General features: G+C 61.3%; 54 protein-coding genes, 3 tRNA genes and 2 rRNA genes (2 of these 59 running past the window's edge). 19 read left to right on the top strand and 40 right to left on the bottom strand.

Going from position 1 to position 56,531, the window contains the following annotated elements:
• The 8 genes from G6N83_RS09400 to G6N83_RS09365 form a co-directional block, all read right to left on the bottom strand.
• A 23S ribosomal RNA gene (locus tag G6N83_RS09400) occupies positions 1–2,412 on the bottom strand; it reaches 691 nt to the left of the window's first position.
• Positions 2,413–2,816: 404 nt separating this feature from the next.
• Positions 2,817–4,340: ribosomal RNA gene (locus G6N83_RS09395) — 16S ribosomal RNA — on the bottom strand.
• Together the 16S and 23S rRNA genes form the textbook arrangement of a ribosomal RNA operon.
• A 477-nt stretch (positions 4,341–4,817) precedes the next feature.
• Positions 4,818–5,447 carry a hypothetical protein gene (locus G6N83_RS09390; RefSeq protein ID WP_165141468.1) on the bottom strand — a complete coding sequence of 210 codons (630 nt, stop codon included), beginning with the start codon at positions 5,445–5,447 and terminating at the stop codon, positions 4,818–4,820.
• 250 nt (positions 5,448–5,697) lie between these two features.
• Positions 5,698–5,771: transfer RNA gene (locus G6N83_RS09385), tRNA-Met, on the bottom strand.
• Between the two features lie 32 nt (positions 5,772–5,803).
• Positions 5,804–5,875: transfer RNA gene (locus G6N83_RS09380), tRNA-Thr, on the bottom strand.
• Between the two features lie 72 nt (positions 5,876–5,947).
• Complete coding sequence (locus G6N83_RS09375; protein ID WP_165141466.1) at positions 5,948–6,997, bottom strand: M23 family metallopeptidase; 1,050 nt, start codon at positions 6,995–6,997, stop codon at positions 5,948–5,950.
• A 340-nt stretch (positions 6,998–7,337) separates the two neighbouring features.
• Positions 7,338–8,129: an inositol monophosphatase family protein gene (locus tag G6N83_RS09370; protein ID WP_165141464.1), complete on the bottom strand. Its 792-nt coding sequence runs from the start codon at positions 8,127–8,129 to the stop codon at positions 7,338–7,340.
• 48 nt (positions 8,130–8,177) lie between these two features.
• The gene (locus G6N83_RS09365) at positions 8,178–9,128 is read right to left on the bottom strand and encodes a hypothetical protein (protein ID WP_165141462.1); all 951 of its coding nucleotides are present in this window, start codon (positions 9,126–9,128) and stop codon (positions 8,178–8,180) included.
• Between the two features lie 259 nt (positions 9,129–9,387).
• On the opposite strand from G6N83_RS09365, the gene G6N83_RS09360 reads away from it, so the two are divergent.
• Positions 9,388–10,563, top strand: a complete 1,176-nt coding sequence (locus G6N83_RS09360; RefSeq protein WP_165141304.1) for an IS481 family transposase — start codon at positions 9,388–9,390, stop codon at positions 10,561–10,563.
• Positions 10,564–10,610: 47 nt separating this feature from the next.
• Here G6N83_RS09360 and G6N83_RS09355 read toward each other — a convergent pair.
• The 3 genes from G6N83_RS09355 to G6N83_RS09345 form a co-directional block, all read right to left on the bottom strand.
• Positions 10,611–10,692: transfer RNA gene (locus G6N83_RS09355), tRNA-Tyr, on the bottom strand.
• A gap of 131 nt (positions 10,693–10,823) precedes the next feature.
• A complete protein-coding gene (locus G6N83_RS09350; protein ID WP_165141460.1) occupies positions 10,824–11,747 on the bottom strand; it encodes a carbohydrate kinase family protein in 924 nt (307 codons plus the stop codon).
• On the bottom strand, positions 11,744–12,244 hold the full coding sequence (locus G6N83_RS09345) for an FBP domain-containing protein (protein ID WP_165143356.1): 501 nt from the start codon (positions 12,242–12,244) through the stop codon (positions 11,744–11,746). Before G6N83_RS09345 ends, G6N83_RS09350 begins: the two co-directional genes overlap by 4 nt.
• 71 nt (positions 12,245–12,315) lie before the next feature.
• Here G6N83_RS09345 and G6N83_RS09340 point away from each other — a divergent pair, with 71 nt between their 5' ends.
• The gene (locus G6N83_RS09340) at positions 12,316–12,804 is read left to right on the top strand and encodes a YajQ family cyclic di-GMP-binding protein (RefSeq protein WP_165141458.1); all 489 of its coding nucleotides are present in this window, start codon (positions 12,316–12,318) and stop codon (positions 12,802–12,804) included.
• Positions 12,805–12,822: 18 nt separating this feature from the next.
• Here G6N83_RS09340 and G6N83_RS09335 read toward each other — a convergent pair whose 3' ends face one another.
• Positions 12,823–13,623, bottom strand: a complete 801-nt coding sequence (locus G6N83_RS09335; protein ID WP_208380031.1) for a siderophore-interacting protein — start codon at positions 13,621–13,623, stop codon at positions 12,823–12,825.
• Between the two features lie 57 nt (positions 13,624–13,680).
• On the opposite strand from G6N83_RS09335, the gene G6N83_RS09330 reads away from it, so the two are divergent.
• The 4 genes from G6N83_RS09330 to G6N83_RS09315 are packed head-to-tail and all read left to right on the top strand — an operon-like array spanning position 13,681 to position 17,622.
• On the top strand, positions 13,681–14,691 hold the full coding sequence (locus G6N83_RS09330) for a FecCD family ABC transporter permease (RefSeq protein ID WP_165141454.1): 1,011 nt from the start codon (positions 13,681–13,683) through the stop codon (positions 14,689–14,691).
• A complete protein-coding gene (locus G6N83_RS09325) occupies positions 14,688–15,743 on the top strand; it encodes a FecCD family ABC transporter permease (protein ID WP_206535801.1) in 1,056 nt (351 codons plus the stop codon). Before G6N83_RS09330 ends, G6N83_RS09325 begins: the two co-directional genes overlap by 4 nt.
• Positions 15,740–16,582: an ABC transporter ATP-binding protein gene (locus G6N83_RS09320; RefSeq protein ID WP_165141452.1), complete on the top strand. Its 843-nt coding sequence runs from the start codon at positions 15,740–15,742 to the stop codon at positions 16,580–16,582. The genes G6N83_RS09325 and G6N83_RS09320 overlap by 4 nt, the downstream gene beginning before the upstream one ends.
• Positions 16,583–16,605: 23 nt before the next feature.
• The gene (locus G6N83_RS09315) at positions 16,606–17,622 is read left to right on the top strand and encodes an ABC transporter substrate-binding protein (RefSeq protein ID WP_165141450.1); all 1,017 of its coding nucleotides are present in this window, start codon (positions 16,606–16,608) and stop codon (positions 17,620–17,622) included.
• A gap of 55 nt (positions 17,623–17,677) precedes the next feature.
• Here G6N83_RS09315 and G6N83_RS09310 read toward each other — a convergent pair whose 3' ends face one another.
• From G6N83_RS09310 to G6N83_RS09295, 4 genes are all read right to left on the bottom strand, one after another.
• A complete protein-coding gene (locus G6N83_RS09310) occupies positions 17,678–18,667 on the bottom strand; it encodes an alpha/beta hydrolase (RefSeq protein ID WP_165141448.1) in 990 nt (329 codons plus the stop codon).
• A gap of 43 nt (positions 18,668–18,710) precedes the next feature.
• Positions 18,711–20,084 carry an FAD-dependent oxidoreductase gene (locus G6N83_RS09305; RefSeq protein WP_165141446.1) on the bottom strand — a complete coding sequence of 458 codons (1,374 nt, stop codon included), beginning with the start codon at positions 20,082–20,084 and terminating at the stop codon, positions 18,711–18,713.
• Positions 20,085–20,159: 75 nt separating this feature from the next.
• Positions 20,160–21,221, bottom strand: coding sequence for a polyprenyl synthetase family protein (locus tag G6N83_RS09300; protein WP_165141444.1), 1,062 nt, complete (start codon positions 21,219–21,221; stop codon positions 20,160–20,162).
• 40 nt (positions 21,222–21,261) lie between these two features.
• Positions 21,262–21,984, bottom strand: coding sequence for a demethylmenaquinone methyltransferase (locus G6N83_RS09295; RefSeq protein ID WP_165143352.1), 723 nt, complete (start codon positions 21,982–21,984; stop codon positions 21,262–21,264).
• An 83-nt stretch (positions 21,985–22,067) separates the two neighbouring features.
• Here G6N83_RS09295 and G6N83_RS09290 point away from each other — a divergent pair, with 83 nt between their 5' ends.
• Complete coding sequence (locus G6N83_RS09290; RefSeq protein WP_165141442.1) at positions 22,068–23,327, top strand: isochorismate synthase; 1,260 nt, start codon at positions 22,068–22,070, stop codon at positions 23,325–23,327.
• A 7-nt stretch (positions 23,328–23,334) separates the two neighbouring features.
• Here G6N83_RS09290 and menD read toward each other — a convergent pair whose 3' ends face one another.
• Positions 23,335–25,107 carry a 2-succinyl-5-enolpyruvyl-6-hydroxy-3-cyclohexene-1-carboxylic-acid synthase gene (menD, locus tag G6N83_RS09285; protein ID WP_165141440.1) on the bottom strand — a complete coding sequence of 591 codons (1,773 nt, stop codon included), beginning with the start codon at positions 25,105–25,107 and terminating at the stop codon, positions 23,335–23,337.
• 1 nt (position 25,108) lies between these two features.
• Complete coding sequence (locus tag G6N83_RS09280; RefSeq protein WP_165141438.1) at positions 25,109–25,570, bottom strand: PLD nuclease N-terminal domain-containing protein; 462 nt, start codon at positions 25,568–25,570, stop codon at positions 25,109–25,111.
• A gap of 71 nt (positions 25,571–25,641) precedes the next feature.
• Here G6N83_RS09280 and G6N83_RS09275 point away from each other — a divergent pair, with 71 nt between their 5' ends.
• Positions 25,642–25,968: a DUF4229 domain-containing protein gene (locus G6N83_RS09275; RefSeq protein ID WP_165141436.1), complete on the top strand. Its 327-nt coding sequence runs from the start codon at positions 25,642–25,644 to the stop codon at positions 25,966–25,968.
• On the opposite strand, the gene G6N83_RS09270 is transcribed toward G6N83_RS09275, so the two are convergent.
• The 5 genes from G6N83_RS09270 to G6N83_RS09250 are packed head-to-tail and all read right to left on the bottom strand — an operon-like array spanning position 25,924 to position 31,006.
• The gene (locus G6N83_RS09270) at positions 25,924–26,892 is read right to left on the bottom strand and encodes a 1,4-dihydroxy-2-naphthoate polyprenyltransferase (RefSeq protein ID WP_375782621.1); all 969 of its coding nucleotides are present in this window, start codon (positions 26,890–26,892) and stop codon (positions 25,924–25,926) included. The two genes, G6N83_RS09275 and G6N83_RS09270, sit on opposite strands and share 45 nt — an antisense overlap.
• A 59-nt stretch (positions 26,893–26,951) precedes the next feature.
• The gene (gene chrA / locus G6N83_RS09265; protein WP_165141432.1) at positions 26,952–28,175 is read right to left on the bottom strand and encodes a chromate efflux transporter; all 1,224 of its coding nucleotides are present in this window, start codon (positions 28,173–28,175) and stop codon (positions 26,952–26,954) included.
• Complete coding sequence (locus tag G6N83_RS09260) at positions 28,156–29,277, bottom strand: AMP-binding protein (protein ID WP_241246162.1); 1,122 nt, start codon at positions 29,275–29,277, stop codon at positions 28,156–28,158. Before G6N83_RS09260 ends, chrA begins: the two co-directional genes overlap by 20 nt.
• Before the next feature lie 29 nt (positions 29,278–29,306).
• Positions 29,307–30,215: a 1,4-dihydroxy-2-naphthoyl-CoA synthase gene (locus G6N83_RS09255; RefSeq protein WP_165141428.1), complete on the bottom strand. Its 909-nt coding sequence runs from the start codon at positions 30,213–30,215 to the stop codon at positions 29,307–29,309.
• Entirely contained in the window at positions 30,212–31,006 is a 795-nt protein-coding gene (locus G6N83_RS09250) for an LLM class F420-dependent oxidoreductase (RefSeq protein WP_165141426.1), read from the bottom strand. The genes G6N83_RS09255 and G6N83_RS09250 overlap by 4 nt, the downstream gene beginning before the upstream one ends.
• Between G6N83_RS09250 and G6N83_RS09245 the strand changes: the two genes are divergently transcribed.
• Positions 31,005–32,042, top strand: a complete 1,038-nt coding sequence (locus G6N83_RS09245; protein ID WP_165143350.1) for an o-succinylbenzoate synthase — start codon at positions 31,005–31,007, stop codon at positions 32,040–32,042. The two genes, G6N83_RS09250 and G6N83_RS09245, sit on opposite strands and share 2 nt — an antisense overlap.
• On the opposite strand, the gene G6N83_RS09240 is transcribed toward G6N83_RS09245, so the two are convergent.
• On the bottom strand, positions 32,020–32,667 hold the full coding sequence (locus G6N83_RS09240; protein ID WP_165141424.1) for a TetR/AcrR family transcriptional regulator: 648 nt from the start codon (positions 32,665–32,667) through the stop codon (positions 32,020–32,022). The genes G6N83_RS09245 and G6N83_RS09240 overlap by 23 nt on opposite strands.
• A gap of 137 nt (positions 32,668–32,804) precedes the next feature.
• Between G6N83_RS09240 and G6N83_RS09235 the strand changes: the two genes are divergently transcribed.
• Together G6N83_RS09235 and G6N83_RS09230 are read left to right on the top strand one after the other, a co-directional pair.
• Complete coding sequence (locus G6N83_RS09235) at positions 32,805–35,588, top strand: MMPL family transporter (protein ID WP_165141422.1); 2,784 nt, start codon at positions 32,805–32,807, stop codon at positions 35,586–35,588.
• The gene (locus tag G6N83_RS09230; protein ID WP_165141420.1) at positions 35,585–37,612 is read left to right on the top strand and encodes a YhgE/Pip domain-containing protein; all 2,028 of its coding nucleotides are present in this window, start codon (positions 35,585–35,587) and stop codon (positions 37,610–37,612) included. Before G6N83_RS09235 ends, G6N83_RS09230 begins: the two co-directional genes overlap by 4 nt.
• A 97-nt stretch (positions 37,613–37,709) precedes the next feature.
• Here the strand turns inward: G6N83_RS09230 and ccsB are convergent, their stop codons facing one another.
• From ccsB to G6N83_RS09195, 7 genes are all read right to left on the bottom strand, one after another.
• A complete protein-coding gene (ccsB, locus tag G6N83_RS09225) occupies positions 37,710–38,753 on the bottom strand; it encodes a c-type cytochrome biogenesis protein CcsB (protein ID WP_165141418.1) in 1,044 nt (347 codons plus the stop codon).
• Between the two features lie 9 nt (positions 38,754–38,762).
• Positions 38,763–40,463 carry a cytochrome c biogenesis protein ResB gene (resB, locus tag G6N83_RS09220; protein WP_165141416.1) on the bottom strand — a complete coding sequence of 567 codons (1,701 nt, stop codon included), beginning with the start codon at positions 40,461–40,463 and terminating at the stop codon, positions 38,763–38,765.
• Complete coding sequence (locus tag G6N83_RS09215) at positions 40,444–41,205, bottom strand: cytochrome c biogenesis CcdA family protein (RefSeq protein WP_165141414.1); 762 nt, start codon at positions 41,203–41,205, stop codon at positions 40,444–40,446. Before G6N83_RS09215 ends, resB begins: the two co-directional genes overlap by 20 nt.
• Positions 41,202–41,795, bottom strand: a complete 594-nt coding sequence (locus G6N83_RS09210) for a TlpA family protein disulfide reductase (protein WP_165141412.1) — start codon at positions 41,793–41,795, stop codon at positions 41,202–41,204. Before G6N83_RS09210 ends, G6N83_RS09215 begins: the two co-directional genes overlap by 4 nt.
• Entirely contained in the window at positions 41,795–42,424 is a 630-nt protein-coding gene (locus G6N83_RS09205; protein WP_165141410.1) for a histidine phosphatase family protein, read from the bottom strand. The genes G6N83_RS09210 and G6N83_RS09205 overlap by 1 nt, the downstream gene beginning before the upstream one ends.
• Before the next feature lie 67 nt (positions 42,425–42,491).
• Positions 42,492–43,160, bottom strand: coding sequence for a DedA family protein (locus G6N83_RS09200; RefSeq protein WP_165141408.1), 669 nt, complete (start codon positions 43,158–43,160; stop codon positions 42,492–42,494).
• Between the two features lie 99 nt (positions 43,161–43,259).
• Positions 43,260–43,715, bottom strand: coding sequence for a DUF6264 family protein (locus G6N83_RS09195; RefSeq protein ID WP_165141406.1), 456 nt, complete (start codon positions 43,713–43,715; stop codon positions 43,260–43,262).
• Positions 43,716–43,762: 47 nt separating this feature from the next.
• Between G6N83_RS09195 and aspS the strand changes: the two genes are divergently transcribed.
• Positions 43,763–45,106: an aspartate--tRNA(Asn) ligase gene (gene aspS / locus G6N83_RS09190; RefSeq protein ID WP_165141404.1), complete on the top strand. Its 1,344-nt coding sequence runs from the start codon at positions 43,763–43,765 to the stop codon at positions 45,104–45,106.
• Positions 45,107–45,218: 112 nt separating this feature from the next.
• A complete protein-coding gene (locus G6N83_RS09185; protein ID WP_165141402.1) occupies positions 45,219–46,427 on the top strand; it encodes a mechanosensitive ion channel family protein in 1,209 nt (402 codons plus the stop codon).
• Here the strand turns inward: G6N83_RS09185 and G6N83_RS09180 are convergent.
• The 6 genes from G6N83_RS09180 to G6N83_RS09155 all read right to left on the bottom strand — a co-directional run bounded on the left by G6N83_RS09180 (position 46,424) and on the right by G6N83_RS09155 (position 48,297).
• Positions 46,424–46,735 carry a Dabb family protein gene (locus tag G6N83_RS09180; protein WP_165141400.1) on the bottom strand — a complete coding sequence of 104 codons (312 nt, stop codon included), beginning with the start codon at positions 46,733–46,735 and terminating at the stop codon, positions 46,424–46,426. The two genes, G6N83_RS09185 and G6N83_RS09180, sit on opposite strands and share 4 nt — an antisense overlap.
• A gap of 2 nt (positions 46,736–46,737) precedes the next feature.
• Positions 46,738–47,013 carry a glutaredoxin family protein gene (locus G6N83_RS09175; RefSeq protein ID WP_165141398.1) on the bottom strand — a complete coding sequence of 92 codons (276 nt, stop codon included), beginning with the start codon at positions 47,011–47,013 and terminating at the stop codon, positions 46,738–46,740.
• A 42-nt stretch (positions 47,014–47,055) separates the two neighbouring features.
• A complete protein-coding gene (locus G6N83_RS09170) occupies positions 47,056–47,349 on the bottom strand; it encodes a rhodanese-like domain-containing protein (RefSeq protein ID WP_165141396.1) in 294 nt (97 codons plus the stop codon).
• Between the two features lie 75 nt (positions 47,350–47,424).
• On the bottom strand, positions 47,425–47,523 hold the full coding sequence (locus G6N83_RS09165) for a 30S ribosomal protein bS22 (RefSeq protein WP_003792170.1): 99 nt from the start codon (positions 47,521–47,523) through the stop codon (positions 47,425–47,427).
• Positions 47,524–47,606: 83 nt separating this feature from the next.
• The gene (locus tag G6N83_RS09160; protein WP_165141394.1) at positions 47,607–47,798 is read right to left on the bottom strand and encodes a helix-turn-helix domain-containing protein; all 192 of its coding nucleotides are present in this window, start codon (positions 47,796–47,798) and stop codon (positions 47,607–47,609) included.
• 94 nt (positions 47,799–47,892) lie between these two features.
• Positions 47,893–48,297 carry an ArsR/SmtB family transcription factor gene (locus G6N83_RS09155; protein WP_165141392.1) on the bottom strand — a complete coding sequence of 135 codons (405 nt, stop codon included), beginning with the start codon at positions 48,295–48,297 and terminating at the stop codon, positions 47,893–47,895.
• A gap of 70 nt (positions 48,298–48,367) precedes the next feature.
• Here G6N83_RS09155 and G6N83_RS09150 point away from each other — a divergent pair, with 70 nt between their 5' ends.
• Together G6N83_RS09150 and G6N83_RS09145 are read left to right on the top strand one after the other, a co-directional pair.
• A complete protein-coding gene (locus G6N83_RS09150) occupies positions 48,368–49,807 on the top strand; it encodes a TrkH family potassium uptake protein (protein ID WP_165141390.1) in 1,440 nt (479 codons plus the stop codon).
• Entirely contained in the window at positions 49,800–50,471 is a 672-nt protein-coding gene (locus G6N83_RS09145; protein WP_165141388.1) for a potassium channel family protein, read from the top strand. The genes G6N83_RS09150 and G6N83_RS09145 overlap by 8 nt, the downstream gene beginning before the upstream one ends.
• Before the next feature lie 10 nt (positions 50,472–50,481).
• Here the strand turns inward: G6N83_RS09145 and proC are convergent, their stop codons facing one another.
• On the bottom strand, positions 50,482–51,327 hold the full coding sequence (gene proC / locus G6N83_RS09140) for a pyrroline-5-carboxylate reductase (RefSeq protein WP_165141386.1): 846 nt from the start codon (positions 51,325–51,327) through the stop codon (positions 50,482–50,484).
• A gap of 88 nt (positions 51,328–51,415) precedes the next feature.
• Here proC and G6N83_RS09135 point away from each other — a divergent pair, with 88 nt between their 5' ends.
• The 3 genes from G6N83_RS09135 (at position 51,416) to G6N83_RS09125 (ending at position 54,970) form a co-directional block, all read left to right on the top strand.
• Positions 51,416–52,378 (top strand): cation diffusion facilitator family transporter, encoded by a 963-nt coding sequence (locus G6N83_RS09135; protein WP_165141384.1) that lies wholly within the window; start codon positions 51,416–51,418, stop codon positions 52,376–52,378.
• Between the two features lie 11 nt (positions 52,379–52,389).
• Positions 52,390–53,319: an LLM class F420-dependent oxidoreductase gene (locus G6N83_RS09130; protein ID WP_165141382.1), complete on the top strand. Its 930-nt coding sequence runs from the start codon at positions 52,390–52,392 to the stop codon at positions 53,317–53,319.
• 127 nt (positions 53,320–53,446) lie between these two features.
• The gene (locus G6N83_RS09125) at positions 53,447–54,970 is read left to right on the top strand and encodes a SulP family inorganic anion transporter (protein ID WP_165141380.1); all 1,524 of its coding nucleotides are present in this window, start codon (positions 53,447–53,449) and stop codon (positions 54,968–54,970) included.
• Between the two features lie 8 nt (positions 54,971–54,978).
• On the opposite strand, the gene G6N83_RS09120 is transcribed toward G6N83_RS09125, so the two are convergent.
• Entirely contained in the window at positions 54,979–55,410 is a 432-nt protein-coding gene (locus G6N83_RS09120) for a nucleoside deaminase (RefSeq protein WP_165143348.1), read from the bottom strand.
• 70 nt (positions 55,411–55,480) lie between these two features.
• Here G6N83_RS09120 and upp point away from each other — a divergent pair, with 70 nt between their 5' ends.
• Positions 55,481–56,113, top strand: coding sequence for a uracil phosphoribosyltransferase (gene upp / locus G6N83_RS09115; protein ID WP_165141378.1), 633 nt, complete (start codon positions 55,481–55,483; stop codon positions 56,111–56,113).
• Positions 56,114–56,125: 12 nt separating this feature from the next.
• On the opposite strand, the gene G6N83_RS09110 is transcribed toward upp, so the two are convergent.
• Positions 56,126–56,531, bottom strand: the 3' portion of a protein-coding gene (locus tag G6N83_RS09110; protein ID WP_165141376.1) for a TM0106 family RecB-like putative nuclease. 3,143 nt of this gene lie beyond the right edge of the window; only the last 406 of its 3,549 coding nucleotides appear in the window; the start codon falls outside the window, past its right edge; the stop codon is at positions 56,126–56,128.

The raw sequence follows: 56,531 nt of genomic DNA, 5'->3' as shown, positions 1-56,531 counted from the left end.
GTTCGAAGTTAGATATCCAGAGTGACCAGAGTGGTATTTCAACAATGACTCCACATGAACTAGCGTCCCTGCTTCAAAGTCTCCCACCTATCCTACACAAGCCACACCGAACACCAATACCAAGCTGTAGTAAAGGTCACGGGGTCTTTCCGTCCTGCTGCGCGTAACGAGCATCTTTACTCGTAATGCAATTTCGCCGAGTTCGCGGTTGAGACAGTTGGGAAGTCGTTACGCCATTCGTGCAGGTCGGAACTTACCCGACAAGGAATTTCGCTACCTTAGGATGGTTATAGTTACCACCGCCGTTTACTGGGGCTTAAATTCTGAGCTTCGCTTACGCTGACCCTTCCTCTTAACCTTCCAGCACCGGGCAGGCGTCAGTCCGTATACATCGTCTTGCGACTTAGCACGGACCTGTGTTTTTAGTAAACAGTCGCTACCCACTAGTCTCTGCGGCCTCCAAACGCTTTCGGAGCAAGTCCTAATACGTCGAAGGCCCCCCTTCTCCCGAAGTTACGGGGGCATTTTGCCGAGTTCCTTAACCACGATTCTCTCGATCTCCTTGGTATTCTCTACCTGACCACCTGAGTCGGTTTAGGGTACGGGCGGCTTGAACCTCGCGTCGATGCTTTTCTTGGCAGCATAGGATCACCCACTTTTTATCCGCATCGTGTCTCAGCCTTCATGAGTGACGGATTTGCCTATCACTCGGCCTACGCACTTGCACCAGGACTACCATCGCCTGGCTTGGGCTACCTTCCTGCGTCACACCTGTTAATACGCTAACCGCACCAGCATGGGGTCATGCGCTAGCTCCAACGTCTCACCCCGAAGGGATCAATCAAAGGAATTCGGGCATTTAGCACCACTGGATTAGCTTGGGCGGTTCTTCGCCGGTACGGGAATATCAACCCGTTGTCCATCGACTACGCCTGTCGGCCTCGCCTTAGGTCCCGACTTACCCAGGGCAGATTAGCTTGACCCTGGAACCCTTGGTCTTTCGGAGGACGTGTTTCTCACACGTCTTTCGCTACTCATGCCTGCATTCTCACTCGTGTAGCCTCCACGGCTGGTTCACACCGCCGCTTCGCTGGCCACACGACGCTCTCCTACCCATCAATACGGCTGGACCACGAAGGCCTACCAAAAATATCAATGCCACAACTTCGGTGGCGTGCTTGAGCCCCGTTACATTGTCGGCGCGGAATCACTTGACCAGTGAGCTATTACGCACTCTTTCAAGGGTGGCTGCTTCTAAGCCAACCTCCTGGTTGTCAAAGCAACTCCACATCCTTTCCCACTTAGCACGCGCTTAGGGACCTTAGTTGGTGGTCTGGGTTGTTTCCCTCTCGACTATGAAGCTTATCCCCCACAGTCTCACTGCTGCGCTCTCACTTACCGGCATTCGGAGTTTGGCTGACGTCAGTAACCTTGTAGGGCCCATCGGCCATCCAGTAGCTCTACCTCCGGCAAGAAACACGCAACGCTGCACCTAAATGCATTTCGGAGAGAACCAGCTATCACGAAGTTTGATTGGCCTTTCACCCCTATCCACAGCTCATCCCCTCAGTTTTCAACCTAAGTGGGTTCGGTCCTCCACGACGTCTTACCGTCGCTTCAACCTGGCCATGGATAGATCACTTCGCTTCGGGTCTAGGACACGCGACTGAATCGCCCTATTCAGACTCGCTTTCGCTACGGCTACCCCACTCGGGTTAACCTCGCCACGTATCGCTAACTCGCAGGCTCATTCTTCAAAAGGCACGCTGTCACAGCTACTAAGGCTGCTCCAACGGTTTGTAAGCAAACGGTTTCAGGTACTATTTCACTCCCCTCCCGGGGTACTTTTCACCTTTCCCTCACGGTACTTGTCCGCTATCGGTCATCTGGGAGTATTTAGGCTTATCAGGTGGTCCTGACAGATTCACACGGGATTTCTCGGGCCCCGTGATACTTGGGATACTCTTCGCGCCAAGAATAAGCATTTCGACTACGGGATTTGCACCCTCTATGATTGGCCTTTCAATACCATTCGTCTATACTCACTTGTCACGCTCGCTGCTCGGCAGAGCAACATGAAAAGTCCCACAACCCCGAATACGCAACTCCTGCCGGATATCACACGTACTCGGTTTAGCCTGTTCCGGTTTCGCTCGCCACTACTAACGGAATCGCGGTTGCTTTCTCTTCCTGTGGGTACTGAGATGTTTCACTTCCCCACGTTCCCTCTACCCGCCCTATATATTCAGGCGGGAGTCACTAGGTCGGCACGCCGCCCAGCGGGGTTTCCCCATTCGGACACCCTCGGATCACAGTGTGCTTATCCACTCCCCGAGGCTTATCGCAGATTGCTACGTCCTTCTTCGGCTCCAGATGCCAAGGCATCCACCGTTTGCTCTTAAAGACTTGAAATCACATGAGTTTCGTCGAAATCGGTCTAGAAAAATCTAGATGAAATTGACTAATGATCTATAAAGATCATCTTTGTGAAACGATCCGAAGATCGTCTCTAAGATGCTCGCGTCCACTGTGTAGTTCTCAAAGTACGGGCGGTACCTTTCCCGCGTGCCGTCACCGGCCGCCAAAAAAGGCCCTGAAGTCCGTCGATTCCCGAAGAAATCATCCGGTCCCTCAGGACCCAACAGCGTGCAAGTGCCACAATCAATCACCATCGCCTTTCCAACCGTAAACGGCGTACTCAACTCCAGATCAATCCCGCGACACCCTGTCAAATGTTCCACCCATGAGCTACCAGTCGAGAACGTATGCCTCGAATCTGGCTCTGGAAGGCCCGAAGACCTCCAAGTGCTCCTTAGAAAGGAGGTGATCCAGCCGCACCTTCCGGTACGGCTACCTTGTTACGACTTAGTCCTAATTACCGATCCTACCTTCGACGGCTCCCTCCACAAGGGTTGGGCCACCGGCTTCAGGCATTACCGACTTTCATGACTTGACGGGCGGTGTGTACAAGACCCGGGAACGTATTCACCGCAGCGTTGCTGATCTGCGATTACTAGCGACTCCGACTTCATGAGGTCGAGTTGCAGACCTCAATCCGAACTGGGACCGGCTTTTTGGGATTCGCTCCACCTTACGGTATTGCAGCCCTTTGTACCGGCCATTGTAGCATGCGTGAAGCCCAAGACATAAGGGGCATGATGATTTGACGTCATCCCCACCTTCCTCCGAGTTGACCCCGGCAGTATCCCATGAGTTCCCACCATTACGTGCTGGCAACATAGAACGAGGGTTGCGCTCGTTGCGGGACTTAACCCAACATCTCACGACACGAGCTGACGACAACCATGCACCACCTGTTTACGAGTGTCCAAAGAGAACTACATTTCTGCAGCGTTCTCGTATATGTCAAGCCTTGGTAAGGTTCTTCGCGTTGCATCGAATTAATCCGCATGCTCCGCCGCTTGTGCGGGTCCCCGTCAATTCCTTTGAGTTTTAGCCTTGCGGCCGTACTCCCCAGGCGGGGAACTTAATGCGTTAGCTGCGTCACGGAATCCGTGGAATGGACCCCACAACTAGTTCCCAACGTTTACGGGGTGGACTACCAGGGTATCTAAGCCTGTTTGCTCCCCACCCTTTCGCTCCTCAGCGTCAGTTACGGCCCAGAGATCTGCCTTCGCCATCGGTGTTCCTCCTGATATCTGCGCATTCCACCGCTACACCAGGAATTCCAATCTCCCCTACCGCACTCTAGTCTGCCCGTACCCACTGCAGGCTGGAGGTTGAGCCTCCAGTTTTCACAGCAGACGCGACAAACCGCCTACGAGCTCTTTACGCCCAATAATTCCGGATAACGCTTGCGCCCTACGTATTACCGCGGCTGCTGGCACGTAGTTAGCCGGCGCTTTTTCTGCAAGTACCGTCACTTTCGCTTCTTCCTTGCTAAAAGAGGTTTACAACCCGAAGGCCGTCGTCCCTCACGCGGCGTTGCTGCATCAGGCTTGCGCCCATTGTGCAATATTCCCCACTGCTGCCTCCCGTAGGAGTCTGGGCCGTGTCTCAGTCCCAGTGTGGCCGGTCACCCTCTCAGGCCGGCTACCCGTCGACGCCTTGGTGAGCCATTACCTCACCAACAAGCTGATAGGCCGCGAGCTCATCCCTGACCGAAATTCTTTCCAACTACTGAAGATGCCTTCGCAGTTCATATCCGGTATTAGACGCCGTTTCCAGCGCTTATCCCAGAGTCAGGGGCAGATTGCTCACGTGTTACTCACCCGTTCGCCACTGATCCAGCAGAGCAAGCTCCACCTTCACCGTTCGACTTGCATGTGTTAAGCACGCCGCCAGCGTTCATCCTGAGCCAGGATCAAACTCTCCGTAAAAGAAAATTGCATACAACAACCGGAAAAAGGTCGAAGCAGCGAGTTTGAACTGACCAAAAGGATGTCATTACTGACAATCCGTTACCAGCCCGAAGACTGGATTTTTGATCCAAAGGAATCTCATCTCGCCGAAACGAGATAGAGGTTATTTGGCATTTGACAAGTGCACGCTGTTGAGTTCTCAAGGATCGGATGCTCCCACTTTCCAGCCTCTCGGCCTTCCACGCAGGGCAACTTCTCTATCTTATTCTCTTTCCGGCGCTTGTCAAGCTGGCTTTTTTCAGATGAAATCTGGAAAAAGAGCATGACGTATCAGCGCTTTTAAGAGGAAGATTTGATGCTCCGTGACCGGCTTTTCAGCTCATCACCGGGGCAACTTGAATAGCTTAACCCATCCCTGACCCAACTTCAAACCACACCAGCATCGGGAACAATCACGACTGCAGCCAGCACACTACTTCCCCGTAATCATGCGGCTTATCGAGACGAAACGAGGTCGTTTGATGCCGTCAGTTCGGGCGTGTCGACGGCATCATCCTCGCGTCGAAAGATGATCTTGAAGATCGGGAAGAACACCGCTGCCGAGATCAGCGCGTTGATCAGCATCGTGACGACGTCGGCGCTTGCTTCGCCGGCATCCCCCATCCCCCGGGTGGAGATCAACAACTCATAGATCGGAGCTTTGTAGAAGCCTTGGAGTGCTGCCGCCCCGAAGGTGATGACCACGTAGGCCAGCGCGTACCAGAGCGCCGCCCACCACGGATTGCTGTTCGATTTGAAAGTGATGTTGCGCTGCGCGAAGAAGTTCAACACTTGAGCGATAGCAAGGGTGATCTGCACCGCAAGAAAGTAGGCCAATCCCCCACCGCCATCAGGCAAGGACCCGGCTGCGTAGTCGAATATGTAATAGCCATCAGTGCCCACGGGAAACGCCTGGAATCCCATGCTGACGAGTTCGGTCATGCCGAACAACCATTTGATCAAAGGCATCAAAATCAGCTGCAGCACCGTCATGCCGATATTGAGCAGCGTGAAGACGATGAGCTGCGCCAGCGTTTCTTGCTTCCTGGAGAATTCGAGCCAGGTTGTCTTCGTATCGCGCGCCATAGCTGTACTCATCTCCATCTGTCGTCAGGCTCGCTCTTCTCCATTCGAGGAGCGCGCCGCGTTCAGTGAATCAAGTGAGGGCATCGACGAAGAGACAGCACGCACAAATTGTCGACTAGAGCACATAACCTGCCTAATGACCGGAGCTCAAGCCAATCAGGCACGAAAAAAGCGTTGATGCAAAACATCAACGCTTTTTGTGAGAAGAAACACCGATTTCGATATGCCGTCTCGACTATTACCACTTCGGTAGCAGGAGAGAGATTCGAACTCTCGACCTCACGATTATGAGTCGTGCGCTCTCACCAACTGAGCTACCCTGCCGCACTGCATCCACCGTGAAAGAAGATGATGCGAGCCCCGAGTCAGGATTGAACTGACGACCCCTTCCTTACCATGGAAGTGCTCTACCACTGAGCTATCGGGGCATTCCCGGATCTCTCCGGGCAACTCAAAGAGAATACCAGAGCAACGGCAACTCGCTGAATCGAGGACGAAGATCAGCCGAGGCTGTCACGTCCGGCATTGGCTTCTAGCCACGCAATCGGGTCGATGGGAGTAACACCGTTCATCAGCACCTCAACGTGCGTGTGCGCGCCGAACGAGTGTCCGGTGTTGCCGGTCTGCCCGATGAACTGGCCAGCTTCGACTACGTCACCAACGCTCACTTGCAGCGAACCGTACTGCATGTGTCCGTAGCGCGTCGAAACAAGCTGTCCATCAATCTCATGATCAATGACGACTGTGACACCGTATGCGCCACCGCTCTCCGTCGCGATGCGCACGGTGCCGGCCGCAATCGCCTGAACGTGCGCTCCAGCGCCTGGGACGAAGTCAGCGCCCTCGTGGAATCCACCGCTGCGCATCCCAAAGCCGTAGCTGATTGAGACACCGACAGCGAACGGCCATTGAATTGCCGCATCCGGATCATTCACGTAGAAGTCTGTCGGCTGAGTGATGCCGAGTTCCGCGGCGGTTGCGGCGATACTTCCCGTCGAGTAATCCGAGCGACTGATCGCCGCGTTCTCAACATCCGCGGGCGCGACATAAGCCTGGATCTCGCCGCTCTCACCGAGGACATCACCGCCTGCCACAAGACTCGTCGTGCTCGAGCTCGCCGACGCAGCGCTCAATGCCTGCGCTGGTGTTGTCATGCCCACAGCGAGAAGTCCGACGACGCCGACGATACTGATCGAGAGCGACGTCGTCGTGGCGCGCTTTACTGCGGTTCCGCGGAACCGCCCCCAGCCTCGGCGGACCGACGTTTGCGGATCGCCATCTGAGCGTGCATCAGTGGCCATCGCAGCTGCCGCGACCTGGATGGGAAGCTCTCCCGTGAACGAAAAAAGCTTCGCAGCAGCGGCGAACTCGTCAACCTCGGAGTCATCTGCGACCGACGCACTCGAAGACTCGGCCCTATCGACATTGGGCGTGAGCGGTACCGCCAGCCACTCCGGATCGGCTTCCGTAACGGTATTGCTGGTCAAACCCTCGTCTGCGACAGATACCGCGACAACCGTCGGAACCTGCACCGACGAATTGATTTGCATAGCGCGCAACTGCCGCCTTGTCAACCCTGACTGCGCGATCTCTAGGGAGGGCGCAGAATCAGACGAAGACGAGATCTCACCGCGTTCACTCGCTACGTGCAACTCAGCATCAGTCTGAGAAACACGGGCGGAACGACGTGTGCGAGCGGAGGCGCTCAAGGGAAGATCAGAAGTCAACGGGCAGTAGGCTCTCGGGTCTCGTCGTCGGGCACGACGGTTAAACGTTCGGAACAAAGATCTTGGTCATTACTCATCTTCCGCAACGGGCGTCAAGGCTCGCTCGAAAGATAACGACTTGGTAAACGATAGCGTCTTCAGTCTGAGAATGCCATGTAGGGCGTCAACTTTCGATTGCAGCCGCGAGGCGATCGTAGAACGCACTCCCCGCGGCAATTGTCATGTCGCGCCCCGGCCGACCACTGGGCGCACCGCCCACACGACCACCTGCCTCCGACACCAAAAGTGCGCCCGCCGCGTGATCCCACGGGTGCAGACCGCGCTCGTAATACGCATCTAGCCGTCCCGCCGCGACAAAAGCAAGGTCGAGAGAGGCAGCTCCAATGCGGCGGATGTCTCGCGCCAGCGGCATCACCCGTGCCAGAAGAGCAAGCGCTGCCGCATGGGTGGCCGGGTCATATCCGAAGCCCGTGGCAAGTAGTGCGCCCGCTTCAGTTGGCTCGGGGCTCATCTGCAAACGAGTCTCGCCCAACCACGCGCCTCCTCCGCGTGTGGCGTGGAACAATTCGCCAGACATCGGGTTGAAAACGACTCCGATTTCGTTCACCCAGGTTTCGGGATTGGACGATCCTGAAACCGCGGCGATGCTCACTGCGTACGAGGGGATGCCGTAGGCGTAGTTCACCGTGCCGTCGATCGGGTCGACTACCCACGTGAGACCTGTGGTTTCACCCGCCGAGCCGGACTCCTCGCCGAGGAATCCATCGTTGGGCCGCTGCGCTTTCAAGCGGTCGCGAATGAGACTTTCGACCTCACGGTCCGCTTCCGTCACGATGTCGGCGACCGCCGATTTGGTGGCGGCAATCGCAACGCCCTGACTGCGGCGCCGCGCCGCGAGCGCTCCCGCTTCTCGCGCGATGCCGACGGCCATGGGAAGTAGTTCACTCACGTTCACGCTCCCCACGCTACTCGCGCGCCTGCGACACACTCGACCCAGCCGCAACTAGTCGCGAGGCGGAAGCGGCGGCGGCGGCGGAAATCCTTCGTATCCCGCGCGGCTTTCTGGCGCTGCTCCTGTGGCCGGGGCATCATCCTTTGGCGGAACCCATGTTTCCACCCGAGGATCGATCGCTCCAGGACTCGGATATCCCGTGTAATAAGCGTTCCAGTCAGGCGTGCCATCCACCATGACGGGCAGTGGCGTGAATCCATCGACATATGTCGGCCATGACTGTGTCGGCGCTGCGTGCTGCGTGGCCTGTGCTGCAGCATGCGTCCATGAGGGCGATGCTCCCCCGAAGGGAGCCGCCGGATGCTTTGGCTTCTTCGGCGCAAACAGTACGTTGACCAGTGGAACGAGAGCCGTACCCACTGCCCCGAGAATTGCAACTGCCACGACGATCCGCCAGTAAAGACTGTGGAAATCGACCCACTCGCTCAGCATCAGCGGCAAGACCAACAAGACGGCGAGAACCGCGACAAGGCCCATCGTGATGTAGCTGATCACTGTCGTGAACGTCATGCGGTATCGCTGGTACGCGCGGCTATAGAGGCGAATGTGCAGCAACGCGAGTTGCAAGATCAGCACGATCAGGAAGAACGAGAAGACGCGCAACGAGCTCGACCCGAAGAAGTAGGAACTCTCCGGCATCCAGGTGAGGAATGCACCGATGAGAAGAGCGAGAATCCAGCTCCCCATACTCAACAACGAGAACCAAAGGGGCCGACGCTCCGCCAGGTGCACTTCCAAAATTGCGATCCCTGCGAAACCCGTGAGAAGCACAATCGTCAGGAAAGCTCGGCCAACGAGGCCGTTCGACTCCCCCACGAGTACCCACACGACACAGACAAGTGCTGCGGCGATGAGCGCACCGATCGCGACCCAAATCGCCACTCGCAAAAGCGGTGAATCGGACGCATTATCAGCGGACGGTTGAGGTTCTGGCGTGGTCATGACGAGCTCCCTTCGGCGAGCCTGAACTCGCTCGCCCATCCTGTCACGTGGCACCGAGAGCTGTGCACGCCACAGTGCTTCTGTGAATATCTCGGAATACTCCACACGTCTCAGACGGCGAGCGCATCCGGAACGCGAAAAAGGCCCCGCAATGCGGGGCCTTTTCTTCACAACGTGGCGAGTGAGGTGTCTGGGTTCACGACATAGGTCACAGGTGATAGGTCCTTGGTGAGTCGCGTCATGCGTCACAGTCCGATGTATGTCGAAGCATCGGGTTGTTGTTTTGAAGATCATCGCGGGCCAGCTCACCGTCACCGACGCGGCGATCGAGTACGGGATCTCCCGTCGACATTTGCATCGGCTACTCGCTCGTTACCGTGACGGTGGACTGGACGCGGTCGAGCCACGCTCACGGCGACCGAAGACGAACGCGTCCGCCACACCGGAACAAGTTCGCGCCCGGATCATCACCCTTCGGGCGGAACTCACAACCCAAGGACTCGATGCCGGCCCTGTCACGATCGCCTGGCACCTCGAACACGAGCAACACACACCGCCATCGACATCCACGATCAGACGCATCCTGCACACCGCCGGGTTGATCACTCCCGAACCCCGCAAACGACCGAAATCGTCCTACATCCGCTTCGAAGCAGCCCAACCCAACGAGACCTGGCAATCAGACTTCACCCACTGGCGCCTCGCAAACGGCCAGGACGTCGAAATCCTGAACTGGCTCGACGACCACTCCCGCTACCTCCTGTCCTGCACCGCCCACACCCCGGTCACCGGCGACAACGTCGTCACCACATTCCTCGCAGCAACCGACGAACACGGCACCCCCGCCTCAACACTCACCGACAACGGCCGCGTCTACACAGCCCGATTCGGCGGCGGGCGCAACGCCTTCGAATACCTCCTCGCACTACTCGGAGTGAAACAAAAGAACGGCACACCCAACCACCCGCAGACCCAAGGCAAAATCGAACGCTTCCACCAAACCCTCAAACGATGGCTCGGAGCCAGACCCCCAGCCACCACCCTGCATGAGCTACAACTCCAGCTCGACCACTTCCGACACCACTACAACGAGCAGCGCCCCCACCGAAGCAACAACAGAACAACACCAGAGGCCACCTACCGTGCATCCCCGAAAGCTCTCCCCACAGCCCCACGGGCAGGACACTTCAGAATCCGCTACGACCACGTCGGCAGCAACGGCAAAATGAGCCTTCGCCGAGCCGGACGAATGCACCACCTCGGCATCGGAACAGCCCACCGCGGCAAACGCATCATCGCGCTCATCGACGAAACAACCGTCACGATCATCCACCTCGACACCGCCGAGATCATCGCAACAAACACCATCAACACACAACGCGCCTACTGGCGCAACGAAATGAAAGAGCCCGGCCGATGGCCGGGCTCTTTCTGACACATGTCGCGACTCAGGTGAGACCTATGTCGCGACTCATCACAACGTGGCGAGTGAGGGATTCGAACCCCCGAAGTCTACGACGGCTGATTTACAGTCAGATCCCTTTGGCCACTTGGGTAACTCGCCAAGGCGCACCCGCCCAGCTTTTGCAGTCGACCGGAGGCGCGATCTCCAATATTACTATCGCGAGGCGCTCGGCAGAAATCGAGATGCTCTCGCGCGTCGCGCTCACGCCGTGGGCCGCGGTTTCACGGGGTTCAGCTGCCGAAGCGCCCAACACCCAATCCTGAGAGCGCCGACGGCAAACGCAATAGTGGACCTTCAAACCGACAGGTCGCCGCAGCCACGTCCATCGCAGTAACGAGCACCTCTTGCCACTGTGACGCGTCTTGCGGCGAGTGTGAAAGCAATGATGCGATCACCGAGGACAGTGCGGCATCCCCTGCTCCCACTGTGTCGATGATGAGGCCGGGCATCTTTGAGATCGGCGCGGACACGACGGTACCGCCGGCCCCCACGATCGCGCCGGCTGTGCCCGACGTCGTCATCACCGCGTCAACGCCCATGCGCACCAGACGCGCGCGAAGTTCAGCGATCGACGCGCCATAGAGCACGGCGGCATCGTCATCGTCTAGCTTCACGAGACTTGCGTTCGCGATGACACTCTCAAAGCCGCTGATGAACTCGGCGCGATCACGCAATACCCCACCTTTCGGGTTGGGGTCGATGCACACGTGCCCTTCTGCCCCCTCGAGAGCTTTGGCGAGCGCCCGTGTCTGGGCAGCATCATCGAAAGGAAAACAACTCACGATTGTCTGAGCAGCTGTGGCCACCGCGTGGGCTTCGACAGCACCGAACTGGATGCCGCGGTGCTTTGCCGCTCTGTTGAATTCGCGGGTCGGCTCGTGTCCCGGTGAGCGCACACTCGCTACTCGAACCGTGCCGTGGCGGCCAGTCGTCGCGATCAGACGAACCCCGTAGTCGTCGAGGTAGCTGCGGATGTGATCGCCGTCGCTATCGTCACCGACCATAGCGATGAGGCTCGTGGGAAATCCGAGACGAGCAAGCCCGACCGCGACGTTGAGGGCTGCTCCGCCGACGAATTCGCGCGCACCGAGATCATCTCGGATCTCTTCGATACGAGCATCTCCGATGATGACGACGCGACCCGCCGTTCTCACTGTGGCATCTCTCCGCTCGCCGCAACCCTGTCGACGAACGCGTAAACGCGCCGCTTTGTGCCATCGATTTTGAGATCGACGCTGCCGCGAACTTCGCTCGGAGCGAGGGGATGGGCGAGTCGCACGTTCTCGTGGCACGACAGATCACGGCAGATGTACGTGCCGACGCTTTCGGTTGAGTCATCCGAAGTTCGGGCTTTACGCGCTGTGAAAAGCGCCACCTGATTGCCAGGCTGCATCGTATGGCACACATTGCACATCGCGTTGCGTGCCCGAGAGTTGCCTTCAGCAGCACGCATGACAACGCCGGTGGGTGTTCCGTCGCGCTCTGCAACGACGTAAGCACGCCCGCGTGCGCGCGGATCTTCCCAGGCCAGGAAATCGAGATGGTCCCACTCAGTGAGCGGGAAATCGAGCGGTACAGATAGGAGGCGCAAGTCGTCGTCTTCGGCGTTGACGAACGAGGCGCGCAGTTCTTCCTCGGTCAGCGGACGCATGCGCTTCATCTTACGAACCCTTTCGACCTCGTCGCCAGGGCCTGCCTCACAGACGCCGATAGAATCTCCCCATGGCTGATTCCTCGTTTGACATTGTGTCCAAGGTCGACCACCAGGAGGCGGACAACGCCCTGAACCAGGCTCGCAAAGAAGTAGAGCAGCGCTACGACTTCAAAGGCACCGATTCTTCCATCGAGTGGAGTGGCGAAACGATCCTCATCAAGGCGAACTCAGAAGAGCGCGCGAAGGCTGTTCTCGACGTCTTCCAGACCAAGCTGATCAAGCGTGGCATCTCTCTGAAGAGCCTTGAGTCTGGCGAACCAGCCGCGAGCGGCCGCGAATACCGCATCGTGTCGACCTTGAAAGACGGTATCTCGCAGGAGAATGCGAAGAAGATCGGAAAACTCATTCGCGACGAAGGCCCGAAGGCTGTCAAGTCGCAGATTCAGGGCGACGAGCTTCGCGTGCAGTCAAAGAGTCGCGACGACCTGCAAGAAGTCATCCGCCTGCTGAAGGCTGCTGACCTTGACGTAGACCTTCAGTTCATCAACTACCGCTAGAGAGCTGGCGCCCGAGCGTCACGAAGCTACAGGGCTGTGCTTCCAGAAGCCGGAGAACGTGATTCGCGACTTTGGGAGCCCAGCGCGGTGAAGCACTCGACGGCCTTCCGTCGCGAGTGATGACTCTCCCACGATGAACGCATAGGCACCCGCGTCCGGAGCGGGGCGCGCGGCAAGCGCGGCGAGCGCCCTGACTCCCGGCACCTCGTGCGCCGCGTCGCGAGGAATCCAGATGACTTCAACGCCCGCGGGGGCGGCAAGCTGTTCGACATCTCCGGATGCCGCGACCTCAATGATCGCAGTGCCCGTCACCGAGGCATCGAGGTCACGAAGGATGCCGCGAATAGCCGGCAGACCGGTTTCGTCCGAGATGACATGGACCTCAGTGGCATCCTCTGGTCGATCAAAGAGCAGCCCCTGGTCGAGGAAGCCCACCGGCGATCCAGTTGCTGCGGTAGCAGCCCAAATCGCGACACCACCCGCGAGATTTCCATCGTGATCCCAGTGGAGCACGACGTCGATGTCCATCTCGGATCCGTTCTCTCCGCGGCGCACGTCAGAAACCGTGTAGTTGCTGTAGTGAGGGCGTAACTCGTCTGGCATCGCGAGGTACGGCTTCCACCAGACCCGCCCGTTGACGGGCGGGAGGGTAAGCGGCATCCCCACCTTCGGCGGGATGAAGAGGCGGAACCAGTGATCAAACCCGCCCCACTCGAAGTCGTCGAGCGTGCCCCCTCTGAGCGTTACGCGCTGAAAGGACGGGGAAAGACGCACCGTGCGCGCGACCTCAGCAGTCACGAGCTGAGGGGCAGTCGGCATGAGTCTTGGATAGCGGGCCACGAGTAGATCTTATTAGGTGAGGCTACGCTTATGTGCATGCGTTCTTTTCGACCACAGACGCGCGCCCGCGCGCTCGTGATCGCGTCCCTCGTTGCCGGTGCCCTCGCTATCGGCACTGTCAGCTTGCTCCTCGGCAGTAATCTCATCTCGCCCGTTGAGGTGTTGCGGGGCTTGTTCGCGCCGGACACCGATGCCGACGCGATCGTGTGGGGCTCCCGGGTGCCTCGCACTGTTCTCGGCATTTTTGTCGGTTTCTGCCTCGGTATTGCTGGCGCCGTCATGCAGGGGCAGACCCGAAACCCCCTCGCTGACCCTGGCATCTTCGGAGTGTCAGCCGGTGCGAGCCTCGCCGTCGTCATCGGTGTCTACGTCTTCGGAACATCATCGATCATCACGACGCTATGGCTCGCGCTCGTCGGTGCAATCGTCGCCAGCGTGGTGGTATTTTCTGTCGCCGCTCTCGGCCGAGGACTTGCCAGCCCCGTGCCCCTTGCCATTGCAGGATCGGCCGTTTCGGCGCTACTCGTCGCCTTCACCTCTCTTCTCGTCCTGAGCGATGAGACCACACTCGCGGCCTATCGCATCTGGGTTGTCGGGTCGCTCTCGGGCCGCTCGCTCGATGGCCTCGCAGCTGCCGCGGTCTTCGCGATCGCCGGACTCGCTCTCGCGTTGTTCAACATCCGCTCCCTCAACAACCTGGCGCTCGGTACCGAGCTCGCGCACGGTCTGGGTGAAAATCTCATCCGTGCCAGGCTCATCGGGCTCGGAGCGATCACACTGCTCACGGCAAGTGCTGTCGCAATTACCGGACCAATCGGTTTTGTGGGACTAACGGCGCCGCACATCGCACGATCCCTTGTCGGCGGAAACCACGCGTGGCTGCTACCTGCCTCCGGCCTCATCGGCGCGACAGTACTTCTCGCTTGCGATGTCGTCGGGCGTCTGATCGGGGGAAGCGCCGAAGTTCCGGTCGGTGTTGTCTTGGCGGTGCTCGGCGGAATCGTCTTCATCGCTATCGTGCGGCGGGGAAAGGTGGCGGCACTGTGACTACGACGATGCTCGACGATCGTTCCGTCACGCCGAAGCGACGGCATCCGCGCGCGCTCGTTGCCACAGCATCGCTCGCTGTCGCCCTCGTGCTGTGTGTGCTGATCGGCCTGTCTGTCGGCTCTTCGGCAATGAGCATCGGTGATCTGCTTCGTACTCTCACGGGCGACGGCACCTCGGGTGAGCAACTCATCGTCTTCGATCTGCGGATGCCGCGCGTCGCTGGTGCTGTCGTGATCGGTGCGAGTCTTGCCATCGCCGGCGCGCTGACGCAGACTTTCGCGCGGAACCCTCTCGCCTCGCCCGACATTCTCGGAGTGACATCCGGGGCGAGCCTCGGCGCCGTCGCCGCGATCGTCCTCGCGGGTGGTACCTACAGTGTCGGCGCGGGGCTCTTGAGCGTTGGCGTACCGCTGGCCGCCGTCATCGGAGCCGTTATCGCCGCCGCGCTCATCTACGCGCTGGCGTGGCGAGATGGCGTCGACACCTACCGGCTCATTCTCATCGGTATCGGGCTGACGGCGATGTTCGGCGGCGTGACCAGCTACCTCATCGCGCGCGCACAGATTTCGGCGGCAGCAACCGCCGCACAGTGGCTCGTTGGAAGCCTCTCGGGTATCTCCTGGGCCAGCGTGTGGCCCGTCGTGATCGTGCTTGTCGTCGTGCTGCCAATTGCACTTTTGCAGACCAAGAACCTCGACATCAGTCAACTGGGCGATGAGATGCCCGTCGCCCTCGGCGTTTCAGTTCAGCGTCACCGCCTGGTCGTCATCGCGTGTGCGGTCGTTTTAACCGCCGCGGCGGTCTCGGCGGGTGGACCAATCGAGTTCGTCGCGTTCGTCGCGCCCCAGATCGCTCGTCGACTCGGCGGTTACGGCAGACCGCCACTCATCGCATCCGCTCTCATGGGCGCCATCATCGTCGCGGGCGGTGACGCCATCACGCGGGGGACTCCCCTCACTGTGCCTGTCGGCATCATCACCGCCATCATCGGAGCCCCGTACCTCATCTGGCTCCTCACCCGCCGCTCGTCAAAAGGGAGCACCGCATGAACGAAGATCGGATGCCGACGCTCGAAGCGCGGGGAGTCACTCTCGCGTACGAGCAAAACGTGATCTTTCAAAACCTTGATCTTCGCATCGAAGAAGGCGAAATCACGACCCTGATCGGCGCCAATGGCTGCGGCAAATCGACGCTTCTCAAAGCGTTCGGGCGCCTTCTGCACGCAACATCGGGCGATGTTCTCCTTGAGGGCCGCCCCGTTCGCGAGACCCCGACACGAGAAGTCGCGAAGCGCCTCGCGATCTTGCCCCAAAAACCCGTCACACCGTCGGCGACCTCGGTGCGGGATCTTGTCGCGCGAGGACGCCACCCCCACCAGAGTCTCTGGCAGGCATGGACGGCCAAAGACTCAGCGATAGTCGATGCCGCGTTGACGTCGACTGGACTCGATGAACTCGCTGACCGAGATGCCGGGTCGCTCTCTGGTGGCCAGCTGCAGCGCGCGTGGATCGCGCTTGTGCTCGCTCAAGAAGCTCCCACGATTCTTCTTGACGAGCCGACAACATTTCTCGACCTCACACACCAGATCGACGTGCTGCGTTTGGTGGCGCAGATAAACCGCGATCGTGGTGCGACTGTCGTCATGGTGCTGCACGACCTCACCCTTGCTGCGCGTTACTCCCACCGGCTTGTCGCAATCAAAGACGGCAAAGTGGTCGCCGACGGAACGCCATGGGAGGTGTTGACCCCCGGCATCCTGCGAGACGCTTTTGACCTTGAAGCACTTGTGATCGCGGATCCGCACACCGGCTCGCCGCTCGTCGTGCCGCTCGACCCGACGTTCGTACACACGGAACAGGTGGCCGCGCACCACGATGTGGAGTTTTAATTAGGTTCGGCTAACCTAATTAAATGACCTCTTCGACCTTGCGGCATCGTGCCGCGCGCATCTTCGTTCCTGTTCTCGCGGTGGCCATGACCGCTCTCGCTGGATGCTCCGCATCGACTGCTTCGACGTCATCTGACACGTCGACAGACGCCGAGTGGAGCTACACGGATGACACGGGCACGACGGTCACCCTCGATCACAAGCCAGAAAAGATCGCGAGCTATGCCGACTACGCGATCGGAATGATGAGCTACGGGCTGGAGCCCGTAGCAATCTTCGGACGTCAAGACGTTGCAAGCGACGATCGCTTCGCCGACTACGACCTGTCGAACGTCGCCATCGTCGGCAACAGCTACGGTGAAATCGACCTCGAGGCGCTCGCCGCGGCGGCACCCGACATCATCGTGACGGGCATTTATCCGAAAGACCGCGACGGCACTCTTGACCTCGAGGGCCCCTACTACGCGTTCGCCGATGTTGAGCAGCAGGCCCAATTGGAGAAAATCGCCCCGATTGTCGCTATCGAAATTGGCGGCAACGGTAGCGACGTCATCGATAGCTTCAACAGCCTGGCTTCGGCGCTCGGAGTAAGTGATGACACGATCTCGGAAGCCAAAACCGAATACGATGCCGCAGCCGCCGATCTGACCGCCGCAGCCGCCGAGAACGACGTCGAGATCACGCAAGCGTACGCGGATACCGATGGCATGTACGTCGTGAAGCCAGAAGACGAGCCCGAGACTGCCCTCTACGGCAGCCTCGGTGTGAACTTCACGAACCTGAATCCCGATGGCGACTACTACTGGGATATCTACAGCTGGGAGAACGTCGGCGACATGATGACCGGAGACGTGCTCTTGATGAACGTCGAAGGTCTACAAGAAGACGACCTGCTCGAACAGGCGACGTTTGCTGACGACCCGGCGCTGAGCGCCGGACAGGTGTACCCGTGGCAGGTCGCAGCCTTTGACTACGCCTCACAGGCAGAGCAGATGACGAAGCTGGCGGACATCATCCGCAGTGCCGACAAGGTCGCGTAGCCCGATTTTTGAGCGAGGGGTGTGCCTGGGAAACCGGGCACACCCCTTTTTACGTTCACAATGAAGTGTGTGCGGCGACGACCCAGTTTCGCAGCACGGCGTATGCCTCGGCACGTGCGCCCGGTGCCGACAAAAAGACATCGTGAATCGCATCTTCGATGCGAGCGACGGTGACAAGCTTTCCGATTTTGAGGGATGCTCGGGCAATATCGTCGACGACGAGAACAGAGTCCGATGATGTCATCGCCGTCACCCAGCGCACCGGCGGCGTGGAGCGCATTGACAGCAGCACCAGCACCGGACAGCCCACGTCCACGCCCTCAGCGATTTTCGAGTGCCCCAAGATGATGGCGTTGAGCCATCCAGGGTGCGTGGGAAAGCCGCGTTCGGGCCGCCACGCTGGATACGCCTCTGCCCCTGCACCCAGATCGTGCTGCGCGCGCGTGTAGAACCCGAGATCGACAACCGGTTGTGTGCCGCGAGGCTCATACCGCGCGCGGACGCCCACGATCGGCGCGAGCGCTGCGCGGCCGAGAGAACCGATCTGCAGTTCTAGCCACGGGCTGTTGAGGATGAGCGCCGCTGCCACGCCGGGGTGCCGCGCCGCCCAGAGCGTGAGTATCAAACCGCCCGTCGAGTGGCCCACCAACACGAGCAAGCGAGAGGCATTCCGGCCCTGCCCGATGAGTTGAATCGCGCCCTCGATATCCTCGTCGTACGTCGCGAGGTCGGTAATGTACCCCGGCGTTTGACCATCGCGCAGACTCCGGCCGTATTTACGAAGGTCAAGCGCATAGAAGCGTGCGCCGAGTTCGGTGAAGAAGCGTGCTTCTTCACGCTGAAAGAAGTAGTCCGACCAACCGTGCACGTAGAGCACGTCAACGTTTCGGAGCGGCTTATTCCACGCCGTAAGCGGGTTCGGCAGGTGTCGCACCACTGTGGCAACGACATCGCCCTCGTCATCGGGCTGAAGTTCGAGTGTGTACTGCTCGAAACCCTGCCCGAGAACGTCGAGCGTCCAGCCTGAACTCTTCCGACCGCTCATGCGGGCAGCCTATTCCGGGAGATGCCCGAATGCCCGCTTTCGCCTACTCCCCGCGGGAGACGCGCACCATTTCGTCGCGCGCGACGACCTTGATGCGAGCGCGCTCGTGGGGTGCTCCCAGAGCGATCTCGTGCTGGTCGAGCAAGTGCCATCCGTCGAGGTCGGTCCACTTGACGTCACGCTCCGCGAGAAGCGCCGGGATGGCCCCCTCGGAGTCATCCTCCGGCTGCCACCAGGATGCTTGGTCATTGATGATGTGACGAACCGTCTCCATCGCATCCGACTTGGTGTGGCCGATGAGTCCGACAGGTCCTCGCTTGATCCACCCGGTCGCGTAGACGCCAGGAACACGCTCATTCGAGTTCTTGTGCAGCACTTGACCCTCGTGGTTAGGGATCACACCGTGGCGCTTGTCGAACGGAACATCCGCCAGCGGCGAGCCGAAGTAGCCGACGGCGCGGTACATCGCCTGGATAGCGACCTCGCGCATCTCGCCGGTACCTTCTACGCCGCCCTCACCGTCGGGCCGAGTGCGCTCGTAGACGAACGACGTGACACGGCCGTCGGCATCCTTCTTCACCTCTACGGGGTTCGCCCAGAAATGAAGGTGCAGGCGGCGCGACGCTTCTCCGCCGGCGTTATTGACGCTCGGGCGCTTCCGCCATGCCTGTAGCACGCGGTCGATCACCATGACCTGCTTGTTGCTGGCAATGGCAACTTTGGATGCCTCGTCGTAATCGAAGTCCTCGTCGTAGACGACCATGTCGACGTCGCGCAGCTCACCGAGCTCACGCAGTTCCAGCGGGGTGAACTTGACCTGGGCTGGTCCACGACGCCCAAACACATGCACATCGGTGACACGGCTTTCACTGAGTCCGGCGTAGACGTTGTCAGGTATCTCGGTCGGCAAGAGATCTTCTGCATGTTTGGCCAGCATGCGCGATACGTCAAGCGCGACGTTGCCATTGCCGATGACGGCGACAGACTCAGCCTCCAACGGCCATTCACGGGGAAAATCAGGGTGGCCATCGAACCAGCTGACGAAGTCGGCAGCACCATAGGAACCCTCGGCGTCGATGCCCGGGATATCGAGGTCGGCGTCGCGAATAGCACCGGTTGAAAAAATGACCGCGTGGTAGTGGTTCTTCAAATCTGCGAGCGTCAAATCACGGCCGAAAAGCACGTTGCCGAAGAAGCGGATGTCGCCGCGATCGAGCACATCGCGAAGCGCGTTGACGATGCCCTTGATGCGCGGGTGATCGGGAGCGACGCCATAGCGAACGAGGCCGTAAGGCGCGGGCAGCTGCTCGAAAAGATCGATAGAAACGTCGAACTGACGCTCAGCTTTCAAAAGAATGTCGGCGGCATAAATGCCCGCCGGTCCTGCACCGACAATGGCCAGCCTGAGCTTGGTCATGGGGGTTCCTTTCGATTTCCGTGCCTAAAGATTGTTGACGAGCGGGCCGCGGAGCTTTCTCACGACGGCCGATGCTCAGCTCGTGCGGTCAGCGACCGCTTGAGCAAAACGCGTGAGGCCCTCACGAACCGGGCCATCAGGCAGCGGCGCGAGCGCAGCAATAGCCCCGTCGGACCACTCGTGCGCGAGCGCGCGCGTGGCCTCGGTCGCTTCGTGGTCGCGAAGATCTGCAAGATCGGCATCGAGGATAGCCGGGTCTTCACCATCAGCGATGCGGGCAACCCCCGCATCGATACGCTCTCGAAGGCCGACGGATGCTTCGTCGGTGCGCCGCCCGAGGAGAAGATACGGCATCGTCGGCACACCGGCGCGAAGATCGGTGCCGGGAACCTTTCCGGTCGTTTCGGGGTCGGCAGACAGATCGAGCACGTCATCGAGAAGCTGGAAAGCAACGCCGGCCTTCTCGCCAAATTCGACGACAGCCGGCTCGTACTCAGCCGGAGCATGCGAATACGCGACACCCGATTGCGCGGAGGCTGCGATCAGGGAGCCGGTTTTGTCTGCGAGTACCTGTAAGTAGAACTCAACCGGGTCGTCATCGACACCGGCGCCGACTGTTTCGTGCATCTGCCCGAGAACAAGCCGCTCGAAGGTATCGGCCTGAAGCTTGATAGCTCGTTCACCGAGGCGCGCCATGATCTTGCTTGCACGAGAAAAAAGGAGGTCGCCGGTCAGGATCGCGACGTTGTTGCCCCACACTGACTGTGCACTCGGCACACCACGGCGAACGTCTGCGCCATCCATCACGTCATCGTGATAAAGCGAACCTAGGTGTGTGATCTCCAGTGCTGTGGCGGCCAGGATGACCTCGTCGGTCACTCCTTCACCTAGTTGCGCTGTGAGTACCGCGAGCATGGGGCGGATGCGCTTGCCACCGGCCTCGTAGAGGTAGCGGGACGTGGTGTCTGCGAAGTGATCGTCGATGTGAATCTCGATCGCAAGTCTCGCCTCGACGTCCGCGAGGCCCTTCTCCACGGTCGCCATGAGACGCCGCACTTTCGGACCGGCGAAGATACGCTCCGTCAGTCCGAGGCTGCCCGCCAATCGGGTGCCCGTCGCGGGCCGGCTCGAAGTCACCCCCTCAGCCTACCGGGGCGAAGCCATGCCCTGGCCGAGCTCAAAGAGGCTTGACAGCGCGGTGGAGCGCGACGATGCCGAAAGTGAGATTGCGGTGAGCCACATCGGTCCAGCCCGAGTCACGAATCCAAGCCGCGAGAGTTTGCTGATCGGGCCAGTTCTTGATCGATTCGTTGAGGTAGTCGTACGCCTCCGCGTTCGAACTCACCGTTTTCGCGATGCGTGGCAGTACCCGGTCGTTGTAGAAGCGATAGAGACCAGCGAATGCGGCCGATGTCGGGTGCGAAAACTCTGCGATGACAAGTCGCCCGCCGGGGCGAGTAACGCGCAGCATTTCCGAGAGTGCCTTCTTCGGTTCGTTGACGTTTCGCAGTCCGAATGAAATCGTCACCGCATCGAATTCGTCGTCAGCGAAGGGAAGAGCCGTGGCATCCGCTTCGGTAAAACTCAGGTTCGAGACGCCACCGTGGCGACGGCGCCCCTCCGCGATCATTCCGGGCGAAAAGTCGGCACCGACGACCTCAGCGCCAGTAGCTGCGAGAGCCACCGAACTTGCACCGGTTCCGGCAGCGAGGTCAAGAATTCGCTCATTGCGCCGCGGCGCTACCGCCTTCGTGGTCGCGACCCGCCAGAGCTGATCATTCCCAAGGCTGAGCACTGTGTTGGTGCGGTCATAGTTCTTCGCAACCTGATCGAACATGCCACTGACTCGTGCGGGGTCTTTTCCGAGGTCGGCACGGTTTGGCTCGGCGGGTGTCGTCATCACCCAAAGAGTCTAGGCGTCAGAGCACTGCCGGGCCTGGGAACTGCGGATCCGAAGGCTCTCGCCGAGTCTAGGCTTGAGGGGTGACTGTTTCTCCGCCTGCGCATCTGCGTGTTGTGACGCGAGAAGTCGCCACGATCGAAGATGTACTGCCCTTCACGGATGCCTCAACCCCGCTCGTCTGGCAACGCACCGGCGATGGGTTCGTCGGCGCGGGCCCCCTCATCATCCGCCTCGACGAGTCAGCACATCTTCCTCACGGCGAGCGCGCCCGAAATCTCGCAACCCGTTGGCGTTCCCTCGTCAATGGCGCAACAATCGACGACGATGTTCACCTCCCGGGTTCAGGGCTCGTGGCTTTCGGTGCTCTCGCGTTCGACGATGGTTCGGAGTTCGCCAGTTCACTTCTCGTTCCATCTGTCATCGTGGGACGCCGCGGAAGTCGGTCATGGGTCACCCGCATCTCGCGTGAGGACGAAGCTCCGGCGCCGCGCGAGACGCCGTACGGTCCACACTGGGCGGCCACAGTAGGGCCAGGAAAGCTCGATCCAGCCGACCATCAGAAAGCGGTACGCGAGGCTCTCGAAGCAATTCGCTCCGGCGTCGTGAGCAAGGTCGTTGTCGCGCGAGACCTCCGCGGGACGCTCCCCGGCGATGCCGATCTCCGGCGCTTGGTGCGCGCCTTGGCGACCGGCTACCCCGACACTTGGGCGTTCGCTGTCGACGGCTTGATCGGGGCGAGTCCCGAGACGCTTGTCACGGTATCGAGCGGAACAGTGACAGCGCGCGTTCTGGCAGGAACCGCCGCACGCGGTGCCGACCCCGACTCGGATGCCGCAGCGTCTGTCGCTCTCGTGACCAGCGCAAAAGACCAAGATGAGCATCGCTATGCCGTGCAGAGCGTTCTCGCATCTCTGAGCCCCCTCGCCCCGGCCGTCGTCGCCGGCGAGCAACCCTTCGTGCTGAAACTGCCCAACGTGTGGCATCTCGCGACCGATATCGAGGGGACGCTGACGGATGCCGCATCCGCTCTCGATCTCGTCGCGGCTCTTCACCCGACGGCCGCAGTCGCGGGAACGCCGACTGATTCTGCACTCGAACTGATCTCACGCCTCGAGACATTTGATCGAGGGCGCTATGCCGGGCCCGTCGGATGGATCGATGCGGCAGGCGACGGCGAATGGGCCATCGCGCTACGGTGCGCGCAAATCGGCCCACGCGATGGTGACATGCGGAGCATTACTGCACACGCGGGCGGCGGGATCGTAGCTGGCAGCGATCCCGAGTCAGAGCTCCTCGAAACGCGAGTGAAGTTTCGCCCGATCGTCGACGCTCTCGCCTGAGCGGGAGTTATCGCTCGAGTGTGACTTCGATCAGCTGACGACCGGCGACGTGCCCCGTCAACACCTGATCAAGTTCGCCCCGGGTCTTAGGGCGGTGGAATTCCCACCCGTACGCGGCCGCGAGCTGTTCGAGATTCGCGTTATGAGGTGTGTACTGCACTCGTGAAAACGCTGCGTCGGATGCCACCGAGGCGACTTCGAGACCGTCGAAGATCGTACCGCCCCGGTCATTGCCCACAATGAGCTGCAGACGCGGCGCCGGTTCTTGCAACGGCAGCAGCAGCGCCCCGACGTCGTAGAGAAAGGCGAGATCGCCCAGTACCGCGCGTGTCACACCGGGCGAACCGGCAATTTGACTCGCGAGCGCGATCCCCATCGCGGTGGCGACCGTGCCATCGATTCCAGCAAGGCCCCGGTTGGCATGCACCGGCACTTTTTTACCGGCGAGAACGGTGTCGGCCACACGCACAAGACGAGAAGACCCGAACATGAGTCTGTCGTGCGGCCACGTCGCACGCCAGACGGCGTCGACGAGCGCTGCGCGATCAAGGGGTGCGCGAATCACGCCGAGTTCCGCGGCGATTGCGCCCAGTCGTTCGCGTGGTTCCGCAGATGACAGCGCATCGGCGTCGGGCGCCGGCGGGGCCAAATCAACGGATGCCGCGCGGGACGCGCGCATCCACTGGCCGAGCCATTCGCGGTCGGCGTCGCCCGCTCTCACCGCGACGCTCTCAGCCGCGACCGTCGCGCCGTTGAGGTTCAAGGGCTCGCCGGGTCCCCTCACCGCGATCACTTCAACGTCGTCGCGGGACAGCAGCGCGACGACTTCACGGCTCAGTGTCGGGTGTCCGAAGACCACCGCGCGTTCGACATTGCCACCGAGTTGACGCAATACATCGCGATACCCGTGAACGAGGTAGCGACCAAAGCGCGAACCGCTCACAATTTCGGCGACGAGCGGCCACGAGCCGTCGTGCGCGAGTTGCTCAGCCGCGGAGGTGGCGTCGGCGCCCGCGATAACGATTGTTCGCGGCCCACGTGAAAGGCTGAACGGCTCCACAGCGCCATCGAGCTCGCACACTTCGCCGATGCCACCGCCGCCCTGATACAACGCACCCGAAGCGTTCGCGACGTCTTCGACGTCAGCGATATTCGGCTCCGGGCTTTTCGGGTCGGATGCGGGTCGGAACCACTCGGGAAGAACGCCCGCGAGCGGCTCCCGATAGGGCAAGTTGAGATGCACCGGCCCTGCCGCCCACGCACCGTCACCGAGCGCGGCGGTGACCGCGGCCCCGGCCACGTCACGCAGCATCATCGTTTGCGACGACGTGCCGGCGGCATCCGTTTCGTCAGGAACCGGTAGGTCTGCTTCGTATCTGACGTTTGGCGCGAAGATTCCGACTTGCCGTGTGGCCTGATTGGCACCAATGCCCCGCAGTTCTGGCGGACGATCTGCCGTTAAAAGCAGCAGCGGTACACCCGCGTGATGCGCTTCGAGAACGGCGGGAAGGAGGTTTGCCACGGCGGTTCCCGAGGTGCAGATGACTGCCGCTGGCACCCGTAGTTCGCGGCCGATACCAAGCGCTGTGAACCCTGCGACGCGCTCGTCGATTCTCACATGGAGTGCGGCACCATGCTTTTCGAGTTCTGCCGCTGCGAGAGCGAGAGCTTGCGAGCGAGACCCGGGGCTGACCACGAAGTGCCGGATGCCTCGGTCAAAAAGTGCACGAACGAGCGCGGCCGCCGCATCCGTCGCTGGCGACCTTTTCGCCTCAGCCATTTCAGCCGCGCGCTCCTCGTGATCCGTGCGTGTCGTCGTCGCCGTCGCCGCGTGGGCCAGTCTCCGCCTCATCGACGGGCGCGTCAGCGCGGGGCGCGCTGCCGGAAGGTGCGTCATCGACTGACTTGCCATCTAACAGACTGGTGTCTTCGTCGTCGAGGCGCGCGAGCTCCTCTTCGAGGCGACGGATACGCTCGTCTTGATCACTCACGGAGCCGAGGCTACTCAAGAAAGCAGGATCGTCGTCGGGAGCATTGCGCTCAGCGATCAACGCTCGCCGGCTCACGCGACCCACAACAAACCACAGCAGACCACCGAGCACCGGGATCAGAATAACGATCGCGAGCCAGGTGCCTTTTCGAACTCCACGGTGTCGGTCAGCTGGTTGCACGGCGCAGTCGACAACGCTGTAGACCCAGAAAACGGTGACCACAAGCGCGAGTATCAGCAGCAACCTCGCCATTCCCCCATCCTAAGCGCCGTTACGGGCACGAGAGCGGCGGCCATCGACAAAGAGCGGCATACGATAAAGAGATGAAAGCCCGCTCCGCCCTCGTCTACACCGTGTTGCGGCTGCTGGCGTTCCTGATTCCGTTCGGCATCCTCATGCTGTTTCCGGTTTTCCAGGAGCTCTACTGGCTTGCCGCGATCTTCGCCGCCTTCATCGGATTGAGCCTGTCGATGCTGTTTCTACGTCGCCCGCTCGCCGAAGTGACCAGTGGAATCGCTGAGCGCCGAGCAACGCGAATGCAGAACACTCGCGACGAAGACGACGAGGACGCCACAGCCGATGCCCTCGAGGCAGCGGACGCGGAATCAGCCGACGAAGGCCCAGAAGAGGAACGCGCCGTACGCAACTGACGTCAAGGACGTCAGTTGCAGAGCGATCACGAGTTCGCGCGGAAGACCGTACGTCCAGACGATCAATATTGCGGGCAGCGCGGCGAGTAGCGCGAGCAGTGTGAGCCACGCGATCGGAAAGAAAAGCGCGAGAAATGCGGCGATGCCAAACGGCGCGAGCACGAACACCGTGAACAGAACCTGCGTCGCCCGCTTGCCAATCAAAACGGTGAGCGTCCGCTTTCCGACCTTGCGATCCTGATCGATGTCACGAAGGTTGTTTGCGAGCAGCACGGCGCACGCGAGAAGCCCTGCCGCGACAGCGCCGAACCAGGCCTCTTGCGGTAGCGCGAGCGCTTGCACGTACGTCGTGCCGAGCGTCGCGACGAGACCGAAGAAGACGAAGACAAACACCTCGCCAAGCGCGTTATAGCCATACGGGCGCTTCCCGCCGGTGTAGAACCAGGCCGCGATGATGGATGCCGCACCGACAAGAAGCAACCACCACTGTTCGGTGCGCACCACGATGGCGACACCGACGATGGCAGCGAGCGCGAAAAATGCGAGCGCGACGATCAGAACGGTCTTGGCCTTCACACGCCCAGACGCCGTCAAACGGACCGGGCCCACACGCACGTCGTCAGTGCCGCGGATTCCGTCGCTGTAGTCGTTGGCGTAGTTCACCCCGATCTGCAAGAACACCGCCACTGCAAGGCAGGCCAGAGCGATCACCCAGTGCACCGCATCGGCGACGAGTGTGGCCGCGCCCGTACCGATAAGAATCGGGGTGACAGCAAGCGGCAGCGTACGAAGGCGTGCGGCACCCACCCAGTCGCCGAGCGTGACCGGCCGCCGCGCACTCGGGTCCCGGGGCGCATTCGCCTTTTGCGGGTTACCCGAGCGGTGCTGCGAACGGGTGCGGTTGTTCTTGGATTTTGCGGCCACGAGGTGAAATCTTAGGCCGCATAGTGATGTGCTGCGCACATCGAGCTGGCAGGCGGGCGCTATACGGCCAGTGTGAGGACGATGCCGCCCACCGCGCCCACAATCACAACAGCCCACGGCGGGGTGCGCCATGCCACGAGCAGAACAAAACACACGAGGGCGAGAGCGAAAGACGCGGCATCCGTCACTGCTGTCGTGAACACGGGGTTGTACAGCGCCGCGGCAAGGATGCCGACGACAGCGGCGTTTGCCCCACGCATAAGTGCCTGCGCACGAGGGCGGGCACGGAAGATATTCCAAAAAGGCAGTACACCGATGAGAAGAAGAAATCCAGGCAGGAAGACGGCGATCAGCGCAACGAAGCCGCCGACGATTCCCGAAGGCCCCGCAGTCGCGAGCGACCCGAGGTATGCCGCGAAGGTGAAAAGTGGTCCTGGCATCGCTTGCGCCGCGCCATAGCCAGCCACGAACTGTTCGGGCGTGACCCACCCGGGTACGACGACTTCTGCTTGCAGCAGAGGCAGCACGACATGGCCACCGCCGAACACGAGCGCTCCGGAGCGATAGAAAGCGTCGAAAAGAGCGATCGTTCCACCGGGAAAAACAGCTGCCAGGATCGGTAGCCCAACGAGCAGAGCGGTAAAGCTGAGCAACGCGCCCACACCGACCACGCGCGACACCCGCAGGTCGAGACGACTGGTGAGAATGGCCGCGTCAGACCGGCACCAGAAGAGCCCCACGACCGCTCCCAATGCGATGGCGGTCACTTGACCCATCGGTCCGGTCAGCAATAGCGCTACCACCGCGGCTGCCGCCGCGATCGCTGCTCGTCGACGATCGGGCGTAAGGGCACGTGACATACCCCACACTGCCTGAGCGACTATCGCGACTGCCACGATCCCCAGGCCGGTGAGCATTCCAGCACCGATCGGGCCTTCAAAAAGCTTCGCTCCAAGTGCGAGCGCGATCATAAGCAGTGCCGACGGGAGCGTGAACGCGACGAAGGCGGCGAGCGCTCCGAACGGCCCTGCGCGCAAGAGTCCGACAGCGAAACCTACCTGGCTCGATGCTGGGCCGGGCAGAAATTGGCCCAGCGCGACGAGGTCTGCGTAAGCACGATCGTCCAGCCAGCGACGTCGAGTGACGAACTCATCGCGAAAATACCCGAGATGCGCCACCGGCCCGCCGAAAGCCGTCACTCCCAGCTTGAGGAACGCCAGGAACACTTCACCGACTCCGCCACGTTTTCGTGTGGGTATTGCGTCAGGCGGTGTGCTCGCCATTCTGTGCTCCGCTCGCAACGATCGCACGCAAGGCTACCCGGTCGGGCTTACCACTTGGGAGGGTGGGAATTTCATCGACCATCAGCACACGCGCCGGTCGAGCCGGAGCACCCAACTCCTCACCAACCGCGGATCGAACCTCCGCGAAATCAGGGGTATTCGCAACGCGTTCCCCAGCGCGAACCACGACGGAGGCTTCCCCCCAACGCTCATCCGTCGCGGCAACCACGACAGCACTTTCCCAACCGGCAAGCGACCGCACCGCAGTCTCGACGCGGTCGAGCGAGACGTTGATACCGCCCGAGATGATGACGTTGTCGATCCGCCCATCAATGTGCAAAAACCCGTTCTCCAGCCGACCAGCATCCCCTGTTCGATACCAGCGTGTGCCTGCGGCGTCCCTGATAAACGCGGCATCCGTGCGGTCGGGATCGCCGAGGTAGCCTTCCGCCAGTGTCGGACCGGTGATGTGTACCTCGCCCGCAACAACACGCAGCGATACGTCATCGAGCGGACGGCCGTCGTAGACGCATCCACCGCTGGTTTCGCTGGAGCCATAAGTGCGCACGATGCGGACCTCCGCCTCGGCCGCGCGTTCGCGAACTCGAACAGGCAGCGCCTGCCCGCCGATCAAGATCGCCTCGAATGAGCGAACTGCGCGGGCCACAGTGTCGTCGTTCTCGGCGGCATCGAGCAGAGTCAAGAGCTGAGCTGGCACGAGAGACGTGAACCGCGGTACCGCGTTCCCCCCGACGCTTGATGCCATCGAGAGGGATGCCGCGGCAAATGCCTGCGCCGAGAACGAGCCGGCCAGAATCGCGGGTTCGTGCCCGCTGACGAGAGCACGCACGAGCACCTGCAAACCAGCGACGTAGTGCGCGGGCAGAGCCAGCAGCCACGCCCCTTCGCCGAGACGCGCCGACGTTGCCATTGCGCTCGCGGTCAGCGCGTGCCGACTGAGCACAACCGACTTGGGGTAGCCGCTCGACCCAGATGTGGTCACGACGGCTGCCGTGCCCGCCGGTACAACGCCGTGCGCGTCGCTTCCGAGTCCTACCGCAGGTCCGGCACCTCCCAGAGCCGCGCGAAGTGCCCGGAGCACGACACGTGGGTCCTCTGCGACGACTGGTGCTAGTAGTGCCACGGGTACGGCGACCAGTCCGGTTCGCGCTTACCGAGGAACGAGTCACGCCCCTCAACGGCCTCGTCCGTGCCGTAGGCAAGCCGAGTGGCCTCGCCCGCGAATACCTGTTGCCCGACGAGACCGTCATCAACCGCGTTGAAAGCGAATTTCAGCATCCGGATCGCTGTCGGCGACTTGGTGAGAATTGTCCGAGCCATGGCAATCGCCTCGTGCTCGAGCTCAGCGTGAGGCACGACACGGTTGACCGCACCCATTTCGTATGCCCGGTCCGCGGAGTACTCCTCGGCGAGGAAGAAAACTTCGCGGGCGATCTTCTGGCCGGTCTGGCGCGCCATGTATGCCGAGCCGTAGCCCGCATCGAAAGATCCCACATCGGCATCAGTTTGCTTGAAACGGCCGTGCTCGCGTGAAGCGATTGAGAGGTCGCAGACAACATGAAGCGAGTGGCCCCCGCCGGCCGCCCAACCGGGAATGACCGCGATGACAACCTTCGGCATGAACCGGATCAAACGCTGCACCTCGAGAATGTGCAGCCGACCAGTGCGGGCGGCACGCGTCGGATCAGCGCTCGTGGCATCGGTGGCGTACTGGTAGCCGTCCCGGCCACGGATGCGCTGGTCACCGCCGGAACAGAACGCCCAACCGCCATCTTTCGCACTCGGACCATTGCCGGTCAGGAGTACGACGCCGATACGGGGGTTTTGCCGCGCATCGTCGAGTGCGCGATAAAGCTCATCGACCGTGTGGGGGCGAAACGCGTTACGCACCTCGGGACGATCAAACGCGATGCGAGCGATACGGCCATCCCGCGAGATGTGCGACGTGATGTCGGTGAAGTCTTCTGCTCCCGGCGCGACCGCCCACTCTGCCTCATCGAAGATGTCGGAGACACTCATGCGTTTTTCCCGTCGCGCCACGCCAGCCAGCGCTTGACCAGCTCGTAGTCCCACTCCGGTCCGAGAAGCCCCAGGGTGAACAGCCGTGTGCCCTGTGCGTGCAGCGCGTCTGCGGTGGCTTCGTCGCGATCACGAAGTTCGTTCGAGATCGTGAGGTTCGAAAGGTCGCGCTCTTCCCGCTCGGCATGACGATTGATCACATCGATTTTGTGGGGAATCTCTTCTGGCGCCACGAAGCTGTGCCAGATATCAGCATGGCGAGCAACGAGGCGAAGGGTCTTCTTTTCGCCCGCTCCCCCGATCATGACCGGGATGCGGCGGGTCGGTGCGGGGTTCAGCACGCCCCAGCGCGACTCGATTCGCCCAAGCCCCTCGGCGAGCGCATCAAGACGCGAACCCGCGGTACCGAACTCATATCCGTACTCGTCGTAGTCACGTTCGAACCAGCCAGATCCGGTACCGAAGATAAAGCGGCCCTCGCCGCCTTTGGCGGAGATGTGGTCGATGGTGCGCGCCATATCTGCCTGCAGATCAGCGTTGCGGTAGCTGTTGCAGTTGACCAGTGATCCGAATTCCACGCGCTCGGTCTGCTCCGCCCATGCGGCGAGCATCGTCCACGCTTCGAAGTGCTCGCCATCGGGTGCACCAAAGAGTGGAAAGAAGTGATCCCAGTTGAAGAGGATGTCGACGCCGAGATCTTCGAGACGGCTTGCCGCCTCTCGAATGCCGCTGTAACTGACGTGCTGGGGCTGAATCTGCACGCCAAGGCGCACCGGTGTGTCGATAAGCATGTCGACAGCCTACGACCGGGTCCATGATGGAGCAGTGAAAGCAACGCTGCCCCCACTCGAAGAACTCCTCTCCTCCGCCCATGTCGTCACACTCCCGCTCGCCACGCGGTTCCGCGGCATCGAGGTGCGGGAGGCCATGCTCTTTGACGGACCGGAGGGCTGGACCGAGTTCTCACCGTTCCTCGAATATGGCGACGCGGAGGCGGCAACCTGGCTTTCTGCCGCCATTGACTTCGGGTGGATGCCGCAGCCCACCGCGCGCCGAGGCACGGTCGGCGTCAACGCGACGGTGCCGGCTGTGCCCGCGGCATCCGTGGGTGAGGTGCTTGCCCGCTTCGATGGATGCCGCACCGCGAAGGTCAAAGTGGCCGAACGTGGCCAGACCCTGGCCGACGACATTGCGCGGGTACGAGCCGTCCGCGAAGTGATGGGTATCGAGGGACGCGTCCGAATCGATGCGAACGGCGGCTGGAACGTCGACGAGGCCGAGCATGCGATTCACGCCCTCGCCGATTGCGACCTCGAGTACGTCGAACAGCCATGCGCGAGTGTGCCCGAGCTCGTGGAACTTCGCCGTCGAGTGAAGTTTCACGGCATCCCGATCGCTGCGGACGAAAGCGTGAGAAAAGCCGAAGACCCGCTCGCTGTCGCCCGCGCGGGCGCCGCCGACATCCTGATCGTCAAAGTGCAGCCGTTAGGTGGCGTTAGTCGCGCGCTCGACATCGTGGCGCGCGCGGGGCTTCCTGCTGTCGTCTCGAGTGCCCTCGACACATCCGTCGGTCTCTCGATGGGAGCAGCCCTTGCAGCAGCCCTCCCCACCCTCGACTACGACTGTGGGCTCGGCACGGCATCACTTCTGCTCGCTGATGTTACCGAGCAACCACTACGACCCCGTGCCGGCGCGATATCGACGGCTCGTGTCGCCGCCGATGAATCAGCGCTCTCTCATAATGCCGCGCCCAGCGACCGCTACAACTGGTGGGTCATGCGCCTCACCCGTTGCTACGAGGTGCTCAGCGCTTCGGTGGAACGATAAAGAGTTCTGCGAGCTGCGCGATGCGCTCACCGCTGACTCGGCGCAAATCCTCACCGCTGAGGCCCAGCATCGTGGCTCTGATCGCTTCTGATTCCCATGCGCCAAGAATCGTGCGTGCCACGTCTTTCAGCGGGAGACTCAACTCCATCTTCTGAGTCCGCACAACATCGTCAATGAGTTGAGCAACCGAGTCGCACATACTCTCTTCGAGCAGCAGATACGAGGCTGCAAGCTCTGGTTGACGGAGCGCGTGCACACGAATCTCGCACGTCAACAGGACGCCTAGCCGGTCTTCTCCAGAGGCGTCGAGAACCTGCTGCACGAGGCGTGTGACTGCACCCTGACCAGACGTAAGAACAAAATCACCGCTGAGCTCGAGAGAAGCTAGGTGTTGACGCGCTGAGTCCAGACGTTCAGTTGACACACGGTCGACCAGAGCGAGAAAGAGCTCCTCCTTCGACTCGAAGTTGGAGTAGAACGCGCCACGGGTAAACCCGGCACGTTCGCAAACTTCTTCTACGGATGCCGCGTCCAGGCCGACCTCGGCAAAAACCTGTTGTGCCGCGTCGAGAAGGCGCTGACGCGTGAGCTCTCGCCGACGAGACGGGACCGCTGCTTCACTCATATTTTTCTCATTCTCGACTGCGCGCACATTGCATATTCACACCAAGCCTTCAGGCTCGCAATTGCAGGTAATCTTAGGATACATCTGTGTATCGGATACAACGCTGTATCGATTGAATCTCAACCCTCGGAGATGTTGTGTCCACTCTGCTTTACTCGCTCGGACGTTGGTCGTACCGTCACCCCTGGCGCATTCTGCTCGCGTGGCTGCTCCTCCTCGCACTTGCCGGCGGCGGGGTCGCCCTCTTCGCGAAGGGCACGAGCAACACGTTTTCTATCCCCGGAACCGAATCTCAGGCCGGACTTGAGCAGCTGAGCCACACCTTTCCGCAGGTGTCAGGAACAAGCGCACAGATCATTGTGGTCGCAGCGGATGGCGACTCCGTTACAGACACCGACTATGTGGATTCCATCGACGACGCAGTGTCTCAGCTCGAAGACATCGATGGTGTCCTCTCGGTGACGAGCCCCTACTCCGACACGGTCACCGGCAGCATCTCAGACGACGACGCAGCAGCACTCATACGTTTGCAGTTCGAAGGTCAATCAACCGATGTCTCGGATGCCTCGATCTCCGCGCTAGAAAACGTGTCTGATGAGTTGGGGGCAGCACTCCCGCGTGACTCAATCGTTTCCCTCGGCGGCGACCTGTTCTCCACCTCCGTGCCAGGTTTGTCGATAACCGAACTCGTCGGGCTGATCATTGCACTTCTCGTACTGATCGCCACGTTCCGCTCCTTCGTCGTCGCGGGTCTTCCCTTAGCCACAGCGCTCATCGGTGTCGGCCTTTCGATGGCGCTCATCTACGGTGCGACTGCCTTCGCCACTGTGTCTTCGACCACCCCGCTGCTCGCGCTCATGCTGGGGCTTGCAGTAGGTATCGACTACGCGCTGTTTATCATTGCTCGACATCAAGATCAGGTGAGAACCGGGGTAAACCCGGAAGAATCCGCCGCGCGCGCCAACGGCACGGCCGGATCCGCCGTCGTCTTCGCCGGAATCACGGTGCTCATCGCACTCATCGGACTCAGCTTTGCCGGCATCCCGTTTCTTACGACGATGGGAATCGCCGCGGCCGTGGCTGTCGCCATCGCTGTCGCGCTTGCCGTCACACTGACTCCCGCACTCCTCGGCTTCACAAAGGCACGCGTCATCGGCTGGCGGAGACGGGTTCCCACCGCAGCGAAGGTCTCCGATGAGCCCGCCAAGTCGCGTCGAGGTTTCGCGACCCGGTGGGTCACGATCGTGACGAAGCATCCAATCGTCACGACTCTCATTGTGGTCATCACGCTCGGCGTCGTCGCGATTCCCTCTGCGAGCCTCGGTCTTGCCCTGCCGAACGCCGGCCAGCTACCAAAAGACAATTCCGCGCGCCAGACCTACGACCTCGTCGATGAGTACTTCGGACCCGGCGCAAATGGACCGTTGATCATGACGGGAACGATTGTCACGTCGACCGACCCCGTGACGCTGATGGACGATATCGCCGATGAAGTCGCGAAGATCCCGGGGGTCGAATCGATCGCCCTGGCAACGCCGAACGAATCGGCGGATACCGGCATCGTGCAGATCATTCCTGAGACAGCACCGGATGACCCGGCAACAGCCGAGCTGGTACGAGCCCTTCGTGACAAACACGACTATTTCCTCGATGAGTACGGCATCGATTTGAAGGTCACCGGCTACACAGCTGTCGCAATCGACATCTCAGACCGTCTCTCATCAGCACTTCTCCCCTTCGGCATCTTCGTTGTCGGGCTCTCGCTCATCCTGCTCACGATCGTCTTTCGCTCGATCTGGGTGCCGGTTGTTGCAGCGCTCGGATACCTCCTATCGGTTGTCGCCGCCTTCGGAGTGGTCGCTGCGGTCTTCGAATGGGGCTGGTTCGCCGATGTGCTTCACGTTGCCCGCATCGGTCCGGTTATCAGCTTTATGCCCATCGTCTTGATGGGTGTGCTTTTCGGACTTGCGATGGACTATCAGGTCTTCCTCGTCTCTCGAATGCGCGAAGATTTCATTCACTCCCGCAAGAAAGGGGCATCCGGTAGCGAGCGCGATATCGCTATCGCGGCGGTACGCAGCGGGTTTACGGCATCCGCTCGCGTCGTTACCGCTGCGGGAGTGATCATGTTCGCGGTCTTCGCAGCGTTCATCCCCGAGGGCGATTCGAACCTCAAACCAATCGCACTCGGCTTGGCCTCCGGCATCTTGATCGACGCATTCCTTATCCGCATGACGTTGGTTCCCGCGGTTATGGCGTTGCTCGGTGAAAAAGCATGGTGGATTCCGAAATGGATGGACCGGATTCTTCCGCACTTCGACATTGAAGGCGAAGCTGTTGAGCGCGAGCTGTCGCTCGCCGAATGGCCCGAGCCGAACTGCACAGCGGCAGTCGTCGCCGAGGATCTCGTGCTGCACGATAACCACGGCGCACAATACTCAAACGTCACCGCGCGGATCGAGCCGGGCGAGACACTCCTGATCTCGGGCGCAGATGCGCTCGGTCCTCGAGCCCTCGGGTTGACGATCGCCGGACGCCTCGATCCGAGCGACGGCCGCTTGCGCGTCGCGGGTCATCTGTTGCCCGAGCGCTCCGCATGGGCCCGCGCGCACGTCGGCGTCGCGCTGCTCGATGGCGCCGAAGACCCGGAGCGGGAGCTGGGCACGGCCCTCGCGGGCGGAACCAGTCTCATCATGATCGACGGCCTCGACCGGGTACCCGCGTCTGAGCGGTACGTCGTCACCGAAATGCTGCGAGCTGCGGCGACGTCTCGCACCCTCACCGTGATCGCCACGACGACTGACGCTGTCGACACGCGCGCACTTATGGCTGACAGCGGCCTGCCCGCCCCCGCCACGCTGACCCTGACCGAATCGGGTGGCGCCACCGCCACCGCAACTGCCTCCGAGGTCTCCGCATGAGCACTCTCATCGAACGCGCCCGCAACCGTCGCCCGATCACATGGTTGACCCTCATCGGGGTACTGCTGCTACCCGCCCTCATCGGCGGGGTTCTTGTGGTCTCGCTTTACAACCCGGTCGATCGGCTCGACAACATGACTGCCGCGATCGTGAACAACGACGAGCCCGTGACCCTCAATGATCAGACTGTGCCGCTCGGTCGACAGCTCACCGCAGGTCTCGTTGAAGGATCCGACGATCTCGAAAGCAACCTTGATTGGACGATCACCAATGACGAGGATGCCGCGGCCGGCCTCGCCGACGGTACATATGCCGCAGTGATCACGATCCCGAAGAACTTCTCAGCGGCGGCAACGTCAACCGCGGGCGACAACCCGGAGCAGGCGACTATCGACGTCGTCACCGCGCCCGACGCGCTGATCGTGGATGAAGCGATCACGGCGCAGGTCGCACAGACCGCCACCTCTCTCCTCGGACAGCAGCTTTCGGAAACCTACCTAGAGAACGTGTTCCTCGGATTCACAACCCTCAACGAGCAACTCGGAGAAGCGGCATCCGGCGCCGATGATCTGACCGACGGCGCTGAGCAGGCCGCGGATGGCGCGGCACAACTCCCCGACGCTGCAACGCAACTCGGCGACGGCGCACAGTCACTCAGTAGCGGCGCAGGTGCGCTCTCGAGCGGGCTGGGCGACATTGCCGGCGGCATCAGCTCTGCCGCCGACGGCACGAACCAGCTCGCAAATGGGCTCTCCTCCAGTGCCTCGACGCTAGCGAACAACGAACTCCCCGGTGCCGCGCAGACGATGCAGGGCTACATCAACGACAGCGCGTCACAGACTGCGGGTGTTGCGCAGTCCGTCGGCGGTGTGGCGCAAGACGCTGGCGCACTAGCAAAGGAGCTCGGTTCCCTGGCGAGCACGTGCCTCGCCGACGGCGGATCTCCGGCCGTGTGCGACCGAGTAGCAGCTGCTGCGACGTCAGCTGGAGGCATCGCGCAGAAAGCTGGCGGGGCCGCGCAGAGCGCCGTGGATGCTGCCACCAGCGCCGGAACCGCGAAGGGATACGCCGACGAGGTGGTCCCCGGTATTTCGCAACTCGTCACACAGACTTCTGCGGGGCTGAGCGAGGCCGCGAGCCAAACGACACAGCTCGCTGGCGGTCTCAGCCAGTTGGCAAGCGGCGCCTCACAGTCACAGTCGGGTGCGCAGCAGCTTCAGAGCGGAGCAACGCAGCTTGCCGATGGCGCGTTCGCGCTCTCTGACGGCGCGCAGTCGCTCGCAGATGGTGTCGCTCAACTGGCGGACGGCAGCGATCAGCTTGCCAGCGGGCTGCACACCGCGGTCGAGCAGATTCCGACGTATACGGATGACGAGGCCACAGCACTCGCGGATGTTGTCGCGGACCCGGTCGCCGCAGAGGGCGTGGGGTCGAATCTCTTCGGAGCGTCAGCGATACCGCTGCTGTCGGCATTGGCGCTATGGTTCGGTGGCCTCGCGTCGTTCATCGCGCTGCAGGCGGTGTCGCGCCGGGCTCTCGTGAGCCGTCGGTCGTCGGCAGCGCTCGCGCTACGCTCGTTCGCTCCCGCCGCGGCTCTTGGAGCAGGACAGGGCTTCCTGGTCGCCGCTGTCGTACAGCTCGCAGCCTCTTACGCGTGGGGCGAATGGTCGCTCTTCGCGCTGCTCTGCGTCGCCGTCGGAATCGCATTCGCCGCTATCAACCAGGCTCTCGTCGCAGTATTTGGCGGAATCGGCCGCTGGTTGAGTGCGATCATCGGCGTGCTTGCCCTCGCAACAGGTGTTGTCTCCACGGTGCCGCCACTGTTGACACAGATCGCCAACTACATGCCCACCGCTCCCGCCTACAACGCGATGCTCGGTGCTCTGACATCCGCGGGTGGCATCACCGCCGGCGTCGTGGGGCTCGCGGCTTGGGCGCTGCTCGCGCTTATCGCCACGATCATCGCGACTGCTCAGCGGCGAAAAACCTCCGCACACGGTGTGGCCGAGGCATCCCTCGCGTAGGAAAATTCGCCCCACTCTTCACTGACTTGCCTGGTTTCGCGGGTGCGAGACGCCAAATACCCGCAAAACGAGCAAGTCGCGTCGAGAAGGGGTGGAGTTAGCTGAGACCGCTGTAGACGTGGAGGCCTTTGAAGAACATGTTCACGATGGTGAAGTTGAACATGACAGCGGCGAAGCCCACGATCGAAAGCCAAGCCGAACGAGTTCCGCGCCAGCCGCGCGTCGCACGAGCGTGAATGTAGCCGGCGTAGAGAACCCAGATCACGAAGGTCCACACTTCTTTCGTGTCGAATCCCCAGTACCGGCCCCACGCATCGTTAGCCCAGATAGAGCCTGCGATGAGGGTGAATGTCCAGAAGACGAAGCCGATGATTGCGAACCGGTAGGCCATCGCTTCCATCGCGTCGGCACCCGGCAACAGGCGCACGAATCGCGGTCCGGTCTTCACGACGGTGTCGGCGGGCGCAGCCTCCTGCGCTGCGACTTTGCGCTCGCGCCGAGCTTGAAAGAGTTGCAGCACCGAGAGCGCAAAAGCGAGAGCAAAGAATGCCGTGCCGAGAGATGCCACGAAGACGTGCACAACGAGCCACACCGACTTCAGGGGATCCATCAGCGGGGTGATCTCAACGTAAAACGCCAGCGTCGAGCTACCGAGAAGCAAGACGACAAGACCTGTGACGAACGAACCGAGAAAGCGCAGGTCGTATCGGAAGAGGACGGTGAGGAACACCGCGACGATAAGCATCGTCCCTGTCAGCGAGAACTCGTACATGTTCGACCACGGCACGCGCTCGGCTGCGATGCCGCGAGCCACGTCAGCACCAACATGGAAGAGGAACGCCAGCCACGTGAGTGTGGTACCGATTCGAGCGAAGAGCAGACGCTGACGCGCCGAGCCTCGGGCGGTGAGGGATGCCTCGGCGGCGCTTTCTTGTGCACGCACCTGCGCGAGCGACTCACCAGAGCCCGCAGCAACGAGTTCTTTGTCGCGTACCGCGACATCTTGCGCTTCGACGAGAGCGGCGGAGCGCCGCGAAAGGTCGATTGTGTATGCGATGAACGCAAGTGCATAGATCGCGATGGCGGTCCAGACGAGCAGTACCGATACGTCGTCGAGGCTGAGCGCTTCGGTTCCAGACATTTCTGAATTCTACTTCCCGGATTCGAGGGCGTCGCCGTGCTTGCGCGCCATTTGAGCGACAGCTGCCGCCAGAGTGGGGTCTTCGCCGCGGGCAAGGCCCGCGTATTCGATTCGTACACCGGTTTCGGTGCTCGTGGCTTTTACCCACATGCGACGTCGTGGCACGAATAGCGCAACGAGAAGCCCAAGGGTCGCGAGCACAGCGAACAACAAAACCCACGGTCCCGCAGCATCGTGGTGGATAGAAAGCGATGCGAACCTCTTGACCGACTGCTCGTAGCCGTCGGCACCCTCGGGCGCTTCGTTGGTGAAGGTCACGGTACCCCACCCGTTGGGCAGCTCCGCGCTCTCACCAGGCATGAGCTCGATCGACTCGGTATCGGTGTCGGTACCCGTCAGCTTCTCCATCGAGCCGGTGTCGAGCGTATAAACCGAACGAGGCGTACCGTCGTCGATCCCGAGATCTCCGGCATACACATTCAGTGTGAGCGTGGGATAGACCAGATCGGGCCAAATCGACGCGAGCGCTCCACTTTCGAGCGTCTGCGCCGTGGGGTAGAAGAATCCGACGAGTCCGACTTGCTCGGGCAGACCGTCTGCAACCTTGACCACGCCGAGCGAGGTGAGGTTGTTGTCCTGGGGCAGGAACGGCACCGAATCTTGGTACACCACGTTACCGTCAGCGTCGGCAACCGTGATGGTTGGCGCATAGCCGTTTCCGAGCAGGTAGATGCTGTCGCCTTCGATCTTCAGCGGGTGATTCACCTTCACAGCACCCTCGCTAGCTTCTTGACCGGGCACCTGCGTCGTGAGATTCGCCGAGAAGTCACCAGCCTGACCCGCACCGCTCGTACCCGCCTCCTGGTAGGTGACATCGAAGCTATCGAGCGTCATCGAGTAGCGAGAAACATCATCGATGTTGACGAACCGACCCGGATTAAACGATGAGTAATCGGTGAGGGCATTCACGAACGTCGTGCCCTCCACGATGACTCGCTGGCCCGTGTAGGTAAAAGAGCCACCGACGCCGACGGCGATCAAGACGCCGATGAGTGCCACGTGAAATACCAAGTTTCCGGTCTCACGGAGGTAGCCGCGCTCAGCAGACACCGAATACGAGCCGCGCCCGTCGTAGCGCTCGACGCGATAGCCGGCTGTCCGCAGCTGAGATGCCGCGAGAGTGACGGCATCTCGAGCGCTCTTGTCGGCATCGCCCTCGATCGCGACCTCCGACACGATGTGGTCGTCGAGGCGCGCAAGGCGGGCGGGCGTGCGTGGTGGCCGAGAACGCAGCGCCTTCCAGTGGTGCTTCGTGCGCGGAATAACGCAACCGATAAGTGAGATGAACAGCAGGATGTAGATTGCCGAGAACCACGACGAGGAGTACACGTCGAACAACTGCAGGTTGTCGAGGATGGGCGCAACGTCTGGGTTATCGGTGAAATACTGCGTCACGCCGTTGGGGTCAGCCGTGCGCTGCGGAAAAATAGATCCCGGTACCGCTGCGATTGCGAGCAAGAGCAGCAGCACGAGCGCGGTGCGCATGCTCGTGAGTTGTCGCCACGCCCAGCGCATCCAGCCGACAAAGCCGAGGTGGGGCTGCGTGATCTCGTCGGAGCCACCTGAACGGTCATCGGGGGCTGCGACGCCGTCGATGTGGTCAGACGGGCGAAGCGGCTCAGAGTCTGCTTCAGAGCGGGAGCGGGACATTGACGAACACCCCCTGCAGGTAAGACATGAGGGCGCCCCAGACGCCAACGACCATCAAGACACCCAGCACGATCAAAAGCACTCCGCCGACGATGTTGAACGCCCGAATGTGGCGGCGAACGAAGGCCACCGATGTGGTGGCCCATCCGAAGCCCAGGGCGAGAAGAAGAAACGGGATGCCGAGCCCCAGCGAGTAGGCAAGACCCAAAATGGCAGCACGCCCGGGGTCGCCGAAATTCCATGACACGGCAATGATCGACGCCAGAGTGGGGCCGATACACGGCGCCCACCCGATGCCGAGGGCGAGCCCGAGCAGCGGCGCACCGACGAGGCCGAGGTTGCCCCGAATCTGCGGTTTGAACGTGCGCTGCGCGAAACCGAAGACACCGATGAAGATGAGTCCCATTGCGATGACGATGACGCCGAGAACGCGGGTGATGATGTCGGCATACGCGATGAAGAATGCACCCAGCGTGCCGCCCAAAATCGTGACCGCCATGAACACGACGGTGAATCCGGCGATGAACAGCAGCACGCCGCCAACCAGGCGCCCGCGGCCGGGCTGTGCAGAGCCGGCCTTCCCACCCGACACACTCGCGCTCGACGCACCGCCCAGAAAACCGAGATAGCCAGGAACGAGCGGCAAGACACACGGCGACAAGAACGAGACGAGTCCTGCCGCAAGCGCGAGGGGCACGGCGACCCACAGCGCGCCGGCGCCAATGATCGCGTCGGGGTTCACGAGGTTTCCGCTACGGCGTCGCGAACGAGCGCGGTGAGCACAGAAGCGTCGGGCAGTTCGCCCACAATGCGGGCAGCGACTCTGCCTTGTTTGTCGAGCACGACGGTTGTGGGCGTCGCGTTCAAAGGCGTCGCGTTGGCGAAGGCAAGCTTTACGCTGCCGTCGTTGACCGCGATCACGCTCGGATAGCTGATGCCGTTGTCTTCAGCGAAGGCAAGCGACGTCGGTGCCTGGTCATAGGTGTTGACACCGAGAAAAGCGACATCTTGACCGGCGAACTCTTGATAGGCCTTTTCTAACCGCGGAGCCTCAACGATGCACGGGCCGCACGCGGCGTACCAAAAATTGACGACGAGCACGTCGCCGTCGTAGTCATCGCTCGACACGTTCTCGCCGGTATCGAGCACGCCATCGAACTCAACGGGCTCTCCTCGCTCGTCAGCCGGGATTTCGACCACGCTCAGGTCACCGGCGATGTACCCCTTGTTATCACCCGCGTTGTACTGCTCCGCGAGCGGATCGCTGGTGCATCCCGCCAAAACGAGTACTGCAGCAAGGGCGATGGATGCCGCGCTCACGATCCGTCGCATTACACAGCTCCTACATCTATCGAGCCAGCATTTGTCGCGGGCTCCGCATAGCCGACTTCGACCCACCCGCTGTCTCGTCGTTCGAGCGAGGTCACGCTCGACAGCGCGCATCGCCGATTGCGGGGGTCATGTTTTGCGGGCAATCCAGAGATGTTGAGGTGAGTGACCCAGATGGGAAGTTGGTGAGAAACGATAACGGCGTCTCCGGCGTCGGTTCGACTCCAGACATCCGTCATCGCTTCATTCATCCGGGCAATGACACTCGCATACGGTTCGCCCCAGCTCGGCACAGCGGGACGCACGAGATAACGCCAGTTCAAAGGGTTCATGAGCGCGCGCTTCATACGTGTTCCCTCGAACACGTTCGTCGGTTCGATCACTCGCTCGTCCACGACGGGGTCGAGTCCGAAGAGCTCGGTGAACGGTTCGGCAGACTCGCGCGTTCGCTGAAGAGGCGAACACACAAGCGACGCGACGGGACGTTCGAGGCTCTGCACGAAGTCAGCTGCTTGACGCGCCATCTTCCGCCCATCGGCACTCAGTCGAAAGGCAGGCAGGCGGCCGTACAAGACACGTTCGGGGTTATGCACCTCACCGTGTCGCACGAGGTGAAGACGGTCTGCGGGCACACCTCAAGTGTACGTGGATGCCTCCTATGGAGAGCCTGAGCGTGAGCTGCAAGGGGCTCCCGAAATGTCAGTCGGACGCGGGTGCAGCTCCGTCGCGACGTTCACGGATGATCGAACGAATACGAGCGGTCACGAACCAACCGATTCCCCCGACGACCGCGACGATGACGACCGATTGGAAGAAGTCGGCATAGCGTTCGACGAGCGGCCACGATTCGCCCAGAAAGTAGCCGGCGAGCACGAAGATCGTGTTCCAGATGGCGCTGCCGAGAGTTGTGAGGAGTCCGAATTTCAGAAGCGGCATCCGAGTCACTCCCGCCGGGATCGAAATGAGGCTTCGAAAAAGCGGAATCATTCGGCCGAAGAAAATAGCTTTGCCGCCATGGCGCTGAAACCACGCGACCGTGCGGTCGATGTCTTCGGGCTTCATTAGCGGCATTTTTCGTGCGATCGCCCGCAGTCGCGCGATGCCGAGCCAGGCACCAAGCGTGTAGAGCATGAATGCTCCCACGACCGAGCCGGCCGTCGTCCACGCAATCGCTTCGAAGAGCGTGAAAGTGTCGCGGCTGGCGGTAAGACCTGCCATAGGGAGGATGACCTCGCTCGGCAGCGGCGGAAAGAGATTCTCGAGGGCGATAGCAATCCCCGCGCCTGCGGGGCCAATGATCTCCATGAGCGAGACTGACCAGTCAACAACACTGGTCAGCCAGGACGTATCTGCGGTGGTGTCGGTCATCAGGTGCCTTTGCGCGCGGTGATCGGCACGCCCGAAAAGGCGCTGACGGCCACCGTATCGAGCCAAGATGACTCGCTCCTGTGAACGAGTCCCCAACGACTACGAGCCGACGACGCCAGCCCACACGATGAATGCGCCGACGTTCCAGAGTCCGACGACCAGCACGAACGAAGCCAGCGGTACCCAGAACGCGAGACGCCGCACGATCAGCAGCACGATGGAAAGCGCGAGCGCGATGACAAAAGCAATCCACGGGGCTGTCAACGAAACCCACACGCCGATGTTCATGACATCTCGGCTGCACGCTCCCGACCCGCACGCGTTGAATGCGTACGTCAGGAGAACTGCCAACACGGATGCCGTCACACTCGCTGCAGCCAAGAGCACGAGAAGGCTGATCGTCAACCAGAGGTCCCACGTGCGTCGGCGTCGCCTTGGTGCCGCGGCCACGTCGCGCTCGCGTGCGGGTGCCGAGGAGGCAGCCGCTACCGGAGGTTCGCTGCTGATCCGGTATGTCTCAGGGCCCAGCGTGTAGACCTGTTTTTTGCCGCTCACGAGGCTCATCTTAGAGCGCAGCGCCAGCGCACGTAGACTGGTGTCCCGTGAGCGAACGCGTCCTGATTAGTGAATTGCAGTCCCGTGCCGATGGCGCCGTTTCGGTGTCGGGATGGGTGGAAACCGTCCGTGACCAAAAGAAGGTGCAGTTCGTCATCCTGCGTGACGAGACTGGCGCCGTGCAGTTGGTGAATCCCGCCACTCGCGAGATTGCTGATGACGCAGCCACAGAGGCATCGGATGCCTTGGCACTCACCGAATCGATCTCGGCCCTGTCGACCGGCACCTTTTTGACAGTGCACGGCACGCTCAAGCACGACGAGCGCGTCAAACTGGGCGGCACCGAGATCAAGATCGGCTCGCTCGACATCGCTGCCGCCGCAGACCCCGAAACCCCCATTGCAAGCGACTCCGGCATGGACAAGCGCATGGACTGGCGCTTCATCGATCTTCGCCAGCGCCGCAACAACCTCATCTTCCGGGTGCAGACCACGCTCGAGCACGCGATGCGCACCTATTGGGTAGACCGCGACTACATCGAGCTTCACACCCCGAAGCTCATGTCGAGCCCATCCGAATCGAACGCTGAGCTGTTCTCGATGGAGTACTTCGGCGACCAAACTGCGTACCTTGCGCAGAGCCCACAGCACTACAAGCAGATGGCGCAGGCGTCGGGATTCGGCAAGATCTTCGAGATCGGCGATGTCTTCCGCGCTGACCCTAGCTTCACAAGCCGCCACGCAACCGAGTTCACGTCGGTCGACGCTGAAATCAGCTGGATCGATTCTCACGAAGATGTAGCGGCGATGCAGGAGGAACTGCTCGCAACTGCCATCGCGGCGGTGAAAGAGAAGCACGGCGCCGAGATCGCCGAGCTCTTCGGCATCGAGGTCACGGTACCCTCGCTCCCGTTCCCGCGGATTCCGCTGGCAGAAGCTCATGACATCATCGCGGCACGCGGATACCAGACGCCGCGCACTGATGGCGATCTCGACCCGGAGGGCGAGCGTCAGATCTCCGCGCACGTCGCAGAGACCTTCGGCCACCAGTTTGTTTTCATCACCGATTACCACGCCGGAATCCGCCCGTTTTATCACATGCGCGATGAAAAGACCGGGCTCACGAAGAGCTACGACCTTCTCTTCCAGGGCGTAGAAATCACAACCGGTGCCCAGCGCGAACACCGCATCGACGTTCTCGAAGCGCAGGCAGTCGAAAAGGGCCTGGCGCTAGAAGGTCTCGAGCACTACCTCGACTTCTTCCGTTACGGCGTGCCTCCGCACGGTGGTTTCGGCATGGGTCTCGCCCGAGTCCTCATGCTGCTGCTCGGTGAATCGTCAATCCGCGAAGTGACTTTCCTCTTCCGCGGCCCCACGCGGCTCGCTCCCTGATGACCGCGACGTTGTGCTCAGCGAGATAACACACCCTCGCTGAGCACAACGTGACTTGCAAGGCACACCGGGGCCCTGCGTACGCTGGGTCTTCCGAACCGAAGGAGATCCCATGTGGCAAGACTGGTTGGAGATCGGCATCGCCGTCGCCATCGCAATTGTCGGCGCACTGCTTCTCGCTTGGATCGTGACGTGGGTCTTCCGTCTCATGGCTCGGCGCGGGTCCTGGCCGAAAATCCTCGTTCAGCGCGGGCGCCGACCGTTCCGAGTGATGATCCTCGTGATCTCGCTGTGGATAGCGATCAATATCTCGCTCCCGACGGATACCGGATGGCGTGAAGGCATCAACCAAACATTCACGATCGCGATCATCGCGGTCAGCGCGTGGATGGTCGGAGCTCTTGTCTACTTCGCGACAGACCTGGCACTCGGCGCGTATCGCATTGACGTACCCGACAATCGGGTGGCGCGACGCATCCGCACGCAGATGCTCATTCTGCGACGCCTTGCCGTGGCGCTCCTCGTCGTCATCGCGATCGGCGCAGCGCTTCTCACCTTCCCTTCGGTACGCACCGTAGGCGCGAGCGTTCTCGCATCCGCCGGTATCGCTTCTGTTGTTGCCGGTCTCGCCGCCCAGTCGGTGCTGGCAAACCTTTTCGCGGGCATCCAACTCGTCTTCAGCGAGGCTATCCGTGTTGACGACGTGCTCGTCGTCGAGGGCGAGTGGGGACGCGTGGGCGAAATCACTCTCAGCTACGTTGTGCTCAACATCTGGGACGACCGACGACTCGTGCTGCCCTGTACATACTTCACGACAACGCCGTTCGAGAACTGGACGCGAAAAGGCTCCGAACTGCTGGGAGCGATCGAGCTAGACCTCGACTGGCGCGTGTCCCCTGCGCGCATGCGAACACACCTTCAGCATGTGCTCGCCGGCACCGACCTCTGGGATGGTCGAGCGTCGGTGCTGCAGGTCACCGATGCAACCGGAGGAATGGTGCGTGTTCGCATCCTCGTGACGGCGAAGGACTCGCCCACACTCTTCGATCTTCGCTGCATCGTCCGCGAATCGATGGTCTCGTGGGTCCAGCAGAACACCCCCAACGCACTGCCGACCCAGCGTGTACTGATTACAGACCCGAATGCGCCGCGCGACGCGGCCGAAGACCCGACGCCGACAAGCGACGGACTATTCACCGGCAGCGCGGAAGCAGAAGAGCGTGCCAACGAGTTCACCCAGGCAGTACCGATCATCCGTGCCAACGAGGACGACGAGTCGCAAACGCCGACGTCGACGTCGACGACTACGACGAACTCCTAACGAGCCGGCGCGGAAAGGTCGATATCGACTGCCATTCGCTCCGATACGACGCTTCGAACGAGCGGCAGCACTGCTTGGTGTGCCGGGTGGTTCTGGTAGGCATCGAGAGCCGCGAGGTCAGCGACGTCGACGACGAGAGCGAGGTCCCAGTTGCCCGCGACGACGCCGGTACCGACGGTGAGGCTTTCGATCGCGGGAACGACGCCTGTCAGCCCCCGCAAGGCGGAAATCACCCGCTGCGCGTCGACGGATCGAGTCGCGTCATCGGAGGCGGCAAGCTTCCACGCCACAATGTGTCGAATGGTCATCGTTACGCTTCTACTTTCTTCGCAGCGTCGAGGAGGGCATCGCGCAGACGCTCGGGTGCCACTCGCCAGTGAGCGTGCAATTGACCATCGATAAGGATCACCGGAATCTTTTCCCACCAGGCGTCGTAAAGTGTCGGATCGGTCTCGATGGATGCCTCAACGACATCGATGCGATCCGCCGTCGCCTCTGGGAGTTCGGCAATCACATGCTCGATGACACCCGCGGCAACGTCACACAGGTGACAGCCGTCTTTCCCGATGAGGGTGATCGTGGTCACAGGGCAATTCTACGGCTCCAGAGAGAACCGAGACGCCGATGCTCAGTCCTCGAGCGGGAACCCGGCAGCAACCCAGTCGCTTGTGCCGCCGTCGATGTTGGTGACGTCGTAGCCCCGAGCTTCGAGTGCTTCCACAACGCGACCCGAGCGCCCGCCGACCTGGCAGATGACATCGAACGAGCCATCCGGCAATTCGTCGAGCCGCGTACCGAGGCTCGACATCGGCACATTGATGGCACCCGGAACATGTCCGGCCGCGAACTCGTCGGCTTCGCGCACATCGATCAATGGCACTCCGGCACGATCACGGAGCTGCTGAACAGAAATCGACTTCATGGGATGGCTTCCTCTTCGCTCAATTGCAAACACAAAGCGCCCATCCGAGTGGATAGGCGCTTGGTGTCAATGCCGCTACTTTTTGTTGCGGCGCTGGTGGCGAGTCTTGCGAAGCAACTTGCGGTGCTTCTTCTTCGCCATGCGCTTACGGCGCTTTTTAATGACTGAACCCACGGAAACCTCACTATGTCTGGGGCTGGACGCGCACATACCCGCGCCCGGGAACGGGCGTTTGTGAAAAAATGCCTCGTATCAGTCTAGCCGACGTCAGCGGCTGATCGCTGCACGGCCTCTGAGACAGCCGTTTCGGGTACGCGATAGCTTCGCCCGAAGCGGACTGCAGGCAACTCTCCCGCGTGCACGAGACGATACACGGTCATCTTCGACACCCGCATGATGTCAGCAACTTCGGCGACCGTGAGGAAACGAACGTCAGGTAGATCGGGCATCCTGTCCCCCCTTGCTCACCAGAGAATGCTGAGCACACTCTATGGGCTGGGTGTGACTGGTGTAAACCTCTGTGACGCGTGAGGTGGACGACCGTTATCGCTTCGGAAGCTTCTTGATCGCCGATTCGAATGCGTGGCGGGCCGATGCTGCTGCGCGCCCCACGACCTCAGCGGCGTGGGCCGCTGTCTCCGGGAGGGCCGCATTCTGTGCAGCTTCAGCATCGTCGTCGATCAGGAAGGGAACGAGCCAGTCATCGATCGCATCGAGCGGCGCGGCAGACAGGCTGTAGTAGCGGTGCTGGCCGTCTTCCCGTACCGAAACGAGTTCTGCCTCGCGCAATACCTTCAAATGCTTTGAGACAGTGGGTTGACTTACGCCGAGGTCGCTCACAATATGTGACACGCTCGTGCCGTGATCTCCTACGGCTGCGCGGTCAAGAAGCAAGCGCAGAATATCGCGTCGGGTGCCGTCTGCGATCACATCGAAGATATCCGCCATGACCATAGGCTAGCCGTGGACAGGCTTAAGTACCACGAGCCGGAGATCGAACAGCGAAAGGAGAACTCGTATGGCGGGTAATCCGACCCCTGCGCGCACATCCGGATGGCGTTTGCAGTTTCGACGAGTCGGCCATTTCGCTCGCGGATTCGCGACGTCTTCTCCCGCTCGATTTGCGATCCTCGTTTTCGTCACACTCGTACTGATCTTCACATTTCTCCTGTCTCTTCCTACCGCATCCGCCAATGGGCGCGGCACTCACATCGCCGACGCTCTCTTCACCGCTGTATCGACAATCTGCGTTACTGGCCTCACCACAGTTGACATGGCGACGCAGTGGTCGCCGTTTGGCCGAACGATCATCTTCCTCGGCGTCAACATCGGCGGAATGGGCGTACTCACACTCGCGTCAATCCTCGGTCTTGTGATTTCAAAACGTCTAGGGCTGCGGGCGAAGCTCATTGCAGCGGGCGACAGCAACCCGCTGCGCGCACACGGGGGGCCCATCAACGAAGGGCAAACAGTACGACTCGGTGAAGTTGGTCAGCTTCTTCGCACGGTGGCCCTGTCGACGCTGATCATCGAAGCGGTCGTTGCGCTCATGCTCTATCCCGCACTCGTGATGGCAGGCATAGATCCGGTCTCGGCGCTCTGGGAAGCGCCGTGGTATGCGGCGATGTCGTTCACGAATACGGGTTTCACCCCCAATCCCGGTGGGCTTACACCTTTCGCCGACGACTACTTTCTCCTCACAGTTCTGATGTTCAGCGTCTTCCTCGGTAGCGTCGGTTTTCCCGTGCTTTATACGCTGTCGCGGCACTACTGGCACGTGTCGCGGTGGTCACTCCACGCCAAGCTCACGCTCATCACCACATCGATTCTCTTCGTGGCCGGTGCATTTGCCTTTCTCGCGCTCGAATTCAACAATCCGCGAACGTTCGGCGGAATGGATGCGTGGGACACCACCTTCCAAGCTTTCTTCCTCTCTGCGATGACCCGATCGGGCGGGTTCTCTGTCGTGAACGTCGGAGAACTACACGGCTCATCGCTCGTGGTCGGATCGATGCTGATGTTCGTGGGCGGCGGGTCCGCCTCGACCGCGGGCGGAATCAAAGTCACGACCCTTGCGGTCTTGGCGCTCGCCGTCTTTTCCGAAGCGCGCGGTCGCCAGTCGGTAGAGGCATTCGGTCGCCGCATCCCGAGCGACGTGCAGCGTGTCGCCCTCTCCGTCGTCGCTTGGGGAGCAACGATCGTGTCACTCGCGACGATCATCATCGCTCAGATCACGATGGCGCCGATCGCCGAGGTGCTCTTCGACGTGATCTCAGCGTTCGGCACCGTTGGCCTATCGACCGGACTCACCGAAACTCTGCCCGATCCCGCGATCTATGTCATGGCCCTGACGATCTTCATGGGGCGCATTGGTACAGTGACACTCGCTGCAGCAGTTGCAGCATCCTCGCGTTCGCAGTTGTACTCTTTGCCCGTCGAAAGGCCAATCGTTGGTTGAACAGATCCGCAGCGATGCGCCCGTTCTTGTCGTGGGCCTCGGCCGCTTCGGCGCGGCGTGCGCCGGCGAGCTCGATCGCCTCGACCGAGACGTGCTCGCGATCGACGGCAACCTTGATCTCGTCCAGAAGTGGTCAGAGCGCGTGACGCACACGGTCCAAGCTGATGCCCGCAATATCGAGGCACTCAAGCAGATCGGTGCACAGGACTTCCAGGTCGCGGTCGTGGCCGTCGGATCATCGATCGAGGCATCCGTTCTCATCACAGCGAACCTCGTCGACTTGAAGGTTCCCCAGATCTGGGCCAAAGCCGTGTCGCAGTCACACGGAAAAATCCTTGCCCGCGTCGGCGCGAATCACGTGATCTACCCTGAGCGTGAAGCCGGCGAGCGTGTCGCCCACCTTGTGAGCGGACGAATGCTCGACTTCATCCGGTTTGACGATGATTTCGTACTCGCGAAGATGTACCCACCGAAATTCATCCGCGGTGTGGGGCTCAACGAGTCAGGTGTGCGCACGAAGTATCACGTGACGGTCGTTGGTGTTAAAAGCCCAGGGCGCCCCTTCCGCTACGCCGAGGCCGACACGGTCGTGACCAACCACGACCTCATCATCGTGTCGGGAACGAACAGCGACATCGAACGATTCTCATCGCTCGATCGCTGAGCGCTTCACGCTAGCCAGCAGCGAGCTCTTTCGCCCGCGCGAGCGCCGCGTCGGTTGCCGCGCTGAACGTCGCCTCGAGGTCGGCTTTCTGCAGCACCGCGACAGCACGTTCTGTCGTCCCCTTCGGGCTCGTGACTTTGCGGCGGAGTTCAGCCGGCCCATCGCTCGACGCGTCCAGCAGGGCCGTGGCACCGGAGAAGGTTCCTTCGACCATCAGACGAGCCTGCTCTTCGGTGAAGCCCTTGCCGACGGCGGCTTTTGCGAGTTCCTCGATGAGCAAAAAAACGTAGGCGGGTCCTGATCCAGAAATCGTGGAAAGGGCGTCGATCTGGGACTCGGGAACTTCGATCACCGAGCCAACGGTGTCAAAGAGGGCGTGAACAAGAGCCGTGTCGGTCGCTGTGGCTTTCGTGCCGGAGGCGAGGCCAGTCACACCCTTACCGACAAGCGCGGGGGTGTTCGGCATCGAGCGGAGCACAGCGATGTCGGGGCCAAGAATCTTCTCGAAAGTCGCGATCGTCACACCAGCAGCAAGGCTCACCACGATCGTGCCCGGGCGAAGCGAAGCGGCGATTTCGCTCAGGAGGTCAGGCACCATCGCGGGCTTGACGCCGATGAGGACGATGTCTGCTCCCGCCGCCGCACTCTGGTTACCGTCGGGGGTGTTTTCAAGAGCGATGCTCGTAACTCCAGAAAGTGCAGCAAGCTCGGTAGCCTTCGCGAGCGAGCGGTTCGTCACGGTGATGCCACCGATGGCAAGACCGGATGCCACGACCCCCTGCAGGACGGCACCACCCATCGAGCCAGCGCCGAGGATCGCAATGGGCGGCAGCGAGGGCGTGGCATCTGAATTCATGCAGTAATCCTATGGGCGTCGCGCAACTTCACTGGGGTTTTCGCGAGGCGCGCATCCGAGCACGGCACCACGTCAATAGACTCACGGTATGAGTGCTTCGGGCGGCGGCAAGGCGATCATCGCGGCGTTTTCGGCGAACATGGGCATCGCGATTGCCAAGTTCGCAGCATGGTTAGTATCGGGTTCGGCGTCGATGCTCGCAGAGGGTATCCACTCTCTCGCAGACTCGGGTAACCAGCTGCTTCTGCTGTTCGGCGGAAGACAGGCTAAGAAGGCGGCTGACGAGGACCACCCTTTCGGGTACGGGCGTGAGCGCTACGTGTACGCATTTGTCGTCTCCATCATCCTGTTTTCCGTCGGCGGCCTCTTCTCGATCTATGAAGGCGTCGAAAAGCTCACCAATCCGCACGAGCTCGAGAACGCGTGGGTTCCCATCACCGTGCTCGTCATCGCAATGGCGCTCGAGTCCTACTCGCTGCGGACCGCCGTGAAAGAGTCGAACCACGTACGCACCAAGGGGCAATCGTGGGTCTCGTTCGTGCGTCACGCCAAAGCGCCCGAACTCCCCGTCGTACTTCTCGAAGACGTCGCGGCGCTCACGGGTCTCGTCTTCGCGCTGCTCGGAATCAGCCTGACGGTCATCACCGGCAATTCGACATTCGATGCCGTGGGAACCCTGATGATCGGCACGCTGTTGGTGCTCGTCGCCATCGTGCTCGGCATCGAAACAAAAAGCTTGCTCGTCGGCGAAGGAGCAACAGCGGCTGACCGCGAACGGATTGTTGCCGCCATCAACTCGAGCCCCGAAATCAAAAAGCTCATCCACCTCAAAACGCTTTACCTCGGTCCAGACGAATTGATGGTCGCCGCGAAAATCGGATTCGCCTCCGACAAGACGCTAGGAATCGTCGCCTCCGACATCAATGCCGTTGAAAGTCGCATCCGCGAGGCCGTGCCGATTGCACGCGTGATCTACATCGAGCCCGACATCTATCGCAATACCGCCGCTAACCCGCCCACCGAGGCGATCGTCATCCGTTCTGCCGACTAACCGGAGCCCCCATGGAGTACTGCCTTTTCGTCGAGCCTCAAGAGGGGTTCTCCTACGATGACCAGCTCGCCTTCGCGCAGGCAACCGAAGCGCACGGTTTCGACGGATTCTTCCGCTCCGACCACTACATGCGCATGGCTCCGGGCTCTCCACTGCCGGGTCCGACGGATGCCTGGACAACCCTTGCGGGTCTCGCACGAGAAACCTCTCGCATTCGCCTCGGCACACTCGTGTCATCGGTGACATATCGAACGCCCGGCGTGTTCGCAGTACAGGTCGCGCAGGTCGATGCAATGTCGGGAGGGCGCATCGAGATGGGGCTCGGCACCGGATGGTTCGAGGCGGAGCACCGGGCCTACGGCATCCCGTTTCCGGAACGTCGCTTCGCGCTTCTTGAAGAGCAGCTCGAAGTGATCACGGGGCTCTGGGAAACCCCGGTCGGCGAGAAGTACACCTTCGAGGGTGCGCACTATGCGCTGACCGATTCACCGGCACTGCCGAAGCCCGCGCAACAGCGCGTGCCCATCATCGTTGGCGGCGGCGGAAAGTCACGCACGCCCGCTATCGCTGCGCGGTTTGCCACAGAGTTCAACATCGGTTTTGCGTCTGAACCTGTCATTGCCGAGAAATTCGCGGGTGTTCGTGCCGCGTGTGAGCGTATCGGCCGCGATCCAAGATATCTCAAACTCTCCGTCGCGTTGCCGACTCTTGCCGGTGGATCTGAGACCGACATCGAACGTCGCGCTGCGGCGGTCGGCCAAGACCTCACCGAGTTTCGGGGCGATGTCAACATCGTCGGCGGCGTCGATGAGATCACCGCGAAGGTAGAGCGTCTTCGCGATCTGGGCGCTCAGCGGGTCTATTTTCAGCTGATGGACATGCGCGACCTCGACCAGGTCGCGTACCTCGGTGGCGAGGTTCTCCCCGCGCTCCCCAGGTAGCCCCGGAACCGATCAAGGCGAGCGGTGGGTAGACTCGGGCATCGCGCGAGCGGATTCCTTCCCCTGTCGAAACGATCGACGCAGCGCACAAATTGGCCACAGCACCTGGCCATGTTCTTGGAGCGTCATGACTGCCATCACCCCAGCCCCGGATAGTGCGCTGCGCTATCGCATCGAGCCGACGGTGTTTCAAGCACTGAAGAGCCCCCGACTACTGACAAGAGAAGTGCTCGCGGGCCTTGTCGTGGCCCTGGCACTGATTCCGGAAGCCATCGCGTTCTCGATCATCGCGGGCGTCGACCCACGTGTGGGTCTCTTCTCGTCGTTCGTCATGGCGGTAGCCATCTCGTTCCTTGGCGGTCGACCTGCAATGATCACGGCAGCCACCGGCGCCGTGGCGCTCGTGATCGCGCCGGTTGTCGCGAACTACGGCATGGACTATCTGATTGCGACCGTGCTTTTGGGTGGCCTCATTCAGATCGTGCTCGCACTCCTCGGCGTCGCGAAACTCATGCGCTTCATTCCCCGATCTGTCATGGTCGGCTTCGTCAACGCACTTGCAATCCTGATCTTCTCGTCGCAAGTCCCACAGCTCATCGGCGTGCCCTGGCTCGTCTACCCCCTCGTTGTCGTCGGGCTGCTCGTGATGTACGTGATGCCACGATTCACGAAGGTCGTACCGGCGCCGCTCGTCGCCATCGTGCTGCTGACAGGTGCCGTGGTTGTGCTCGGAATCAACGTTCCGAACGTCGGCAGCCAGGGCGAGCTACCCGACAGCCTTCCAAGCCTGTTTATCCCGAACGTGCCCTTCACCTGGGAAACTCTTCGCATCATCGCGCCCTATGCGCTCGCGATGGCGGCGGTCGGCCTTCTCGAGTCACTCATGACGGCGAAGCTGGTCGATGACCTCACCGACACGCACTCCCGCAAGACCCGCGAGGCTTTCGGGCAGGGCGCAGCCAACATCCTGTCCGGCGCGTTCGGTGGCATGGGTGGCTGCGCGATGATCGGCCAGACCATGATCAATGTGAAGGCGTCGGGTGCGCGTACCCGAATTTCCACCTTCCTCGCCGGAGTGTTTCTGCTCGTACTGGTGCTCGCTCTCGGCGACGTCGTAGCAATCATTCCCATGGCCGCCCTCGTGGCGGTGATGATCGTCGTGTCGGTGGGCACGTTCAATTGGCACAGCGTCCGCCCCGCGACTCTCCGCCGGATGCCGATCAGCGAGACGATCGTCATGGTGATCACCGTCGCCGCAACAGTGTGGACCCACAACCTTGCTATCGGCGTCGCGCTCGGTGTCCTCGCCGCGATGGTGCTGTTCGCTCGACGTGTCGCTCACCTGGTCTCGGTGACCCGGACGCTGCCGCAGGACGAGAATGTTCCCACCGCCGTGTACACGGTCAAAGGTGAACTGTTTTTCGCCTCCAGCAACGACCTCACGACCCAGTTCGCATACGCGGAAGATCCCGAACGTGTCGTGATCGACATGTCGGGCTCACACATTTGGGATGCCTCAACGGTCGCCGCCCTCGACGCTGTCGTCACGAAGTACGAACACCACGGCAAACGGGTCGTCATCGAGGGCATGAACGACTCAACGTCTGCGTTCCACGACCGACTCAGCGGAAACCTCGGCGAGGGCCACTGAAAAAGTGCCTACCGCTTCGGGGTGAAGAACGCGCGAAGCAGAGCGGATGCCTCGGCCTCGCCGACGCCGGCAATAACTTCGGCCCGCACCGGTAGCCGTCGGTCGCGAACGACGTCGTAGACCGAACCTGCGGCGCCAGCCTTGTCGTCCCACGCCCCGAACACGAGTCGTGACACTCGGGACTGGAGCACAGCACCGGCGCACATCACGCACGGCTCGAGCGTCACGACGAGCGTGCACCCTTCGAGGTTCCACGTGCCGAGCTGTTCCGCTGCACGCCGGAGCGCAACGATCTCAGCGTGAGCGGTGGGGTCGCCGGTGGCCTCACGTTCGTTGCGGCCCTCACCGATGATGCAGCCGGAGGCATCCATCACGACCGCACCTACCGGCACATCGCCCGCGACTGCCGCTTGTTCGGCGAGCGCCAACGCACGCTTCATTGCGGCGCGGTCTTCAGCGGGAGCGGCAATCGTCACGGTTCCAGCGTATGCCGTGCTCTAACCTGGAAACATGCGCTTGCACATCGCCGATCACCCCCTCATCACCCACAAGCTCACGGTGTTGCGCGACAAGCGCACCCCATCACCCGTCTTTCGGCAGCTGACCGAAGAGCTTGTGACGCTTCTCGCCTACGAGGCAACTCGCTCCGTGCGCGTTGAGCCCATCGAGATCGAGACGCCCGTCGTGAAGACAACCGGTGTCGCTCTGAGCACCCCACGGCCGCTGGTCGTGCCGATTCTCCGCGCGGGCCTCGGCATGCTCGAGGGCATGGTCAAGCTCGTACCGACAGCAGAGGTCGGGTTTCTCGGCATGGTGCGAGATGAAGAGACGTTCGAGCCGACAACGTATGCGGAGCGCCTTCCCGATGACCTGAGCGATCGGCAGTGCTTCGTCCTCGACCCGATGCTCGCGACGGGTGGCTCACTCGGTGCCGCAATCGAGTTCCTCTTCAAGCGCGGCGCACAAGAAGTCACAGCGATCTGCCTGCTCGGAGCGCCCGAGGGCGTCGCAGCTATCGAGAAGCAGGTTGCCGGGCGCGATGTCACTCTCGTTCTAGGTTCCCTCGACGAGCGACTCAACGAGAAGGGCTACATCGTGCCCGGGCTCGGCGACGCGGGCGACCGCCTCTACGGCACCGTTTAGGCTCTCTGCGCGTCAACGCGGGTCGTCAGCACCCACGAGACGCGCGAAGCCGCTCAGCCGGGTCACCCCGTCAGGGGTGCGGGGGAAATCATCGAGAACTCCCGGTGAGTAGACCAGGTATGCCGCGTGTTGAGCCCGCGAAATCGCGACATTGAGGCGGTTCTGCAGCAGCAGAAACTCAAGGCCGCGCGGGGCATCCCGACCGCTGGATGCAGCGAGCGAGACGATAGATACGACTGCCTCCTGGCCCTGAAACTTATCAACGGTACCCACGCGCACTTTCGCGAATCCCGCAGCAGCAAGTGCCTCTTCAACCAAGACCTGCTGCGCGTTGTAAGGCGTGACAACGATGATGTCGCGCTCCGCAAGCTCTCTCGGGGCGACAGCAACGATCTCGCCGTCCACAACCGCACTGTCT

Origin of the sequence: Microbacterium endophyticum (assembly GCF_011047135.1) — a bacterium.
Classification (GTDB): Bacteria; Actinomycetota; Actinomycetes; order Actinomycetales; family Microbacteriaceae; genus Microbacterium; species Microbacterium endophyticum.
Note: the sequence above shows the minus strand (reverse complement) of the source record. Positions and strands in the feature narration are given on the sequence as shown.

What these genes read in the sequence shown, in the direction of transcription:
- upp (WP_165141378.1), top strand. Translation starts at nt 55,481, where the DNA reads ATGCGCTTGCACATCGCCGATCACCCCCTCATCACCCACAAGCTCACG.
- G6N83_RS09240 (WP_165141424.1), bottom strand. Translation starts at nt 32,667, where the DNA reads ATGAGTGAAGCAGCGGTCCCGTCTCGTCGGCGAGAGCTCACGCGTCAG.
- G6N83_RS09305 (WP_165141446.1), bottom strand. Translation starts at nt 20,084, where the DNA reads ATGACCAAGCTCAGGCTGGCCATTGTCGGTGCAGGACCGGCGGGCATT.
- G6N83_RS09135 (WP_165141384.1), top strand. Translation starts at nt 51,416, where the DNA reads ATGAGTGCTTCGGGCGGCGGCAAGGCGATCATCGCGGCGTTTTCGGCG.
- G6N83_RS09155 (WP_165141392.1), bottom strand. Translation starts at nt 48,297, where the DNA reads ATGGCGGATATCTTCGATGTGATCGCAGACGGCACCCGACGCGATATT.
- G6N83_RS09345 (WP_165143356.1), bottom strand. Translation starts at nt 12,244, where the DNA reads ATGCGTCCGCTGACCGAGGAAGAACTGCGCGCCTCGTTCGTCAACGCC.
- G6N83_RS09255 (WP_165141428.1), bottom strand. Translation starts at nt 30,215, where the DNA reads ATGAGTGTCTCCGACATCTTCGATGAGGCAGAGTGGGCGGTCGCGCCG.
- G6N83_RS09360 (WP_165141304.1), top strand. Translation starts at nt 9,388, where the DNA reads ATGTCGAAGCATCGGGTTGTTGTTTTGAAGATCATCGCGGGCCAGCTC.
- G6N83_RS09185 (WP_165141402.1), top strand. Translation starts at nt 45,219, where the DNA reads ATGTGGCAAGACTGGTTGGAGATCGGCATCGCCGTCGCCATCGCAATT.
- G6N83_RS09375 (WP_165141466.1), bottom strand. Translation starts at nt 6,997, where the DNA reads ATGCAAATCAATTCGTCGGTGCAGGTTCCGACGGTTGTCGCGGTATCT.
- G6N83_RS09250 (WP_165141426.1), bottom strand. Translation starts at nt 31,006, where the DNA reads ATGCTTATCGACACACCGGTGCGCCTTGGCGTGCAGATTCAGCCCCAG.
- G6N83_RS09210 (WP_165141412.1), bottom strand. Translation starts at nt 41,795, where the DNA reads ATGCGACGGATCGTGAGCGCGGCATCCATCGCCCTTGCTGCAGTACTC.
- G6N83_RS09280 (WP_165141438.1), bottom strand. Translation starts at nt 25,570, where the DNA reads ATGGCGAGGTTGCTGCTGATACTCGCGCTTGTGGTCACCGTTTTCTGG.
- G6N83_RS09150 (WP_165141390.1), top strand. Translation starts at nt 48,368, where the DNA reads ATGGCGGGTAATCCGACCCCTGCGCGCACATCCGGATGGCGTTTGCAG.
- G6N83_RS09310 (WP_165141448.1), bottom strand. Translation starts at nt 18,667, where the DNA reads ATGAGCGGTCGGAAGAGTTCAGGCTGGACGCTCGACGTTCTCGGGCAG.
- G6N83_RS09180 (WP_165141400.1), bottom strand. Translation starts at nt 46,735, where the DNA reads ATGACCATTCGACACATTGTGGCGTGGAAGCTTGCCGCCTCCGATGAC.
- G6N83_RS09130 (WP_165141382.1), top strand. Translation starts at nt 52,390, where the DNA reads ATGGAGTACTGCCTTTTCGTCGAGCCTCAAGAGGGGTTCTCCTACGAT.
- G6N83_RS09120 (WP_165143348.1), bottom strand. Translation starts at nt 55,410, where the DNA reads ATGAAGCGTGCGTTGGCGCTCGCCGAACAAGCGGCAGTCGCGGGCGAT.
- G6N83_RS09230 (WP_165141420.1), top strand. Translation starts at nt 35,585, where the DNA reads ATGAGCACTCTCATCGAACGCGCCCGCAACCGTCGCCCGATCACATGG.
- proC (WP_165141386.1), bottom strand. Translation starts at nt 51,327, where the DNA reads ATGAATTCAGATGCCACGCCCTCGCTGCCGCCCATTGCGATCCTCGGC.
- ccsB (WP_165141418.1), bottom strand. Translation starts at nt 38,753, where the DNA reads ATGTCTGGAACCGAAGCGCTCAGCCTCGACGACGTATCGGTACTGCTC.
- G6N83_RS09330 (WP_165141454.1), top strand. Translation starts at nt 13,681, where the DNA reads ATGCGTTCTTTTCGACCACAGACGCGCGCCCGCGCGCTCGTGATCGCG.
- resB (WP_165141416.1), bottom strand. Translation starts at nt 40,463, where the DNA reads ATGTCCCGCTCCCGCTCTGAAGCAGACTCTGAGCCGCTTCGCCCGTCT.
- G6N83_RS09275 (WP_165141436.1), top strand. Translation starts at nt 25,642, where the DNA reads ATGAAAGCCCGCTCCGCCCTCGTCTACACCGTGTTGCGGCTGCTGGCG.
- G6N83_RS09160 (WP_165141394.1), bottom strand. Translation starts at nt 47,798, where the DNA reads ATGCCCGATCTACCTGACGTTCGTTTCCTCACGGTCGCCGAAGTTGCT.
- G6N83_RS09390 (WP_165141468.1), bottom strand. Translation starts at nt 5,447, where the DNA reads ATGGCGCGCGATACGAAGACAACCTGGCTCGAATTCTCCAGGAAGCAA.
- chrA (WP_165141432.1), bottom strand. Translation starts at nt 28,175, where the DNA reads ATGGCGAGCACACCGCCTGACGCAATACCCACACGAAAACGTGGCGGA.
- G6N83_RS09200 (WP_165141408.1), bottom strand. Translation starts at nt 43,160, where the DNA reads ATGACCGACACCACCGCAGATACGTCCTGGCTGACCAGTGTTGTTGAC.
- G6N83_RS09295 (WP_165143352.1), bottom strand. Translation starts at nt 21,984, where the DNA reads ATGACGACACCCGCCGAGCCAAACCGTGCCGACCTCGGAAAAGACCCC.
- G6N83_RS09335 (WP_208380031.1), bottom strand. Translation starts at nt 13,623, where the DNA reads ATGCCGACTGCCCCTCAGCTCGTGACTGCTGAGGTCGCGCGCACGGTG.
- G6N83_RS09340 (WP_165141458.1), top strand. Translation starts at nt 12,316, where the DNA reads ATGGCTGATTCCTCGTTTGACATTGTGTCCAAGGTCGACCACCAGGAG.
- G6N83_RS09315 (WP_165141450.1), top strand. Translation starts at nt 16,606, where the DNA reads ATGACCTCTTCGACCTTGCGGCATCGTGCCGCGCGCATCTTCGTTCCT.
- G6N83_RS09125 (WP_165141380.1), top strand. Translation starts at nt 53,447, where the DNA reads ATGACTGCCATCACCCCAGCCCCGGATAGTGCGCTGCGCTATCGCATC.
- G6N83_RS09365 (WP_165141462.1), bottom strand. Translation starts at nt 9,128, where the DNA reads ATGACCACGCCAGAACCTCAACCGTCCGCTGATAATGCGTCCGATTCA.
- menD (WP_165141440.1), bottom strand. Translation starts at nt 25,107, where the DNA reads ATGGCTGAGGCGAAAAGGTCGCCAGCGACGGATGCGGCGGCCGCGCTC.
- G6N83_RS09170 (WP_165141396.1), bottom strand. Translation starts at nt 47,349, where the DNA reads ATGAAGTCGATTTCTGTTCAGCAGCTCCGTGATCGTGCCGGAGTGCCA.
- G6N83_RS09245 (WP_165143350.1), top strand. Translation starts at nt 31,005, where the DNA reads ATGTCGACAGCCTACGACCGGGTCCATGATGGAGCAGTGAAAGCAACG.
- G6N83_RS09320 (WP_165141452.1), top strand. Translation starts at nt 15,740, where the DNA reads ATGAACGAAGATCGGATGCCGACGCTCGAAGCGCGGGGAGTCACTCTC.